The sequence below is a fragment of the Chloroflexus sp. genome (genome assembly GCF_056331925.1).
The window spans coordinates 1-57,671 of record NZ_JBWGQH010000022.1 but is presented as its reverse complement, the minus strand read 5'-3'; the positions used below and the strand labels follow the sequence as shown (position 1 = coordinate 57,671).

General features: G+C 55.2%; 47 protein-coding genes and 2 pseudogenes (1 of these 49 running past the window's edge). 24 read left to right on the top strand and 25 right to left on the bottom strand.

Annotation, left to right across the window (positions count from 1 at the left end; all coding sequences use genetic code 11):
• From AC01ZF_RS12440 to AC01ZF_RS12400, 9 genes are all read right to left on the bottom strand, one after another.
• Positions 1 to 1,530: the 5' portion of a vWA domain-containing protein gene (locus AC01ZF_RS12440; RefSeq protein WP_424676428.1), read on the bottom strand. Its footprint begins 369 nt before the window's first position; 1,530 of the gene's 1,899 nt are visible here — the first part of the coding sequence; the start codon lies at positions 1,528 to 1,530; the stop codon falls past the left edge of the window.
• Between the two features lie 17 nt (positions 1,531 to 1,547).
• Positions 1,548 to 2,012, bottom strand: coding sequence for a ribonuclease FAU-1 family protein (locus AC01ZF_RS12435; RefSeq protein WP_424676427.1), 465 nt, complete (start codon positions 2,010 to 2,012; stop codon positions 1,548 to 1,550).
• Positions 2,009 to 2,884 carry a DUF58 domain-containing protein gene (locus AC01ZF_RS12430; protein WP_424676426.1) on the bottom strand — a complete coding sequence of 292 codons (876 nt, stop codon included), beginning with the start codon at positions 2,882 to 2,884 and terminating at the stop codon, positions 2,009 to 2,011. Before AC01ZF_RS12430 ends, AC01ZF_RS12435 begins: the two co-directional genes overlap by 4 nt.
• A complete protein-coding gene (locus tag AC01ZF_RS12425; protein ID WP_424676425.1) occupies positions 2,884 to 3,885 on the bottom strand; it encodes an AAA family ATPase in 1,002 nt (333 codons plus the stop codon). Before AC01ZF_RS12425 ends, AC01ZF_RS12430 begins: the two co-directional genes overlap by 1 nt.
• 46 nt (positions 3,886 to 3,931) lie before the next feature.
• Complete coding sequence (locus AC01ZF_RS12420) at positions 3,932 to 5,605, bottom strand: AAA family ATPase (protein WP_424676424.1); 1,674 nt, start codon at positions 5,603 to 5,605, stop codon at positions 3,932 to 3,934.
• Between the two features lie 79 nt (positions 5,606 to 5,684).
• Positions 5,685 to 6,113, bottom strand: a complete 429-nt coding sequence (locus AC01ZF_RS12415; RefSeq protein WP_428132461.1) for a zinc ribbon domain-containing protein — start codon at positions 6,111 to 6,113, stop codon at positions 5,685 to 5,687.
• A 175-nt stretch (positions 6,114 to 6,288) separates the two neighbouring features.
• Complete coding sequence (tatC, locus tag AC01ZF_RS12410; protein WP_424676422.1) at positions 6,289 to 7,074, bottom strand: twin-arginine translocase subunit TatC; 786 nt, start codon at positions 7,072 to 7,074, stop codon at positions 6,289 to 6,291.
• The gene (locus AC01ZF_RS12405; RefSeq protein ID WP_428132463.1) at positions 7,071 to 7,790 is read right to left on the bottom strand and encodes a Sec-independent protein translocase subunit TatA/TatB; all 720 of its coding nucleotides are present in this window, start codon (positions 7,788 to 7,790) and stop codon (positions 7,071 to 7,073) included. The genes tatC and AC01ZF_RS12405 overlap by 4 nt, the downstream gene beginning before the upstream one ends.
• 115 nt (positions 7,791 to 7,905) lie before the next feature.
• Positions 7,906 to 8,436, bottom strand: coding sequence for a YbaY family lipoprotein (locus tag AC01ZF_RS12400; RefSeq protein ID WP_424676420.1), 531 nt, complete (start codon positions 8,434 to 8,436; stop codon positions 7,906 to 7,908).
• 107 nt (positions 8,437 to 8,543) lie between these two features.
• Here AC01ZF_RS12400 and purL point away from each other — a divergent pair, with 107 nt between their 5' ends.
• The 5 genes from purL (at position 8,544) to AC01ZF_RS12375 (ending at position 14,928) form a co-directional block, all read left to right on the top strand.
• Positions 8,544 to 11,465: a phosphoribosylformylglycinamidine synthase subunit PurL gene (gene purL / locus AC01ZF_RS12395; RefSeq protein WP_476575386.1), complete on the top strand. Its 2,922-nt coding sequence runs from the start codon at positions 8,544 to 8,546 to the stop codon at positions 11,463 to 11,465.
• Positions 11,462 to 12,271 carry a DUF1444 family protein gene (locus AC01ZF_RS12390; RefSeq protein ID WP_424676418.1) on the top strand — a complete coding sequence of 270 codons (810 nt, stop codon included), beginning with the start codon at positions 11,462 to 11,464 and terminating at the stop codon, positions 12,269 to 12,271. The genes purL and AC01ZF_RS12390 overlap by 4 nt, the downstream gene beginning before the upstream one ends.
• A gap of 45 nt (positions 12,272 to 12,316) precedes the next feature.
• On the top strand, positions 12,317 to 13,018 hold the full coding sequence (locus AC01ZF_RS12385; RefSeq protein ID WP_424676417.1) for a hypothetical protein: 702 nt from the start codon (positions 12,317 to 12,319) through the stop codon (positions 13,016 to 13,018).
• 5 nt (positions 13,019 to 13,023) lie between these two features.
• A complete protein-coding gene (aat, locus tag AC01ZF_RS12380; RefSeq protein ID WP_424676416.1) occupies positions 13,024 to 13,620 on the top strand; it encodes a leucyl/phenylalanyl-tRNA--protein transferase in 597 nt (198 codons plus the stop codon).
• A 69-nt stretch (positions 13,621 to 13,689) separates the two neighbouring features.
• Positions 13,690 to 14,928, top strand: a complete 1,239-nt coding sequence (locus AC01ZF_RS12375; protein ID WP_424676415.1) for a J domain-containing protein — start codon at positions 13,690 to 13,692, stop codon at positions 14,926 to 14,928.
• Between the two features lie 29 nt (positions 14,929 to 14,957).
• On the opposite strand, the gene AC01ZF_RS12370 is transcribed toward AC01ZF_RS12375, so the two are convergent.
• A complete protein-coding gene (locus tag AC01ZF_RS12370) occupies positions 14,958 to 16,202 on the bottom strand; it encodes a TolB family protein (RefSeq protein WP_424676414.1) in 1,245 nt (414 codons plus the stop codon).
• Between the two features lie 283 nt (positions 16,203 to 16,485).
• Here AC01ZF_RS12370 and AC01ZF_RS12365 point away from each other — a divergent pair, with 283 nt between their 5' ends.
• From AC01ZF_RS12365 to AC01ZF_RS12355, 3 genes are all read left to right on the top strand, one after another.
• Positions 16,486 to 17,934, top strand: coding sequence for an isochorismate synthase (locus AC01ZF_RS12365; RefSeq protein ID WP_424676563.1), 1,449 nt, complete (start codon positions 16,486 to 16,488; stop codon positions 17,932 to 17,934).
• 113 nt (positions 17,935 to 18,047) lie between these two features.
• On the top strand, positions 18,048 to 19,817 hold the full coding sequence (gene menD / locus AC01ZF_RS12360) for a 2-succinyl-5-enolpyruvyl-6-hydroxy-3-cyclohexene-1-carboxylic-acid synthase (RefSeq protein WP_424676562.1): 1,770 nt from the start codon (positions 18,048 to 18,050) through the stop codon (positions 19,815 to 19,817).
• Positions 19,814 to 20,992 carry an aspartate aminotransferase family protein gene (locus AC01ZF_RS12355; protein ID WP_424676561.1) on the top strand — a complete coding sequence of 393 codons (1,179 nt, stop codon included), beginning with the start codon at positions 19,814 to 19,816 and terminating at the stop codon, positions 20,990 to 20,992. The genes menD and AC01ZF_RS12355 overlap by 4 nt, the downstream gene beginning before the upstream one ends.
• Before the next feature lie 48 nt (positions 20,993 to 21,040).
• Here AC01ZF_RS12355 and AC01ZF_RS12350 read toward each other — a convergent pair whose 3' ends face one another.
• On the bottom strand, positions 21,041 to 23,011 hold the full coding sequence (locus AC01ZF_RS12350) for a tRNA uridine-5-carboxymethylaminomethyl modification enzyme MnmG/GidA (RefSeq protein ID WP_424676560.1): 1,971 nt from the start codon (positions 23,009 to 23,011) through the stop codon (positions 21,041 to 21,043).
• A gap of 68 nt (positions 23,012 to 23,079) precedes the next feature.
• Here AC01ZF_RS12350 and AC01ZF_RS12345 point away from each other — a divergent pair, with 68 nt between their 5' ends.
• Entirely contained in the window at positions 23,080 to 24,027 is a 948-nt protein-coding gene (locus AC01ZF_RS12345; RefSeq protein WP_476575385.1) for a response regulator, read from the top strand.
• Between the two features lie 158 nt (positions 24,028 to 24,185).
• Here the strand turns inward: AC01ZF_RS12345 and AC01ZF_RS12340 are convergent, their stop codons facing one another.
• Positions 24,186 to 24,725, bottom strand: coding sequence for a cob(I)yrinic acid a,c-diamide adenosyltransferase (locus AC01ZF_RS12340; RefSeq protein WP_476575384.1), 540 nt, complete (start codon positions 24,723 to 24,725; stop codon positions 24,186 to 24,188).
• A gap of 241 nt (positions 24,726 to 24,966) precedes the next feature.
• Here AC01ZF_RS12340 and AC01ZF_RS12335 point away from each other — a divergent pair, with 241 nt between their 5' ends.
• Positions 24,967 to 25,905 carry a cation diffusion facilitator family transporter gene (locus tag AC01ZF_RS12335; RefSeq protein WP_424676557.1) on the top strand — a complete coding sequence of 313 codons (939 nt, stop codon included), beginning with the start codon at positions 24,967 to 24,969 and terminating at the stop codon, positions 25,903 to 25,905.
• Between the two features lie 62 nt (positions 25,906 to 25,967).
• Here the strand turns inward: AC01ZF_RS12335 and AC01ZF_RS12330 are convergent, their stop codons facing one another.
• The 5 genes from AC01ZF_RS12330 to AC01ZF_RS12310 all read right to left on the bottom strand — a co-directional run bounded on the left by AC01ZF_RS12330 (position 25,968) and on the right by AC01ZF_RS12310 (position 30,183).
• Positions 25,968 to 27,839 carry a DUF5671 domain-containing protein gene (locus tag AC01ZF_RS12330; RefSeq protein WP_424676556.1) on the bottom strand — a complete coding sequence of 624 codons (1,872 nt, stop codon included), beginning with the start codon at positions 27,837 to 27,839 and terminating at the stop codon, positions 25,968 to 25,970.
• On the bottom strand, positions 27,839 to 28,330 hold the full coding sequence (locus AC01ZF_RS12325) for a nuclear transport factor 2 family protein (RefSeq protein ID WP_424676555.1): 492 nt from the start codon (positions 28,328 to 28,330) through the stop codon (positions 27,839 to 27,841). The genes AC01ZF_RS12330 and AC01ZF_RS12325 overlap by 1 nt, the downstream gene beginning before the upstream one ends.
• A gap of 126 nt (positions 28,331 to 28,456) precedes the next feature.
• The gene (locus AC01ZF_RS12320) at positions 28,457 to 29,062 is read right to left on the bottom strand and encodes a metal-binding protein (RefSeq protein ID WP_424676554.1); all 606 of its coding nucleotides are present in this window, start codon (positions 29,060 to 29,062) and stop codon (positions 28,457 to 28,459) included.
• Positions 29,063 to 29,086: 24 nt separating this feature from the next.
• Positions 29,087 to 29,356 carry a hypothetical protein gene (locus tag AC01ZF_RS12315; protein WP_424676553.1) on the bottom strand — a complete coding sequence of 90 codons (270 nt, stop codon included), beginning with the start codon at positions 29,354 to 29,356 and terminating at the stop codon, positions 29,087 to 29,089.
• Positions 29,356 to 30,183, bottom strand: a complete 828-nt coding sequence (locus AC01ZF_RS12310) for a glycosyltransferase 87 family protein (protein WP_424676552.1) — start codon at positions 30,181 to 30,183, stop codon at positions 29,356 to 29,358. Before AC01ZF_RS12310 ends, AC01ZF_RS12315 begins: the two co-directional genes overlap by 1 nt.
• 202 nt (positions 30,184 to 30,385) lie before the next feature.
• On the opposite strand from AC01ZF_RS12310, the gene AC01ZF_RS12305 reads away from it, so the two are divergent.
• The 6 genes from AC01ZF_RS12305 to AC01ZF_RS12280 all read left to right on the top strand — a co-directional run bounded on the left by AC01ZF_RS12305 (position 30,386) and on the right by AC01ZF_RS12280 (position 38,607).
• Positions 30,386 to 31,756: an ATP-binding protein gene (locus AC01ZF_RS12305; protein ID WP_428112362.1), complete on the top strand. Its 1,371-nt coding sequence runs from the start codon at positions 30,386 to 30,388 to the stop codon at positions 31,754 to 31,756.
• 6 nt (positions 31,757 to 31,762) lie between these two features.
• On the top strand, positions 31,763 to 32,467 hold the full coding sequence (locus AC01ZF_RS12300) for an RNA methyltransferase (RefSeq protein WP_424676550.1): 705 nt from the start codon (positions 31,763 to 31,765) through the stop codon (positions 32,465 to 32,467).
• A 410-nt stretch (positions 32,468 to 32,877) separates the two neighbouring features.
• Complete coding sequence (locus tag AC01ZF_RS12295; protein WP_424676549.1) at positions 32,878 to 36,357, top strand: GAF domain-containing protein; 3,480 nt, start codon at positions 32,878 to 32,880, stop codon at positions 36,355 to 36,357.
• Positions 36,350 to 37,009 (top strand): response regulator transcription factor, encoded by a 660-nt coding sequence (locus AC01ZF_RS12290; RefSeq protein ID WP_424676548.1) that lies wholly within the window; start codon positions 36,350 to 36,352, stop codon positions 37,007 to 37,009. Before AC01ZF_RS12295 ends, AC01ZF_RS12290 begins: the two co-directional genes overlap by 8 nt.
• Before the next feature lie 318 nt (positions 37,010 to 37,327).
• The gene (locus AC01ZF_RS12285) at positions 37,328 to 37,750 is read left to right on the top strand and encodes a hypothetical protein (protein ID WP_424676547.1); all 423 of its coding nucleotides are present in this window, start codon (positions 37,328 to 37,330) and stop codon (positions 37,748 to 37,750) included.
• A complete protein-coding gene (locus AC01ZF_RS12280; RefSeq protein WP_428132472.1) occupies positions 37,750 to 38,607 on the top strand; it encodes a serine/threonine protein kinase in 858 nt (285 codons plus the stop codon). Before AC01ZF_RS12285 ends, AC01ZF_RS12280 begins: the two co-directional genes overlap by 1 nt.
• Positions 38,608 to 38,613: 6 nt before the next feature.
• Here the strand turns inward: AC01ZF_RS12280 and AC01ZF_RS12275 are convergent, their stop codons facing one another.
• From AC01ZF_RS12275 to AC01ZF_RS12255, 5 genes are all read right to left on the bottom strand, one after another.
• Positions 38,614 to 39,618: a helix-turn-helix transcriptional regulator gene (locus tag AC01ZF_RS12275; RefSeq protein WP_424676545.1), complete on the bottom strand. Its 1,005-nt coding sequence runs from the start codon at positions 39,616 to 39,618 to the stop codon at positions 38,614 to 38,616.
• A 193-nt stretch (positions 39,619 to 39,811) separates the two neighbouring features.
• Positions 39,812 to 41,677, bottom strand: a complete 1,866-nt coding sequence (locus AC01ZF_RS12270; RefSeq protein ID WP_424676544.1) for an MDR family MFS transporter — start codon at positions 41,675 to 41,677, stop codon at positions 39,812 to 39,814.
• Between the two features lie 114 nt (positions 41,678 to 41,791).
• Positions 41,792 to 42,259 (bottom strand): MarR family winged helix-turn-helix transcriptional regulator, encoded by a 468-nt coding sequence (locus AC01ZF_RS12265; protein WP_322489866.1) that lies wholly within the window; start codon positions 42,257 to 42,259, stop codon positions 41,792 to 41,794.
• A gap of 209 nt (positions 42,260 to 42,468) precedes the next feature.
• Positions 42,469 to 46,278, bottom strand: coding sequence for a magnesium chelatase subunit H (gene bchH, locus AC01ZF_RS12260; protein ID WP_428132474.1), 3,810 nt, complete (start codon positions 46,276 to 46,278; stop codon positions 42,469 to 42,471).
• 144 nt (positions 46,279 to 46,422) lie between these two features.
• Complete coding sequence (locus tag AC01ZF_RS12255; RefSeq protein WP_012615554.1) at positions 46,423 to 46,782, bottom strand: STAS/SEC14 domain-containing protein; 360 nt, start codon at positions 46,780 to 46,782, stop codon at positions 46,423 to 46,425.
• A gap of 196 nt (positions 46,783 to 46,978) precedes the next feature.
• On the opposite strand from AC01ZF_RS12255, the gene AC01ZF_RS12250 reads away from it, so the two are divergent.
• The 6 genes from AC01ZF_RS12250 (at position 46,979) to AC01ZF_RS12225 (ending at position 54,386) form a co-directional block, all read left to right on the top strand.
• Positions 46,979 to 47,437, top strand: coding sequence for a hypothetical protein (locus AC01ZF_RS12250; RefSeq protein ID WP_424676542.1), 459 nt, complete (start codon positions 46,979 to 46,981; stop codon positions 47,435 to 47,437).
• A 148-nt stretch (positions 47,438 to 47,585) separates the two neighbouring features.
• Positions 47,586 to 48,002, top strand: a complete 417-nt coding sequence (locus AC01ZF_RS12245; protein ID WP_424677456.1) for an EVE domain-containing protein — start codon at positions 47,586 to 47,588, stop codon at positions 48,000 to 48,002.
• 261 nt (positions 48,003 to 48,263) lie between these two features.
• The gene (locus tag AC01ZF_RS12240; protein ID WP_424677455.1) at positions 48,264 to 48,971 is read left to right on the top strand and encodes a response regulator transcription factor; all 708 of its coding nucleotides are present in this window, start codon (positions 48,264 to 48,266) and stop codon (positions 48,969 to 48,971) included.
• Positions 48,968 to 50,143, top strand: a complete 1,176-nt coding sequence (locus AC01ZF_RS12235; protein ID WP_424677454.1) for a sensor histidine kinase — start codon at positions 48,968 to 48,970, stop codon at positions 50,141 to 50,143. Before AC01ZF_RS12240 ends, AC01ZF_RS12235 begins: the two co-directional genes overlap by 4 nt.
• On the top strand, positions 50,140 to 52,326 hold the full coding sequence (locus AC01ZF_RS12230; protein ID WP_428132476.1) for a VC_2705 family sodium/solute symporter: 2,187 nt from the start codon (positions 50,140 to 50,142) through the stop codon (positions 52,324 to 52,326). Before AC01ZF_RS12235 ends, AC01ZF_RS12230 begins: the two co-directional genes overlap by 4 nt.
• Positions 52,327 to 52,397: 71 nt before the next feature.
• Positions 52,398 to 54,386 (top strand): acetoacetate--CoA ligase, encoded by a 1,989-nt coding sequence (locus tag AC01ZF_RS12225; RefSeq protein WP_476575383.1) that lies wholly within the window; start codon positions 52,398 to 52,400, stop codon positions 54,384 to 54,386.
• A 638-nt stretch (positions 54,387 to 55,024) separates the two neighbouring features.
• Here the strand turns inward: AC01ZF_RS12225 and AC01ZF_RS12220 are convergent.
• The 3 genes and pseudogenes from AC01ZF_RS12220 to AC01ZF_RS12210 form a co-directional block, all read right to left on the bottom strand.
• Positions 55,025 to 55,165 carry a tyrosine-type recombinase/integrase gene (locus tag AC01ZF_RS12220; RefSeq protein ID WP_424677457.1) on the bottom strand — a complete coding sequence of 47 codons (141 nt, stop codon included), beginning with the start codon at positions 55,163 to 55,165 and terminating at the stop codon, positions 55,025 to 55,027.
• A 163-nt stretch (positions 55,166 to 55,328) separates the two neighbouring features.
• Positions 55,329 to 55,391, bottom strand: a pseudogene (locus tag AC01ZF_RS12215) (hypothetical protein); the annotation flags it as partial.
• Between the two features lie 26 nt (positions 55,392 to 55,417).
• Positions 55,418 to 55,588 (bottom strand): annotated as a pseudogene (locus tag AC01ZF_RS12210) (site-specific integrase); the annotation flags it as partial.
• Between the two features lie 173 nt (positions 55,589 to 55,761).
• On the opposite strand from AC01ZF_RS12210, the gene AC01ZF_RS12205 reads away from it, so the two are divergent.
• Both AC01ZF_RS12205 and AC01ZF_RS12200 read left to right on the top strand, forming a co-directional pair.
• Entirely contained in the window at positions 55,762 to 56,670 is a 909-nt protein-coding gene (locus AC01ZF_RS12205) for a restriction endonuclease (protein ID WP_424677452.1), read from the top strand.
• 364 nt (positions 56,671 to 57,034) lie between these two features.
• Positions 57,035 to 57,671, top strand: a 637-nt coding sequence (locus AC01ZF_RS12200) for a hypothetical protein (protein WP_476575382.1), incomplete at its 3' end; no start/stop codon positions are given.

Genomic DNA, 57,671 nt, shown 5'->3' with positions numbered 1-57,671 from the left:
AGGACGAATGACACGCACCTCTTCGATACTGCTGTCCACCGGGGCCACAATCGGCTGACCGGTTGTCAGTTGCACACTACTCATCGGCAGGAGATAGTCAATCATGTTGGAGAGTAACAACGGAAATCCGATGGTGAGGGGGAAATCGGAGAGGTGTAAGTCAAACGCCAGCACGATAATCCGACGCCCTTCGCGCTCGCCGGCCAACAGTAGCGGGCCACCGTCGCTATCAACAATGACACGCGCCCACGATCCCGGAACAATGCGTGGTGCGCGCAAAATACTGACATCAGACAAGCGCACATTGCGTAGCAGCGGATCTTCTAGTGCCACCGGTCGGATGAGGGGAAAATCAAATTCGCCGGTGATCGTAAAGAGTTCAGTACTACGCAACGGGCCGATAAAGAGCAGATTACCAGGCGGTAGATCAGTTGGCGTGACGCCGTCGAAAATAGTGAGCGGAATCTCCGCAGCACTCTCCGTAAATGTCAGGGTAGTCGTAGGCACACGCGTAACTTCAAGCCCCGGCAACAGCGACAGTCCGGTCTCGAGGAAGCGATTACCATCGCTGACCAGTCGCACCTTTACCGTTTCACGTTGCGGACTAACCGCATACGCCCGATCATCGACCGGCAGCGCATCACCATGTTCGTCAAGTCGCGCTTCGACCGTCGCCACCGTTGCCGGAATCGTCTCCGTCCAACTCTGCTCACGCCCCGGATCGATGGTCAAATCAACCGCATTCGCTAAGATACCATCGTAATAGAGTGAGAGGCGACGAGTCACCGGACTATTCCCGTAATTGATCGCCTGCACAAAGAGGGTCTGCTCGAACGGGCCGGGTTGCAGCGCAATCGCGTTAATGGCTACGTTATCTGAGGCGCGTCCGATCGGAAAGTAACGTACTCGTGCCGGTACCCGCAACCCATCGGGGATCGTGACATTCCCATCAGAGATAATTGCAACCTCGCTATCAGGTTCGCGGGCAGCCAGTGCTGAAGCGAGGGTCAGCGCTTGGGTTAGATCGGACTGGGTACTATAACTCGGTTGGATATTCGCAATAATGCGACGCAGCTCGCGGCGGTCACTGGAAGCGGCAATGGGCGCTTCCATCTGTCCACCGATAGTGATAATCGTTGCCCGGCCGTTATCGGGTAGTTGATCGATCAATGCAAGTGCCTGCCGGCGCGCAGCTTCCAAGCGGGTCGGTGGTTCGTCGGTTGCCAGCATACTGGTCGAACGGTCGAAGATAATGATCAGGTTGGTACCACTAATACCGGTGACCGGCAGGAACGGGCGGGCTAATGCCAACACCAACAACAACATCAGCAACAACTGTAACAAGAGAAGGAGATTACGGCGCAATTTCTGCCAGGGTGCATTTGCCTCAACATCCCGCACCATGCGTTGCCAGAGAAACGTTGATGAAATCACCCGCTCTTCGCGACGCAGTTTGAGCAGATACATCGCCACGATGATCGGGCCAACAATCGCTGCACCTAGAAGCGCTAACGGTGTGAGGAATGACATAGTGGTACGTACCTCATTCACGCAAACGGCGGTACTCCGCGTGCTATCAGATCGCGTAATTCGGCAATTGCCGCCTGCACGGCTGCATCGGTGGCCGGTTCAGTACGGGCAAGGTCTCGAGCAGCATACTCATCACTGTCGGCGACAATGACGTACCGGCGGTCAGCACTGACAATCACATCAATATCGAGGTCTTCAGTCTCGATGGTAGTCTCATCGATCTGCGCCGGACGGGCAAGATTGCAATACCAACCGCGCGTTGGGCCGGCGGGCTGTTGCACGCGAAAGATGTTGTACCACCGATCACGGTAGAACGTCTCGATCATCACGTCGCCGGGTTCAATCCGAAACAGTCCGAGATCGACTACTCCTAACCGCCACGTTGCCTGTACCGTCACACTGTGTGCATCGCGGGCAATAACGATAGCCGGATAGCGGATAATCTGACGTTTGCTTGGTTTGAGCAGCCGCACTTCGATCATCGAATCACACCTGCCCGCCGAAACTGCCCGAAGACAAAATCCTCAATCGGTTCAGCGGTATTGACCGGGACATAGCGCATTCCACGTCCGTTGCAAAATGCTTCAATCTCACGCTGCCAAGCACGCAATGATTCGCGGTAACGTTCGAGAATATCGAGATCGGCGCTAATTTCGACCGCCGGGCCACCCTCGCTATCGAGCAAACGAATATCACCTTCAATTGGCGGATCGATCTCTTGCGGAGCGAGAATATGCATCACCGTAATCTCAAATGGGCGCGAGGTCAGCGTGCGGAGGGCATCACGCCATCCCGGATCGAAGAGATCAGAACAGAGCAAAAGCGGGCCGGCGCTACGCGCCGTCTGCACATAATGACGACAGAACTGGGTCAGATTCGCACTGCTACCGGCTGTGAGCCGCTGTAAGAAATCAAATAATGTTACAGCGCTCCGTTTACCACGGATACCACTAATTGCTGCCGGGCGACCACCAAAAGCGGTCACGGTTACTCGATCGAGATTACTCAATGCGATGTAGCCAAACGCTGCCGCAATTTGACGAGCATAGTGCAGTTTTTCCGGTTCACCCCATGCCATGCTACGACTGGTATCCACCAATAAGTGGACATTAAGCTCCTCTTCAGCGACGAACAGCTTCAGATAAAAACGCTCGGCGCGAGCGTACAGATTCCAGTCGATCTGGCGAATATCGTCACCGGATGTGTACGGGCGAAAATCGGCAAACTCAACCGATGAGCCACGCTTCGGACTCCGCCGCTCACCTTGCAGATCACCGGCCATCGCCCGTCGTGTTTGCAACGCCAGCCGATCAAGCTTACGCAAGAAGGCGGCTGTCAGCAATGGCTCGGCCATCATTCCTCCTTAACCGCCTCAAGCACGCCCTTTACCACCTCATCAGCACTAACACTCTCAGCTTGTGCTTCAAAGTTCAGCACAACCCGATGGCGTAATGCCGGCAGGGCCGCCAGGCGAATATCACCAAACGAAACGTTGTAACGGCCATCAAGCAAGGCCAGAATCTTACCGGCCAAAATCAGGGTCTGCATACCGCGTGGTGAAGCGCCGTAGCGCACATACTGCCTGGTAATAGCCGGAGCATCTTTACTCTCAGGATGGGTGGCCGTAATCAGGCGCGCAGCGTAAGCCAACACGTGACTGGCAATCGGCACGGTACGGGCCAACGCTTGCATTTGCATAATGATAGGACCATCGGCGACGTGCCGTGCTACCGGCTGCCGAGCGCCAGTAGTACGTTGCGCGATCTCGACCAACTCGGCTGCGGATGGGAAGGTGACATTAATCTTGAAAAAGAAGCGGTCGAGTTGGGCTTCCGGCAATGGATATGTTCCCTCCATTTCAAGCGGATTCTGCGTTGCCAAGACAAAAAACGGTTGTGGCAATTGGTGAATAGTCTTGGCAACCGTCACAGTACGCTCTTGCATCGCTTCGAGCAACGCCGATTGCGTTTTGGGCGTTGCACGGTTGATCTCATCGGCCAACACCAAATTGGCGAAGATTGGCCCCGGCTCGAAGCGGAACATCTTGTGCCCATGCTCATCTTCGCTGATCAAGGTCGTACCGACAATATCAGCCGGCATGAGGTCGGGCGTAAACTGGATACGTGAGAATTTACAGTCAATGACATCGGCCAGGGTCCGCACCAATGTCGTTTTTGCCAGACCGGGCACCCCTTCAAGCAGGGCATTACCACCGGCGAGTAACGTAATGATCACCTGTCGGATCAGTTCATGCTGACCAACTATCACCTGCGCAACTTCGGCCTCGATCTGTTGCGCGCGTTGGCGAAACTCTTCCGGTGTAATGGTAATCGCGGCATTAGCAGCGTTGGTCATTCAGGTCTCCTTTAGCTGGTATCCGACGATATACACAATGTAGCATTTACGGTTCAAGACGTGAGAAGTAATCGCGGACGAAATCTTGCAAATAGATCGGGACACTCCCGCGATCCAACGCTTCGGTCGCCGTGCGCCGGTATTGGGGAAAAATCTGTTCGTAAGGCACTACCGAGGGGTTATTTATCCCACTCTGCTGCCCTTGCCCCGGACGAACTTCGCTACTCCCACCGCTTCCCTGTTGACCGGGGATGAAATCGGGATCGCCAATTTGGCCGGAAGGATTGAACGGTTGGTAGACGAGATCGCTATTGCCGCCGTGACCTTGCTGGGAACTGGGACGATTGGGATCGACGTTGCCCGGTACATTACTTTGCTGCTGCCCAAGATTATCGGCGGTTGAACCACCACCTTGACCGGGTTGTCCTTGCTGTCCTTGGCCGGGTTGACCCTGTTGACCCTGACCGGGCTGCCCCTGACCGGGTTGACTTTGTTGCCCTTGGCCTTGCTGTCCTTGTTGTCCTTGCTGCCCCTGTTGCCCTTGGCCTTGTTGGGCTTGCTGGCCTTGCTGACCGGGTTGACCGGCCTGGGCAATCTGTTGGCGAGCAGCTTGGGTGTTATTCAGGGCTTGCTGAACGGCTTGTTGATTAGCGGCAGCGGCTTGTGTATTGCGAACTTGTTGACTCGCTTGTTGCAGGGCTTGAGCGGCTGCTTGGGTGTCACCCCGTTCGAGCGCTTGGGCAGCATCTTGTAATGCCTGTGCCGTTGCCGGATCGGATGCGGCTAATTGCGCAGCCTGCTGGGCGAGTTCTTGGGCCAGTGCTTCCCGTTCAGCCGCATTCATCTGATCAAGACTCGCAGCCAAATTCTCCAATTGCTGACGTAGTTGATCGAGGGTTGGCCGGGGCGAAGCCTGGTTATTTGACAATTGTTCTAACCGGCGGGCTAACTGTTCGAGGGCTGCCTGGCGCGTATCGATCTGCGAGTTCAGTTGCCGGCGTAGCTGCATTTCGGCTTGGGCCAAATCGGCCAGGGCTTCTTGCCGGTCGCCGGGATTACGCTCCAGCTCAGCCTGCAACTGACGTAAAATCTCCGCTAGCCTGGCACGCTGTTCGGGTGTAAGATCATCACGTGCGGCCAATTCCTCTTCTAGTGCTGCCAACTGCTGATTCACCTGCTCAATCATCTCGGCCACCGCCTGGCGTTCGGCCAAAATACGCTTCATCGGGTTGGGTAGCGTGAGCAAGGCCACGAGTACCAGTGCCGGTAACAATGCCCACAACAATGGTCGGCGTGGGATGACGATGGGAATCTGGCGTGGATGTAACCGTGTCGCCAACGCACTGGCATCGGCTTGCTGATACGGCGCCAATGGCGTATCGGTATCGGTCTCGTACAACTCAATCGCCGTCGACAAACGTTCACGCAGATTGAGGATGTGGTCAACCCGCTGAGCAGCTCGACGTGGCGGTAACGGTTTGAAAGCCGTCACACCGATAATAACGAGCAGCCAAACGATAAGGGGTCCCGTGACCCACCAGCTCAGGTGAGGAATCGGAGTCACCCATCCAAGTGCAGCAACAACAGCACTACCGGTTAAGCCGATCCAGAGCGTGCGGCTGGCAAGAACCAATCCATCGCTGAGGCGCAACCTACGGCTCAGTGGGCGCAAGTGCCGACGCAATGTTTGGTAGTTAGAAGGGTCTACAGCCTGCATCATCGCCAGTCCTTCCTGTATTGGCGGCAAGAGTATCGTACCACATTATGGATGACGCCGCTGCCCCTGAGCCGGTTCCCGGCTAATCTTCGCGTCGCCAGACGTGGCGTTCTATCACCTGTCGCACCAGCTCACCGCGCTCCCAAACCTCGACGACGCGCTGACTGACAATCGTCGTTGTGATCTTGAATGGCTCGACAACGGTTGGCACGGTAACCGCAGTGGTTGGAACCGGAGTCAGCGATGCGCCGGTGGTGGTACTTCCCATACGACGACGCAACCATGCCTTACCAACTTCAACAGCAAGCGTTGCGGCTCCAAGTGCTAGTGCCGCGCCGATTTGGCGCACCTGTGCCGGAGAGAGTGCGAGCGGAAATGAACGTGGGGCAAGAGCAGTTGATTCGCGTGGCGCCAATGCATCGCTCTCGGTGAGTGCTGCACCGCAGGCACCACAATATCGGTTTTCGAGCGGGTTACTATGGCGACAAGCCGGACAGATCCGTTCTACCATAACGCTCACCTCGGTGTTCTGTCAGAATGCGGTAGATAACAGCCAACCACCGGTAGAGCGTACCGGTGGCAGAGGAGCTGCGCTTTTGTCCAGATGACTGTATTATACCAATTTTGCGCAGACGATAACGGAATGTACAGGGATATGTCTACGACGAATGCTTGCCGGACGCCGGTTACACGCGACGAGTCTGTGTTTGATGCGGGACGAAGCGTGCAAGGATAATCCCAACCTCGTATAACAAATACATCGGCAACGCCAAGAGTATCAGATTGACCGGATCGCCGGTCGGAGTAATAAACGCTGCAATAATAACCACAATCACCAAAGCATACCGTCGGTAGCTGGCCAACTGTTTGGCCGTCGTCACATTCAGATACGCCAGTACATAAATAATGATCGGTAGTTCAAAAACGATGCCGTTGATCAGCAACAGCATTGATACCGTCTCTAAGAAATCCGACAGCGTCGGCTGAGTTTGAATCAGGGGAGAGTCGGAAAAGCCGATCAAAAACCGGATTGCGACCGGTGTAGTGACGAACCAGCCAAAAGCAATCCCGGCCAAGAAAAAGAAGGTGACAAACGGTAACGCGCGAAAGATCAACCGCTTTTCGCTCGCGGTCAGCCCCGGAATAATGAAAGCCAGCAATTGATAGACGATCACCGGCATTGCCAGAATAACCCCGACAAGCAGTGCCACTTTCATATAACTGGTAAACTGCTCGGTCGTACCAACCGACTGGATGGGGGCAAAACGCTCATTGACCGGGGCAAACGTGAGGATCAGAATATCGATCAGCTTAATCGGACCTTGCGGCCACACCGCGATAAAGCCCACCACCATGCCGATCAATACACCAATACCGGCCTTGATGATGCGGCTACGCAATTCGATCAAGTGTTCGATTAATGTCATCGAAGCCTCGCCGGCTTCGTCGGTACGCGCCGGTTTCGTCGTCATGGCGTCACAGACTCCTCAGAGACAGCAGGAGATGAGGCAGCAGGTTGCCAATTTGCATCGAGCACGCCGCGCGCTTGCAATTGAAAGACAATCGATTGAAACTCAGCAGCCAGCGTATTGAGTCGCCGTACAAGATCGGCGACTTCGTCTGCGGACAGTGGTGGCTGCGTGGTCCCGTTATGGGTAGACGGCGGCGGATTCGGTTGCGACATCTCGGTAAACAAAGCCCGATCTTCATCGGTTAAGGGTTGGGCAATACCGGAGGAAGATGGATCGGTCGACGCTGTGGAAGCAACAGCGGTCGTAGCCGGTACCGGTGCGTGTGCTGGAGGACGGATCGTAGGTTTGGTTGCCGGTTGCGCTTCAAGCACTGCCTTGGTCGTGTCGGTGGCAGTGGTCGCCTCCTGGAGCGTAGTTTGGACTTCCTGACCTACCGACTTCACTTCATCAACAATCGCCTGCACATCGTTACGCACATCGAGCTGCTTGCGTGTGTAGATCAGTTCGTCGCGCAACTGAGCAATCTCTCGCTCAAACTCATTGCGCATTTCGTTGATCATTTGCAATTCAGGTGACTGTTGCTGCCATGCCAGAAATTTAGCCACCTGCTTGCCGGCAAATCGTCCTATTTCCGGTAGCCGCTCAGGGCCGAACAGCACGAGTGCGAGACCGGCGATCAAGATGAATTCAAACAGATGGACGTTGAATATCTCCATACGACTCCGTAGATTACCGGTCATTGGTAGTTCGTTATTATCTTACCACAGCACGCAAACAGTATGGATTGCGGAAGCCTTGCTTCCGCAATCCATACAATGTATCACCTCTACGTTACGCCGTCTTCGTTTGTCCGAACCGGCGCACACCGTGCAGAACCAAAGCCGCTGCCCCTAACCCCAGCGCGGTTCCTACCAACCACAGTTCACTACCGGCGGCAGGAAGGGTTGCTCCACGCACCGCTAACATCACCACGTTGATGTCGCTGCGCGGGGCACTGCCGGTAATGACCGGAATGAGATTAGCCGTCGTGAAGAGAGTACGACCACCCGATTGAATACGACCTTGCAGCGTATAGACCCGTCCGGCATCGATCAGTGCCGGATTGTAGGTCAGGTTGAACCGAAACGGTGGCTGTGCCCCACCGGTGGCGAATGTCTGCTCAACGATCACGCGGCCACCGCTACCGGCGGAGGTTACTTCGGCAATTTGCAAGACCACCAGCGCATCGGCAGGCAGAAGAACCTGTTCGCGGTAGGTGATAATACCAGTTAAACTGGCCGTGCTCTGGGCAGTGGCTAATGCCGGTAGTAGGGTAACAAACAGGCCAACGAACAGTATCAGAATCTGGTACAGTCTGAGCATGAGCTACTCCGTGTTGCACCATCGGCAAAAGAAGATGGTATACTCAAGATTATAAACGATATAAATGCGCAAAATGTGATCGTACAGCGCTCATCTTTGGAGTACGTATGCCGCTCTATCTCGTGACAGTCGCGACGCGCACTGCCGTATCACAGACCCTCTACCTGCTCGACGGACCTGAACTCACACCGGCGGTAGTTTCGCAACTGGTCGAACAACTCCTTCACGATCCTGTCGTCCAGCAAGCTCACTGGCAAATGCTCACAGATGACCAACCCCTGACCGATCCCTTTCTACCCACAACTGATGCGCTCGTGGTAGAAGTTGCCTATCGTCCCGGTGTGACCGACAGCGAAGGGGAAAGTGTGATCGAGGGAGCACGCCGATTAGGTGTGCGTGGCTTGACGCATGCGCGTGCGTTGCGACGTTATCTGTTGCCACCGGAGACCGATCCGGTGCAGGCGGCGGCTGAGTTGGCGATTGAGGTAGTGCATACTACGATTGCGTACCGTACCGGCGAAGCAACGACGGCACGAGTATCATTCTATGCTATGCTGGTCGCCGAACCGGCTCCGACCAAGCCGGTCGTTGCCAATATTCCCCTATGCACTGCCGATGATACCGAATTACTTAACATAAGCCAGCAAGGTGTTCTCGCGCTTGATTTGGCCGAAATGCGCGCCATTCAGTGCTATTTTGCCGGTCAAGGTCGCGATCCGACCGACGGAGAACTCGAAACCATTGCCCAAACGTGGAGCGAGCACTGTTCACACAAGACGTTCAAAGCGCGTGTTCGGTATGAACAACCACCGGAGACATTGCCGGCCAACGCCGAGCTACATCCGATGTTTGCGCGATTGGCAAGCGGTCAGACGGAGATTGACAGCTTGATCCGCACCTTTCTGATGCGGGCAACCGAACAGGTGTTGACCAAGCGTCATGATAAGTGGGTACTTAGCGCGTTTGTAGATAATGCCGGAATTGTTGCATTTGGCCCAACCTATGAGGTTTCGTATAAGGTCGAGACGCACAACCATCCGAGTGCGCTTGAGCCGTTTGGTGGAGCGAATACCGGTGTAGGCGGGGTCATTCGTGATATATTGGGCGTATCGGCCCGCCCGATTGCCAATATTGACGTGCTCTGTTTCGGCATGCCCGATGCACCGCCGCCGCCACCCGGTGTCCTCCATCCACGTCGGGTGGCAAGCGGTGTGGTTGCAGGTGTACGCGACTATGGCAACAAACTCGGTATTCCAACGGTGGGTGGAGCGGTATTGTTCGATCCCGGATATACTGCCAATCCGCTCGTCTATTGCGGGACCGTTGGGTTAGCACCGCGCGGCCTACATCCACGTAATGTACGTCCCGGTGACATTATTGTGGTGATGGGAGGACGAACAGGGCGCGACGGTATTCATGGTGCGACATTTTCGAGTATCGAATTGACGCATACCACTGCGGTTGAGGTAGGCAGTGCGGTGCAGATCGGCGATCCGATCACCGAAAAAAAGATGCTCGATGTTCTATTGCAGGCACGCGATGCCAAGTTGTACTCGGCGATTACCGATTGTGGCGCCGGGGGATTATCTTCGGCGATTGGTGAGATGGGAGCCGAATTGGGTGCTGAAGTTCACCTTGAGCGTGTGCCGTGCAAATATGCCGGCTTACAACCATGGGAGATTTGGCTTTCGGAGGCGCAAGAGCGCATGGTGCTCGCCGTACCACCTGATCGGTTGGTAGCACTATTGACGCTTTGTGTCGCCGAGGATGTTGAGGCAACGCCGATTGGTCGCTTTACCAACGATGGCCGTCTCCGCGTCTATTACCATGATCGCGCCGTGGTTGATCTTGAGATGGCGTTTCTCCACGATGGCCGTCCCCAACGAGTGCTCGAAGCGCGTTGGGAGCCATCGCCGGCATTGACCCGCTCACCACAGCTTGATCACGTACACCCGGAAGCCGCACTGCTGGCATTATTGGCGCACCCATCGATTGCCTCGAAAGAGCGTATTATTCGCACCTACGATCACGAAGTCGGTGGTAGTACGGTGATCAAGCCGCTGGTGGGTGCGACATTAGCTGGCCCCTCTGATGGGGCCGTTCTTCAACCGCTACCCGATCATCCAGCCGGTTTGGCATTAGGGTTTGGTATCTGTCCGCGCTATGGGCAGCACGACCCGTACTGGATGGCACTGGCTGCTATCGATGAGGCGCTGCGGAATGTTGTGGCAGTTGGTGGTGATCCAGACCAAACCGTGATTCTTGACAATTTCTGCTGGGGTGATCCCAAACAGCCGGATCGCATGGCCGGGTTAGTACGAGCGGCGGCGGCATGTTACGATGGCGCAGTCGCGTTTGGTACACCCTTCATCAGTGGTAAGGACTCGCTCAATAACGAGTATCGTGATGCCGATGGCCGACGGATAGCGATCCCGCCCACGTTACTGATTTCGGCAATGGCTTACGTCCATGATGTCAGGCAATGTGTGACGATGGATCTTAAACAGGCCGGCAATGTCATCTACTTACTGGGGACAACGCGAGTTGAATTTGCCGGTAGTCATCTGGCCGCAGTAGGGATGATCGAAGATGGTGGTGCGCTACCACAGGTCGATCTGGCAACCGCACCTGCGACGTTTCGTGCCTTACACCGCGCTATCCGTGCTGGCTTGGTACGCGCCTGTCATGACTTGAGCGAGGGTGGACTAGCGGTGGCAGCGGCTGAGATGGCGATTGCCGGTGAGCTTGGGTTACAGCTCAACCTCGATGCAGTCGATCTCGATCCAATCGCAGCCTTGTTCAGTGAGACACCAAGCCGATTCTTGCTGGAAGTCGATCCGGCGCAAACCGCAGCGCTGGAAGCAGCATTAGATGGCTTGCCACTGGTTCGCTTGGGGGTAGTCACGGCAATACCGGTCGTACAGATCACACAGTGCAATCGGCAATTGATCGATCTACCGGTGACCAGGTTGCGCGAGGTGTGGCAACATAGCCTCGATACAATTAGTGTAAAGGACGAAGAACGATGAACGGGAAGACTCCGCTTGATCGGGCAGCATTTAGCGCTGAGATCGAGCGTCGTTTGCGGGAAGAAGCGACGGTGACAATCCTCAGCCGTGACGGCGAGGTGCTACAGATAGTAGCCGGTAATCAACCGATACGTATTGATCTGACCAGATTTTACAATGCGTATGCACAAGCACCGGAGCATCTTGATCTGGTGTATGCCACGCTGATGCGGGTCATTCACCAACAGACACCGCCACGAGAGGCTAACACGTTTGCCGATGTAGCCGATCGGGTGATGCCGATGCTCAAACCTATCGTGTTACTCAATACGGTGTTCGAGAAAAAATTGCCGATGTTGGCCTACCGACCGTTTTTAGCCGATCTAATCATTACCTACGTCATTGATGAGCCGCACAGCGTGGCCTATATCAACGAGCGCCATCTTGAGCGGTGGGGTATCGGTGAACACCAGTTGCACGAACGAGCTTTGGCAAATTTGGCTGCACGCACCAAAGATCGTGCAACGTTTCTGATGACCGGAGAAGGTACCCAACGGCTTATCGTCGCCAATACGCAAGACGGATATGATGCGACCCGTTTGCTTTTGCCCGATCTGTTGGCAAGTTGGCAGCCTCAATTTCCGGGAAAGATGGTAATAGGCATCCCTAACCGTGATTTTCTGATTGCCTTTAGCGATGCCGATGAAGAGATTCTGACCAGTATTGCTCATCAGATTCAGCTCGATGCAGTACAGCGTGAGTATGGTCTGACCGATCAACTCTTTACGATTGAGAATGGTGAAGTGCGAGAATATCGGTGGGAGTAGTGTGTTGGTATTGGTGGGAAAGGAGCAAGAACCCTGCTTGCCGTGGTGATAACATTTCTTCTGTATGGCGTGGCAATTTGGTTGTGGTGGCAGCAGCGTAATCCGCTCTACGTGCTTGCACTAGCCGCCGGTCAACTTAGTACTCTCCTCGAACCGTTTTGGCGATTGCTCTATAGTCTGCAAACGCTGCCTACGCTGAGTACGATTGTGTCGGTGCTAAGCAGTCCGTTTGATGTGATGTCGTCACTACGCGCAGCATGGCCCGATACCTTACCGGCGATGATCATCCTCCAACTCTACCTGTATCGCTGGTGGAACCCTGGTGCGTGGAGCGGATTGTTTATCTACGCCATGTTTGTCAGTTTTCAATTATTGTTGAGCCTGCTCGGTTTACGTACCGGGGCACCGCCGGTCTTGCTCGGTCCATTGCCGTTTGCATTCAGTGCCGATCTGTTAGCCGCACTGATGAGCGCAGCGATCAGCTATGGGCTGTGCTACGTTTTCTTGAGTGTCTATCATTACTCGTGGCCAAGTATGGCGGTGACTATTTTGCCGATGCCATTGCTGTTTGGTGGATTGATTTACGGTGTGGTCGGGGCGCCATTGCTGATCGGGCGATTGCTGCCCGACGGTGAATGGCCGGTGTTCATCGGGTTGTTCCTCACACTGGGCCTGTTAGGTTGGTGTATTGCCATCATTACATCAGGGATCAGTCGTTCCACACCTCTTGTGGGCGCTATTCGATAGGCACTATGTCGACCGGTCGCCTGACACCTGAGTTGTTACTGGCTGCCTATCGCCAGGGCATTTTTCCGATGGCCGATGAGCGTGGTGAGATCGGGTGGTACGAACCAATCCGGCGCGCAATTATCCCGCTTGATGAACGGTTTCACGTACCACGCCGGTTAGCCCGCACCGTGCGATCAGGCTTCTTTACCGTGACCTACGATGCAGCGTTTGAACAGGTTATCACTGCTTGTGCCGAACCGGCACCGAGCCGTGAGTCAACCTGGATTTCGCCGGAGATTATTCGAGCTTACAGTGAACTGCATCGGTTAGGTCATGCGCATAGTGTCGAATGTTGGCGTGATGGTCAGTTGGCCGGTGGATTGTACGGCGTGGCGGTGGGTGGCCTGTTTGCCGGCGAAAGTATGTTTCACCGCGTGCGTGATGCTAGTAAGGTTGCATTAGTGCATCTTGTTGAGCGGCTCCGGCGCGGTGGATTTGTGTTGCTGGATTCGCAATTTATCGTCGGGCCGCACTTGTTGCAGTTTGGGACAATTGAGATCTCACGGGCTGAGTATCACCGCTTGCTCCGAGCAGCGCTCCAAGTACGGGCAGTCTGGTAAGGAAGCGCACCCGTTTGTTCTCACGCACCCTCATAGTATGCTATAATCCGCAACGCGAAAGGGGGTTGCGTGAACGACGATTTTGAACAACTCGACGACTACGCTATTCTTGGTGTCCGGCCTGGAGCGTCGCCTAACGAGATCAAACAGGCGTACCTTAAGCAGATTAGCCACTACCATCCAGATCGTTTTGCTGGCGCACCTCCGGCGGAACAAGAGTACGCCGCTCGTCGCGCACGGCGCATTAATCAAGCGTACCAAAACTTGCGAAAGCGACGTCCGTCGGCTGTACCTTCTGTCTCGGTTCAACGTGACTATCAAGCCGAGTTGTACGATCAAGCACAAAAGCATCTCGCTGCCGGGAGACGCTTGCAGGCCCTGGCAACACTCCGTGAGCTACAGCAGATCAATCCGTGGTACCGTGATTGCGCTACCCTCATCGCCGAACTTGAAGCAGAGTATCAACCGGTAGCAACCGCCGGTAGGCGCCCTGTTTCGCGTCGCACGATCTTGGCCGTAGCGGCCGGCAGCCTGACCTTTGCGTTTCTCGGATGGTACGGCTGGCGACAATTCCAAGGGACGCAGACGGCATCAGGGTCGGTAGGTGCTACCATGCCAACGCCCACGACAGCCGCACCGGCGCCAACCACCGCACCTTCACCGGCTTTAACCCTCTCGCCAACGGCAACCCGCACGCCGGTACCAACCGCGACACCGATGCCGACTCCCACAGCGACGGTGAAACCTTCTCCTTCACCATTACCAAACCCAACGATTACCGGTGGACCAATCGTGTATCAGGCTGATTTTGGCCTGAACAGCGACTGGCCGACGGCTAACGGCAACGGTTGGAGTGTCGGTGCGCGCGACGGGAGCTACATCATTCAAACGAATGTTGGTCTTGGAGATATTTGGGCGTTTCGCACTGCGTCGATTGGACCTGATATGATCGTCGAAGTGACGGTGGATGTGCGCGGTGATTGGGCCGGTCTCGTTTTGCGGTTCAACGATCCACAGCGTTACATCCGTTTTCTGATCAACCCGGCTAATGATACATTCCGCTGCGATGAACGTAACGGTGATCAACGGACGTTGTTCGCTGAAGGTAGTGTGAGCCTTGACGAACGCACTCGCCTTGTAGCCCGTCTTGAGGGAGAGACCATCGAGCTGTGGATCAATGACCAACAAATAAGCGCCATTACCAGTGCTACACTGGCTCCAGATACGCGCTACGGATTCGTGGCGCTGGCCGAGCGTACTCCCACCACCGCGATCTTTCGCGATTTAGTCATCCGTGCGCTCCGTTAGCTCTGCAACTTGTTATCCGACAAACGGTGTTAGCGGCGTGGAGGTAACCACATCGCCAGCGTTCCATCGCTGTGGCGTTTGGCGATGCCACGCCCGACATCCAACACGTAGACCCCATCGCGAGCGCTGTATACTAAGGCCCGGCCATCATGTGACCAGAGATCGAATGACAACGCATAGGCATCGAAATAGTTGATCTGGGCTAAGAACGCATCGCTTGGCGCGAAAGTTGTGAGTGAGCGCGGTGTACCACCGGTACGGTTTACAACCTGCCAACGCACTTGGACAAAACCATCGGTGGTGCGTCCGGCGGGGGTGAGGTATGCGATCTGTTCACCGGTTGGCGACCAGAAAAATGCGATGACGTTGTCATTCGCTGCCGAAAGTGTCTGCACCTTGCCGTCAAGCCCAACCAGTTTTAGCGGTCCAAAACCATTGGGACCAACCGTTGTGTAGGCAATTTCGTCGCTTTGCGGAGAGCGGCTAAAGATAATTGCTGCCATTGGTTCGCGAGCCAAAGCTTGGGCTTGGGTTTCACCGACCTTCACACGAGAGAGGACACTTTCCACCTTCTCGACCATCGGTGGTCCTTCTACCGGTGGCTGAGCCACATAGAAAAAACTCTCCCCATCAATACTCCATGCTGGGACCTGAAAAAAGCCGGGGTCGTTGAGTTCGTAGAGCGGTTGTTGCCGACCGGGTTGCACTGTTATGACGCGGCCGTCTTCAAACAGTGAGCCGTCGATATGGACGAGGAGTGATGAGCTGTCGGGTTGCCAAGCCAGATATAATGAACCTGTTGAGCTACTAACTAGCTCTGCGGGTCGTGAACCATCGGCCGGGACAATGTGTAACCCCAAGCCACGGGCGCGGTTCGATAGGAACGAGAGTGAGCGGCTGTCGGGTGACCAGACGATGTAGAGTGGCGGGTTGATCGTTGAGCGGTACAGTTCGAGACGATTGCCGGTCGTTAAATCGATCACACGCAGCACGCTGGCATTCCCTTCCTGACCAATATATGCGATCCGGGTGCCATCGGGGGCTAATGCCGGGAAGCGAAACAACTCTGGACTGATGTCTTCGGCAAGTACTTGGACGGTGCCTTGACGATCGATGAGCGCTAATCTGCGATCTGGGCCTACGACCAGTAGTTTTTGGTCGAGTGGCCGATTGGTGAATAGGAGGAAGGTGATGATCCCGGCACTGAGGGTGCCGATCAGGATAATGATGCTAAGTAGGCCGATGAGCGTCAGAAGGATCCGCCGCGCAGCCATGGGGTTGCTCCTTTCCGGGAACAGGATGGTGTATAAGTAGTATAACAAGATTTTTTAACGCTAAGGCGCAGAGGACGCTAAGGCGCGGAGGGGTTAACGCTAAGGCGCAGAGGACGCTAAGGCGCGGAGGCGAAGAAGCAGCAACTCCTCTTTTTCCTGTTGCGAAACGTGTTACTATGTACATAGCAGGTCGCTTTTCGACCGAATACACTGGTTACCATAGGGGTCTTGCAAAAATAATGTTGTAGCTCGCCTTTTCGACAGAAGGCCCGCGTTGGAACATATGGCAAATCCACTTCTTGGGGTGCGGGTAACGACCGCAACTCTTCGCGAAGTGCCTCGTATGGAGGCAGCAGCCGAGATTGCCCGACGCCGTGCGCGCGAATTAGAACGTCCTGTTTTGGTCAGCGTGACAACACAAGTTGGTTTGCGTGATCCGCTAGCGTTATTCGCTCGTGGCGCCGGTGTGACCCATAACCGCTTTTTTTGGAGTGTGCCGGCAGCCGATTTCGAGATTACCGGTCTGGGGGCAGCATGGAGCTTTACGCCCCCTCTCTCAACCGATCGCTTTGCCGCCAGTGCTGAGGCATGGCGGCAATTGATGGCTGAAGCAGTGATTGATGCCGACCGTGATATACCGGTGCAGGGACCGCTGGCGGTAGCCGGGTTTCGTTTTGATCCCGATCAGCCTCCGAGCGAGCTGTGGCGTGATTATCCCCATGCGCTACTCGTGGTGCCACGCTTGTTGATCGTGCGTCACGGTGATGTCACTACCTTAACGGTGAACGGTATGGTCGATGCGCAGAGTTCGACCCTGGCACTGGGAGCGGCAGCAGCCCGTCGCTTGCAAGCGCTGATCGGGTTGTCGTGGCGGCCTGGCCGACCACCGCTGGATGTGCAAGTTGATGTATCGCTCGATCCTGACGTGTGGAAGGCGATTGTTGCCGATGCTATTACCGATTTGCGTGCCGGCACGCTCGAGAAGGTGGTGTTGGCCCGTGCCGTGCGGTTACGTGGACCAGAGCCGTTCGATACGGCGGCTACCCTCGATACGCTGCGTCGTGATTATCCGCATACCTTTATCTTTGCGGTAGCACGCGGTGGACGCACATTTCTGGGGGCTTCTCCCGAACGCTTGGTGTCTCTGCGTAATGGCGATGTGGCCGCTTCGGCGTTAGCCGGTTCGGCGCCACGTGGAAAAACGCCTGAAGAAGATGCTGCGTTGGCTTCGGCACTATTGCAAAGCGAAAAGGATCGTGCCGAACACGCTTTTGTCGTGCAGATGATACGGGCAGCGCTGACCGATTACTGCGACACGGTTCAAGCACCTGAGTTGCCTACGATTATGCAGGTGCGGAATGTCCAACATCTGTTTACGCCGATCACGGCCCGCATCCGTCCCGGTTACGATATCTTTGATCTGGTACGGCGGCTGCATCCTACGCCGGCAGTTGGTGGAAAGCCGGGTCGGGCGGCATTGGCTTGGATTCGCGCCCGTGAACAGCTCGACCGCGGTTGGTATGCCGCACCGGTTGGGTGGGTGGATGCGCGTGGTGATGGCGAGTTCGCTGTAGCATTGCGTTCGGCATTGATCGGTCGCCGTGAAGCGACGTTGTTTGCCGGTTGTGGTATTGTGGCCGCTTCTGATCCTGAACGCGAATTGGCCGAGACTCGGATAAAGTTGCGCGCAATGCTGGGCGCACTCGGTGTTAGTGATGAGATGGTAGGGTAAACGATGCGGTGTCGCGGAGCTGCATGCGGTGGCGAAGTGTGTGATCGTGTGCGATCCGCAACCCGTGTTCGCGGCGTGCGCATGGATGCGACATTGCTGTTATGAGGTTTCATATGGATTCTCCCGCGCACGTGACAACCCTGACTCGGTGGGTGGCAACAATTGCCCAAGGTTTGGCGGCAGGTGGAGTGCGGGATGTTGTGGTGTGTCCTGGTTCGCGGAGCACACCACTGGCGTTGGCCGTAGCACGCTCACCTCATTTGCGGGTTTGGATGCACATCGATGAGCGATCGGCAGGCTTTTTCGCGCTTGGGCTGGCTCGTGCGCGCAGTGCGCCGGTTGCCGTGCTCTGTACTTCGGGGACGGCGGTGGCCAATCTGTTGCCGGCAGTGGTTGAAGCCAATTTAGCTCGGGTACCGTTGTTGTTGCTAACCGCCGACCGTCCGCACGAACTACGTGATAACGGCGCCCCACAGACGATTGATCAGGTCGGGATTTTTAGTCGTAATCCACGCTGGTCGGTTGATTTGCCCACGCCTCAGGACGAGGCCTTGCCATATCTCCGCGCAACGATGGGGCGGGCAATCGGCGTAGCCCGTAGCACACCGGCCGGTCCAGTACACCTGAATCTACCCTTTCGCGAGCCGTTAGTACCCGACCGGGCGTTGCTGGCGAGACTACTGGCCGAACCGGTGGCACCGGTATCGGTGATGCCGTCGCGCCGGATGGTGGGTGGTACCGAGATAGCAACCTTAGCAACGAGCCTTGCTGAGTATCGACGGGGTCTGATCATTGCCGGACCCGATTGCCCACCCGATCTTGGTCCTTTGCTAGTACGGTTAGCCCACCGTCTGCGCTTCCCGATCCTTGCCGACCCGTTGTCGGGTGTACGGTATGGATCACACACCGATGAGCTGGTACTTGGTGCGTATGACGCTTTTTTGCGTGATGAGCACTTTGCCGCTACGTATGTTCCCGAAGTGGTGCTGCGTTTTGGTGCGATGCCAACCAGTAAGCCGGTTCTGCTGTACCTGCAACGGCATCCGCAGGTCCGCCAGATTGTGATCGACGGTGGCGCAGGCTGGCGTGAACCGACCAGCCTGGCGAATGAGCACGTGCCGGTTGACGAACATTGGTTTTGTCTGGCGCTGGCCGATGCACTGGCCTCGTCTCAACGCGAGGGGCCGACGCTGTGGTTGCGCGCGTGGTTGACGGCAGAACAAGCGGCGCGGTCGGTCATCCAGGATCATGTGTTGTCGCAGACGGCGATTAGCGAGCCGGGATTGTTTGCGCGATTAGCGATGTGGCTACCTGCCGGAACAACGTTGTTTGTCGGTAACTCGATGCCGGTGCGTGATTGCGATAGCTTTCTCGGCCCACGCACTGCACCGCTGACCGTACTCGGGAACCGTGGTGCGAATGGAATTGATGGCTTGGTTTCAACCGGCTTAGGCTTAGCCGCCGGTGGTGCAGCGCCATTGGTAATGGCTCTCGGCGATCTGTCGCTGTTGCACGATACCAATGGCTTGCTTGCCGCTCGTTTACATCAAATACATGCGACAATCCTCTTAATTAATAATGATGGTGGTGGTATTTTTTCGTTCCTACCACAAGCGAGTGAGACCGATCAGTTTGAGCTTCTGTTTGGCACACCGCACGGGATCGATTTTGCGCCGTTAGCGGCTTTGCATAATGCGCAGTACACGTTGGCGACAGATTGGTCGGTTGTACATACTGCCCTCACTGCCAGTTTTGCCGGCGGTTTGCACCTGATTGAAATCCGCACCCGCCGTGACCAAAATGTGATCGATCATCGCCGGATCTGGCCGTTGGTAAGCGCTGCGCTCAGCCGGGCCGGTGTGGTGGAAAGGATCGGTGCATGACGAATACCATGCTCACAAATGCCGAGATTATTGCCCAAGAAGCGCAGTACACCAGTGGTCTTTACCCTAAGCGACCATTGGCGATCGTGCGTGGCGAGGGTGCTCGTTTGTACGATGCCGAAGGACGAATGTACATTGACTGTGTGGGAGGTCAGGGGGCAGCTAATCTTGGTCACTGCCACCCGGCCATCGTCGCCGCTCTTCGCGAACAGTCTGAACGGCTGATAAGCTGTCCAGAAATCTTTCCTAATGATGTGCGGGCGGCGTATCTTCGTGAATTAACGGCTGCGCTCCCCTTTCCTGCGCGTATATTTCTGTGCAATAGTGGTACCGAAGCGGTCGAAGCAGCTTTGAAATTCGCTCGTTTGCTGACCGGACGCCCCGGTATCATTGCTACAATGCGCGGCTTTCATGGACGCACGATGGGTGCGCTGAGCGCGACTTGGGAGAGTAAGTATCGGGAGCCGTTTTTACCACTGGTACCGGAGTTTAGTCACGTGCCGTATGGTAATCTCGAAGCTCTGCGAGAAGCAATCAGTCCGCAAACGGCAGCCGTCTTGATCGAGCCGGTCCAAGGAGAGGGAGGGGTACGTCCTGCTCCGCCCGGCTATCTAGCCGGAGTAGCCGAGATTTGTGCGGCAAACGGTTCGTTGGTATTGGTTGATGAAGTACAAACCGGCTTTGGCCGAACCGGCAAGCTGTTTGCAATCGAACACGATGGGATCGTGCCTGATATGTTGATTTTGGCGAAGAGTATCGCCGCGGGGATACCGATGGGCGCCGTCGCTATCCACGAACGCTTCGGTCCGTTACCGCCCGGTAGCCACGGTTCGACCTTTGGTGGTAATCCATTGGCGTGTGCAGCGGCTCGTGCAGCCTTGCGCGTCTACCGTGAGGAGTGCATCCCTGAACAGGCAGCGGTAAAGGGTGCGTGGCTCATGCAGGCGTTGCGTGAGCTAAAGCTGCCTACTGTGCGTGAAATACGCGGGTTGGGCTTGTTGGTCGGTCTTGAACTCAAAAACCGTTCACAACCGGCGATTGCAGCGCTGATCGAGCATGGAGTTTTAGCACTTCCTGCCGGTCCGAATGTGCTACGCCTGCTGCCGCCGTTAGTCATTCAAATGGAAGAGCTTGAGCAGGTGGTACGCGCGATTGATGCCGTATTGGGTGCCTAGCTCGGGTATGGATTGCGGAAGCAGGGCTTCCGCAATCCCGATGCTCGCTTACGAATTGTACGTCGTTTCACTGTCGGTGTGGACTTGCCGACGTTCTAACGCAAACAAGATAATCGCTACATCGGCGGGGTTGATCCCGGCCAATCGTCCAGCTTGACCAAGGGTTGCCGGGCGGAAGCGCATCAACACCTGCCGGGCCTCGTTGCGCAGCCCCGGCAACGTTGTGTAATCGAAATTGGGTGGGATGCGGCGATGCTCCATCTTCTGCATCCGGGCCACTTCCCGCTCTTGACGCGCAATATACCCTCTGTATTTGCAACCGATCTCTACCTGTTCGGCTACCGGTGGTGATAGATCGGGCAGATCGGGTATGGCGGTGCGCAGTTGCCGGTACGACACATCTGGTCGAGCCAGCACTTCGGCGACAGTAGCCGGCTGGTTGAGTGGTTTGATGCCCTGTGCTTCGAGCGCGCTGTTGATCGTAGCCGAGGGAAAAATACGCCGTTCGTGCATCTGCTGTAATGCTTGCCCGGCCTGTCGTCGCCGCTGTTCAACCACTGCTGCGCGGTTGCCATCGACCAAGCCAAGCCGATAGGCAAGGGGGGTCAATCGCAGATCAGCATTGTCACCGCGCAGCAGGAGGCGATACTCGGCGCGGGAAGTAAACATTCGATACGGTTCACGAATCTCCTTTGTCGTCAGGTCATCGATCAGGACACCAATGTACGCCTCGGCGCGACCTAATATTACCGGCGGTTTACCTTGGACATAGTGTGCCGCATTGATACCGGCCATTAACCCTTGAGCGGCTGCCTCTTCGTACCCGGTCGTTCCGTTGATCTGTCCGGCAAAGAAGAGACCGCGTAAGCGGCGGGTTTGCATATCGGCAGTAATCTCGCCGGCTGCAACCGCGTCGTACTCAATGGCATAACCGATCCGCATCAGTTCGACGTTGCGCAAGGCCGGGATCGAATGCAGCATTGCCCATTGCACGTCTTCTGGCAAAGATGTGTTGCATCCCTGTACATAGACCTCGGCGGTTGTCCAGCCCTCGGGTTCGAGAAACAAGCTATGGCGCTCTTTATCGGCAAAACGCACAATCTTGTCTTCAATGCTCGGGCAATAGCGCGGCCCGACTCCTTCGATAATGCCACTAAAGAGCGGGGCCCGATGCAAATTTTGCCGAATGATCGCGTGAAACTCCGGGGTGGTATGCACCTGATAGCAGGGTAACTGAGGACGCCAACCATTGAGTTGTGGATGCGGATACACCGGCGCCGGCGGGCCATGATATTCGGGGGGTGGGATGGTTTCACCTAATTCGGCATAGTAATGGCCGAACGCCAGCGGCTTGTCGCTGCCCGGCTGTAGTTCGGTCAGAGAGAAGTCGATGGTTGCGGCTGCCAGGCGTGGTGGCGTTCCGGTCTTGAGACGTACCAGCGGAAAGCCGAGCGCCGCGAGGTCTTCACTCAAGGCCATTGCCGGTGCTTCACCAGCCCGGCCGGCTCCCCATACCACTTCGCCGGTAATCGCCCGCCCGCGCAAGAAGGTACCGGTCGTCAGGATGACTGCCGGTGCGAGATAACGCCAACCGGTGTGAGTCGTTACCGTAAAGCATTGGGTATCGGCATTAGGTGGAGCAATCCGTTCTACCATTGCCTGGCGTAGATCGAGATTGGGTACCCGTTCGAGCGTCTCTTTCATCAAGCGCGCATACAGGCGCTTATCGCACTGGGCACGTAATGACTGTACTGCCGGTCCCTTGCTCTCATTGAGCAGCCGAATCTGGATGGCGCTACGATCGGTAATACGCCCCATCAGGCCGCCCATCGCGTCAATCTCGCGCACCAAATGCCCCTTCGCCGGCCCGCCGATACTCGGATTGCACGACATATGGGCCAGCTTGTCGAGATCAATCGTCAACAACAGTGTCCGGCACCCCAGCCGGGCCGCAGCGTGAGCCGCTTCGCAACCGGCGTGGCCGGCACCTACTACAATCACATCGTACCGTGTCTGCATAATAACGAACGTGGTATAATGACGCAGCCTGTGACCAAAGTCGTTCGCTGCACATCAAATAAGCCGATATGCGAACCATTCTTATTATAGACGATGATGTCGCCTTTACGGCGAAATTGAAAGCACAACTCAGCGAGGCCGGTTATCGCGTGTTAAACAGTATGGTGCTTGCCCATGCCGAGCGCGAGTGTGCTCGTGAACGCCCCGATCTGGTATTACTCGAAGTACGCACCGAGCGTGATGCCGGTTGGGAAGCGTTACCCCGTTTAGCCGCGTTCCAGCCGGTGATTGTATTGAGTAGCGCCGGCCTCGAAGAGGATGTGATGCGCGGGTTTGCCGCCGGAGCAGCCGATTACATTACCAAGCCGTACCGCACCGGCGAGTTATTGGCACGGATTCAGGCTCGGATGTTGCCGGAAGCGCCGGTGATCGCGCCGACCAACCCCAAAACTACTGTGATCGAGGAGACGACACCTGTGAGTACGAACCGTCGCACTAACGGTGAAGAAGCTACCGAGCCGGTTTTTATGAGCGAAGCCGAGGAACTGGCGCTGTTGCGTCAAAGCGAACAGGCACCCATCCGCCAGTTGAGCGAGAGTGAACAACATGCCAGTTTGGGCCACCGGCTCCGCGCCGAGCGTCAGCGCCGCCACTTGACGTTGGTGCAGATCGAGAATGACATTAAGGTGCGGATGTATTATCTGCAAGCGATTGAAGATGAGCAATGGTCGCTATTACCACGTGGACCGGCAGCCTTGCGGATGATCCGCACATATGCCGGCTATTTTGGGATCGACTCGTCGGCGGCTGAGACCGAGTACCGGTCGCGCTATCAGGTTGAGGAAAAGACACCGTCGTTTTCGTTTACGGTTGGTAATGTCAATACACGACTTCCACGTCGTTCCCCACCGCGCTGGCTGATAGTGACTCTTGCTATCGTGTTAGCATTAGCGATTGCTGGTGGTGCGATCTATTATTTTGACCCTGCCTTCTTTAGTCAATTCATTGGCGGTTGATCAACGGGGATGGGTTCGGTCACACGTTCCGCATGGTGAGAGAGGTTGATAACACGGACGATATTGGAACGTTGCGGTCGTAGGTTTCGCGGATACGATAGGGGTGCAGCGACACAGCGCTACTGCACCCCTATGCTATGTGTATTGCTACGGCGTGCTCATGGCTTTCGCCACGGAACATCATCGACACCCGCCCGTGCGTTGGCGATGCGTGCGGCAACAAATAAGAAATCCGACAGGCGATTGAGGTAGGGGAGCAACTCTGGATTGATTGCCTCTTCGGCGGCAAGTGAAACAACTACTCGTTCTGTGCGACGGCAAATGGTGCGTGCCAAATGCAGATACGCTGCTACAATTGTCCCCCCGGGCAGAATAAACTGCTGGAGCGGTGCGAGTTCCGTCTCCATCGCATCAATCTGCGCTTCGAGAAAGGCCGTCATTGCCGCGGAAACCCGTGGAATGTACGGTGAGTCGTTGGGTGAGGCCAGATCGGCGCCGACAACGAAAAGCTGATTTTGTACCTCTGCTAATACTGCATCGAGCGTCGGCTCGGGGCCGGCTGCTCGCGCCACGCCAATCGCCGAGTTGCATTCGTCGGCGGTTCCATATGCCTCGACCCGCAGTACGTCTTTGCGTACTCGTGGGCCACCAAAGAGACCGGTTTCACCGGTATCGCCGGTGCGGGTGTAGATTTTCATACCGTTACTCACATCTAGCAGGCAATAACACCTAAACGACACTTGACCTGTTGAGCAATGTTACTATCGTAGTATACACGAGAACCCAGCCAATTTTTGGTATTACAAAATCCCATCTCGACCCCTCCGAAGAATTGGCTGCGATCTTGCCAAAACCACCACTTTCAGACTATCTTGAGCATGATTGGGCAACGCACGTGCGTGCCAATAGACGAGCGCAATGTGACAGCGGAGCAAACCTGTGAACGAACGTCAAACCCTTACTCGCTACGCATGGTTATCGATTGGGGCGGCGGTCGTAACAATTATCCTCAAACTAATCGCCTATCTGTTAACCGACTCTATCGGTATGCTGGCCGATGCCGTCGAATCGTTGGTAAATCTGGCCGCCGCATTGATGGCGTTGTGGATGCTGACCATTGCGGCTCGTCCTGCCGATCGCGATCACACCTACGGTCATGACAAAGCCGAATATTTTGCCGGCGCAATTGAAGGGGTTTTAATCATTATTGCCGCTATCGGGATTGGCTGGACGGCAATGATGCGCTTGTTTGCACCGCAGCCTCTCGATCATACGGTAACCGGATTGGTTGTGGCCGGGATTGCCACGCTGCTCAACGGTGCAGTGGCAATGATCCTACTGAGGGCGGGAAAGCGCTACGATTCGCTCACGCTCGAAGCCGATGGTCAGCATCTGCTGACCGACGTCTGGACATCGTTGGCGGTGGTAGCTGGGGTTGGGCTAGTTACGCTGACCGGCTGGTATATCCTCGACCCGCTGATTGCCTTGGCAGTAGCGGCAAACATCACCTTCACCGGAGTGCAACTGGTACGGCGAGCGGTGTTGGGCTTGATGGATACCGCGCTGTCCGATGATGAGCTAGCGGCTATTCAGAACGCGCTCGCCGATCTCGGTGATTATGGCTGTGATTATCACGCCTTGCGCACTCGCCAATCCGGCGCGCGCCGCTTTATCTCGTTTCACCTGCTCGTGCCCGACACATGGAGCATCCAGCAGGCGCACGCGATGGCCGAACAGGTTGAGGCTGCGGTGCGGGCCGCGGTACCCAACAGCACCGTCTTCACCCACCTCGAACCGCGCAACGATCCGGTGGCGCTGGCCGATATTGCGCTCGATCGGGCGGATGAAGCGGAGCATGTCGATCCGGTTGCTCGTTAACCCCTTGGTGGGCCGCACTGGGATGCGGCCCATGTCTCCCACGATGTCTTGGTGATCAGTCGTTACGTGAACGTAAACAACGCCACCTGTACCATCCCCACGATGATAAAGACCACGATCACGATTGCGACGATCGCCCCCACAATCGCCCCTGCCCCAACTCCACGCTGTGGGCGTAACGGTTCGCCGGCCAGCGTTTGCCGCACGGCTTGCGCAAGCTGGGCCGGAATATTCGCCATAGTTGCTGGCTCTATCCCAACCCAAGCCCAATTGGTGTTGGCTACTGGAACGAGCAACTTGCGCGCTGGGTAGCGATTGAGCCGGTTCGGATCGCTAGTTGGCTGCCACGTGCCGACAATGAGATCGGCGCTGGTCAGTTGCGCATCGGCATCGGGCGCGCCACCCACAATCGTAAGCGCCAGTTGCGGAAACTGTTGGCGTAACACGCCAGCGATCTGCTCAGCTAATTCGCCCTCAGCCACCACCGCTACCCGCACCTGCGCTTGCCGGCTCAATTCAGCCGCTTCGCGCATCCGGGTGTCAGCGCGCAATGCGAACCCATGCGTAATCAATACCCCTGCCGCTATCAGGCCAAACGCAATCGCTTGCGCCAGATCGGCCAACAAGTTGCCGCTGAATGGCTCACCCAACGCAATGCTAATCAAACGGAAGAGCATGTAGATCAAAGCCGAGAGCAGGGTGAGCGACGCGACGAACAAAAAGCCAAAGAGGTAGATCCGCCGTACCAGCGAGCTACGTTCGGCAACGCCGGTTTCGCCGGTCGTGGTGGCCGCACGTTGTATCTGCCGCCAGCATATTGCCCAGATTGTTAAGCCTGCGACCAGAGTCGCCCCAAACCACGCTAACGGTTCGCGCAGATCGGCGATCGCATCAGCGCCGGCAAACCCGCGAATAATGACGCTGAGCAGGCCGCCAATCCCGACCAGCGTGGCCACTTGGCCGATCGCAGCAACCAAATACCACGCCAGCCGCCGCACCCCCGCCTGCCGCGGCCCTTCAGCAATCGCCGCCGCGTCGGTTTGGATGACGGAAGCGTGGTAGAGCGCAACCACCGCCGAGACGACCATCGGCGCCATTACGTCGATGAGGTTGCCTTCGACCCTCAGACCCAACAGGCCGCGGAACACCCCAGCCAGCAAGAAGGTGGCGTTCGTCACGGCGGTGATGGTTGCGACGACAATCACCAGATAGAGGTAGAACTTGCGGAACGCCGAACTTCGCTCGTCTTCATCGGCGCTGGCAAAGAGACGCTGCGCCCGCCACCAATGGCCTAGCCAGACAATGACACCGATAAACACGTTCAGCATGGCGCTGATAAGGAGTTGGACGACGGCGGTGCCGCTCGCTGAGCTGAAAATGAGCCGGATGAGATCCATGACGCCATTCACCCAGATCACCAAACCGACCCCAGCGGCAAAGAGCAGGTAAACCCGCCGCACCAGCGCCCCTGCGCCAGCTAGCGGCGCTTGATGGGCATCATTGCGCGCCACGACGCTGTGATAGGCAAACAGCGCACCTAACACCAACGAGGCAATCACACCGTACCAGATTTGCGCTTGCGGATCGGTGCGGCGCGCACCGCTCAGCAATGCGAATACGGTATCGAGCAACTCATAGACACTGCCGGTCAACGGGATCAAAAACGCCGCTAGATTGCCATACAAGTAAAGCTTGCGTACTGCTGACGCGCGCTCGGCTTGATCGCGCCGTGCTAGACGCTCACTCCATAGCCAGTGGATCAACCAGAGCGGCAAACAGAGCACGAGCGCCGCTAGTTGGAACGCGGTTGCGCTGATTGATGGCCGGATAGATGCGACCAAGACGCCGTGCAGCAGCCAGATCAGCGACCATGCAAATCCTTGCAACCCGATCGTGGCACTGATGTAGAGATACCATCGCCGTACTACTGCCATCAGCAGCCCTCCTTCTGCTCCCAGCACCACATCCAGATCCGCCAGCCGGAACTGCTGGTCAGTTGCCAGCCAGCAGCCGTTTGCTCCAATTCCATCGTAAAGGTGCTGCTTGATTGCGAGCCGCCAAACAGACCGCCACGATAAACGTTCGTCTCTCGTACCGTTACTGTGGCCTGATTACCGTTGATCTCGGTATTGATGATCGCGTAGCTCGTATCGCTATCAGAAACACCGAAGCGCTGCAATTGCTCGCGCATGGCTTGCGCACTGCGCGGATAGCCGGGCAACATTGGCGAGAGATAGCTATAAGCGCGATCGTAATCGCCCCGTTGCACTGCCAATATGTAATTGAACGCCACATCTTCCGGGCCGTTACCGGCTCGATATTCCGGTGCGGCGCGCGCAAACACCACCACAACGGCGATAATCGCCAAGACCACGGCACCACCGACAATACTCCATAAGAAGCGGTCGCCCGATTGAATGCGCATAAGGATGATCCCTTTCTTTATCACCAGCAAGATGGTAACGCTATCTGCGCCACAATATTACACACGGCGCAATTCCTCACGCTCTTTTTCCTATCTTAGGTAAGACGTATTGAACATCCGAAAAGTTCACCGTCGCCGCTTGTGGCGTGGCTGCCACCGATCGTGGTCGCGATAACGCTGCCGTAATCGCCGGCCATGGCTTCCCAACAACCCATTGCCGTTCGTCACCAACCAGTCGGCGATCGTGTGTGCGGCGCTGCCGGTGCAGAACCCGATGACGAAAGCCCACGTCTCAGTAGAATGCGCTCGTATCAATTCTTGCACCCACGCTGCCCATTCGCGATGGTAGGCTGGCGTCGTCATGCCGAGTTGCCCCAGCCCCCAGACGACGGCAAACACCAACCCGTACACGACCGCTGCAAAATAGCCGAGCCGCAATAGTGGCGAAATGACGAGACTGTGGCTCCAAAAGCCGCGATGCGGGATGAGCCACATGTAAGGCCTCCAGATCCAGAAAAAGATCCCCCAGCGGTTGTCAATCGCCGAGTCAATGTCGAGGTCGGGCGAGAACATGATCCCCGATAGCAGATGGGCACCGCCGAGCCAGAGACTACAGGCGAGGGCTGTGTCTGGTGCAATCGGCGTGAATTCCAAACAGGCATAATACGCCAGCGGGGTGACGGCTGCGCCACTGAGTACTGTGATGAGATCATGAGCGCGAGCGGATGGCATAGGTTTACGATTGAGTCAATGGTCTCACGGCACGCTGGCCGTGCCACAGCCGAAGCGCCATAAGAATAAAAAGGATGCAGGCTTGTCCGACAAGGTCAACAGCGAAGATTTGGCGTTCTTGCAATTACTCAAGCCGGTGCTTGCTTGTTGCCATAGGAAGGGGAAGAGTGAACAGACGTGATCGTAGTTGTTAAAATAGGGAATGGCGAGAATTGCTACCAGCATTGCCCAGTATAAGCCGAGCTCAATGTTGAATGAGAGCGACGTTGCCCACAAAAACCAGCCGGCTTCCATCAGAGCAAAGAGCAACCCCCGGCATAAAGCGCAGTTGAGATGACGGGAGCACCAAACAACAAATGCACGGCCATAATCGATCCGCCCGAACAATTCGGATACACACCGAAATCGGGCAGACTGCGAAATATCGCTAACATAGCTAGATAATCGTTCAGCCACTGCGGATAAGCCAACGTTACTCCAGCCAGTAAGTCGAGGATCGCCGCTGTCACCCCGGCCAGCGCCCGCCATTGCCATGGCCGGCGCTGGATAACGAGCCAGCCGCCTGCAGCTACAAATGGTAGTACACCGACATGCGGCTTGAAGGTCATCAACAGCATCCCGATCACAAATAAACTGGCCGATTGGCGCGAGGCCGCGTAGATGACAATAGCAATCCCTAGCAAGATCGGCACAGTGAACTGGCCAACAGTGACCAGACTAATCACCGTTGGCGATACGATCATTACGCTCAACGCTACCATCCGCCATTTGGTTGACCACGGTAACGTGATCAGAATAACGCTACCAGCCAGCATGATCAAATTGATCCAAAACCACATGCGCGCAGCATGCTCAGGTGGTAGCCAGCCGAGAAAGAAGACGCTGTACGCAAACCATGGCGGATACACGTAGTGAGGATATTTGACAGTGTCGATGACTGGCCCGAAGAGTTGCCGCGCTAATCCTAATTGCGCGTCATAGTCGTAGAGACCGATGCCTCGCGTCAGCCCAAGGGTGAGAAAATCGGTCACGGCTGGAATTGGCAGTGGAATAAACGAAAGTGCGGCAATCATGATGACAAGCGCCGCTCCAACACCCATCACGCGCCCAATTTGCGACATTGCTACTCCTCAGTCTAACTGGGTATACCAGCCGATAAGCAGACGTTGTCCCATCAACGCTATACATCATTGCGAGGATGCGATCCGTCCACATTATCCTAATACTATACTGCACGAGCGCATCGGCTACGTAACAAGCTGCGCCGTACCTGCCAAGTAATGCTATAATAGCACAGGTGTTCGCTCTGTGGCGGAGGTTTGCATGGAATCTATCCCTCTCGCGGAACTACCCGACCAAGCGGCACATTTGCGCCTTGCCTTTGCAAATGAGCGCCAGCGTCCTGAGGAAATCGCCGAGACATTGGCTGCTTTGGCCAATGCTCACGGTGGTGTACTGATGATCGGTGGTGGACGAGAGGGGCAGCTCGCATCGCTCCGCGACCCGGCTACCGCAACCGAACTCGCACTTACGGCCGCACTTTCATGCACACCACCGCTGATCATTCCCTTACCGCAGGTCGTCTCCTATCAAGGAATGACCCTCTTGGCAGTGGAAGTACCGGCCGGCTTACCTTACGTCTATGCTGTTAATGGCCGCTATTTACGCCGCGAAGGGGCCAGCAACCAACCATTGTCACCGACAGCACTCCACCGCCTGTTTAGCGAGCGGGCAGAACTGGGTTGGGAACGGCAGGTGCCACCCGGCGCCTCCTTCGCTGAACTCGATCCTGACCTTATCACCTCCTACGCTCGCCGAGTCGGTCCACCTGCTGGCGACGACCCAATGACTCTGCTAACCCGTCGTGGCTGCCTCATCGATAATCAGCCGACGAATGCCGGTCTCTTGCTCTTTGGGCGGGATGTGGCTGTTCGATTTCCCCAAGCCGAAATTACCCTCGTGCGCTACCGCGGTCGTGAGCCGGACGATGTCTTCGAGCGTGCCGATATCTGCGCGCCATTGCCTGACGCTATCCGTCGTGCCGAACGCTGGCTGAACGATCATATGCGCAAAGGTTCGCGGATGATCGGCCTTGAACGCGAAGACTGGACGCAATTCCCACCGGCGGCCGTGCGCGAAGTATTGGTCAATGCAGTTGCCCATCGCGATTATGCAGCTCGTGGCGAAGGAATTCGTATCACCCTCTTCAGCGACCGGCTCGAAGTCTATTCACCCGGTCGTCTGCCCGGTCACGTCACCCTTGATAATATTCGTGCCGAACGCTTCTCGCGCAACCCGGCCATCGTGCAAGTCCTCGCCGATCTCGGTCTGGTTGAACGTCTCGGCTATGGGATCGACCGTATGCTGCGCCACCTGGCTGCTGCCGGCTTACCACCGGCTACTTTCCGTGAGACCGCTGCCGGTTTTTTGGTTATTTTGCCGGGACAGCCAATCGCTGAAGAGTTGCCCGGTGGTATTGATACGACGGCGTGGCGACGAATGGGTCTCAATGATCGACAAATCGATGCACTCCTCTTTGTTGTTGAACAGCAACGGATCACTAATCGCGATTTACAAGAGATGCATCCCGATGTTAGTCCCGAAACAATCCGCCGTGACCTGTCTGATCTTGTGAACCGTGGGCTTCTGCTCAAAGTAGGTGATAAGCGGGCAACATACTATATTCTCAAGTAGCAACCGATGGATGAAATTGTTGTTATTCTCCATCGTCCGCACGATCCGCGTAACATCGGCACGGTAGTACGGGCGATGCTCAACACCGGTTTTTATCGGCTGCGTCTTGTCGAACCACCACCGTTCGACCCTGGCCTCATCGCAACAGTAGCTCACCGGCCCGATCCGGTGCTTGCGAGGCTGACTATCCACCCCGACCTGACCGATGCTACGGCTGACATCCGTTACCTCGTCGGTACGAGTGAGCGTCCCCACCTCAATCTCCCTTGGCGTAACGATGTGCGGCAGTGGGCAGTTGAACTACGCCGACGGGCAATGGTCGCCGGGCCGGTGGCGCTTCTCTTTGGCCCCGAAGATAATGGTTTGAGTCGAGAGGAGTTGAGCCGCTGCCACGAGATCATTGGCCTCCCGGTTAATCCAGCTTATCCGACGCTGAATCTTGCTCAAGCCGTCTTACTCGTCCTTTATGAACTCCAACAAGTCACACCACCATCACCACCACCCCTACCAGCCGAACCACCCGCCGATCTGGCGGATTATGATCGCTTCTTTACCGTCCTCGATGAACTGATCACCGTCACCCATTTTGTCAAAAGTGGTAACGGGATTGCTCTTCGCCAGCGGTTGCGCGCTATCATCAACCGCGCCGGTCTTAGTCAACGAGACGCAGCCGTTCTGACCGCGCTCTTACGAGCAGCCGTGCGACGTTGAGCGTTGGCCTCTAGCCGGGAATGGCTAACAACGGCGGTAGTAGGCGCATAGGGTGTCGAAATGCTAAAACTCAAGCCCTTGGGAAGTGGAACAGCTACGATCCCGCATTCCATCTATCGCATCAACTAGGCAGGTGTGCAGGTGTGAGACATCGAAGTAGTACACAGAACTACCAAAAATTAAACCTTTTAGATCTTTGTTTCCCCTCGTGCGGATAGTATCATGCCAGTACACCATCCAGTCCGAGGAGAAGTATACATATGAGTTTTGAGACAGATTCGCGTATATTCAATTCTCGCTCCAAATCTAAAATTCAAAGCTCCTATCATCGCTTGCAATCGTGGTTCGGTCATGAACGTGGCGCACTACTTTTGGTCTGGTGCTTGCGGTTCGGTAGCTTACTATTGCTGATGGCTTGGGCTTGGTACCGAGCGGACGAGATACCTTCCCAACAACTGGGTAATGGTTGGTTAACCATTATCGCCTTGGGAAGCTTTCAAGTCGCTACTGCGATGTTGGGCATGCTTCAACCGAGAAAATGGCGAGAACAAAGTGTCAAGTTTTTACAAAATCTGATTGAATTACTGCTCATCAGTTTGGCAATCCTCTGTTTAAACAGCGCCAATAATGTATTATGGATTCTGTACCTTGTTCCAATTGTCAGTGCAATTCGTTTTCTGACAGATAATAAGAGAACAATAGTTATTAGTGCTGCCATTGTGATGGCAACGCTCGTCGGTTTTCTTTCTTCGTCTCGCCTCCTCGATGCTGGCGTGCCGTTAATCATTACGACATTTGGCACACTTGTGTTATACGTCTTGCGACGCCTCTCAATCAATCCCAGCGCTTTAGTCGATCAAAAGACTGAAATAGCGCAAATTCTTGATCAGTATCCAAGTGGAATCTGTGTCATCGATCAACAACGCCGCCTTGTCTTCGTCAACAGTTCGTTGGTGCAACAATTTGGGTCGTGGTCGCCAGCGCAGAGATGCGATCAGTATCTTCGTTGTGAACATGCCAACTGTTTGGTCTGTCAACATCCACAACAGTCCATAAGCCGGCAAAACTTGCGTCTACCCAACAACCGCAAAGTGCCTTTCAGTGTCGAGTCACGAGCCATTGCCGATGGTCAGTTGCTATTGCTCTTTCTCAAACCGGCCAATGCGATCCGGCTCGATCTGTATGAACATCTGCTCCATGCGATTGTCGAGGGTAATGAACAGAGCTATCGTAACGCGCTTAGTCGATTCCTCGATTCGATACGTCAGGACTTTAGGGCTGAAACGGCGGCGATCTTTTGGCTTGTCGATGGTCGGCTACAGCGCGACATTTGCAGCGGTCCACCGTTACCTTTTACCGAGTATTACGAACCGGGACAAGGCATTACCGGTCTAACCCTCATCAGCATGGCCGACTCGCAACGAGGATGCACGATTGTTGTCAATAATCTCGGCGAGTTGGAGTCGGCGAGCATCTCCCATTCGCTCACTGAAACTTCGGTGATCTACCCAAAATACCATGAACACTATCAACAGGCTTTGCCAAGCCGTCAGGTACGACACTTGATTGCAGCGCCGATCAATGGGCGTCAGCGTATTATCGGCGTTCTCCGTTTAGTCAACCACTTGGATCAAGATGGGAAACCGGATGACGACGGTTTTCAACGTTTCCACGAAACCGATCTTAACCTCATCTGCGAACGACTGGCGCAAGCGTTAGAATATCGCGAGTTTTACCTCGAACAGCAGCGACAACTTGATGAAATTAGTCGTTTTTACCGGATCTATGCTGCTAGCACACAGGGCCGCGAAGTCTTTGAAACGATTGTTAAAGAGGCATTGAATGCTTTTTCCGACGCGAGTAAGTGTGAAATCCGACGATTCGACCGTTTTAGTCAAACCTTACAGTTTGAAGCAGCTTGCCACCGGCGCGGGTTCGACTACGGTTCACCACCGAGCAAGCTCAGTGGAGTTAATGCACGGGCAATCCGTGAAGCAACAATCCAGTATGTTGAAGACACTCAACAGGATGCCGATTTTATTCAGCGCGATCGACCAATTGGTGCTTTAATGGTTGCACCGCTCATCGGTTATCTTGGGATAAGTGGTATTCTTACGATCGATTATCCACAACCACGTACCTTTACCGCCGAAGAGCGTAAACGATTTGAGATGCTGGCTACCCACGCGCGGCTTGCGGCAGCCGTGATCTGGCGTAATGAACAATCGGAATGCTTGCACCGTCATATTCAAAAGATCGGCCAGGAGGTCAGTGAGGGATTGCCGCAAGTATATCGGAATGTCCTCACCGCCTTACACCAATTGATCGGCTACGATGCTGCTTCAATTCAGTTGTTGAGCAACAGTGCTTTGCAGATTGTGGAATGTGATGGTTTTACCAACCGCGATATCGTGCATACCCTTTGGTTTGCGACGGACGATGAATCCCTACCGCACAGTCGGGTTATTCGTCAGCAGCAGCCGCTCATTGTCTACGATTTAGCGCAAGAGTTTCCTCAGTTTGTTGTTCAAGCCGCACATTACTATTCAGAGACAATCCACAGCGCGCTGTATTTGCCGCTGTTATACCGTAACCAATGTATTGGTCTCATCGCACTGAAGAGTGGTATTCCATCATTTTACCGATCCGGTGATTTGGTGATCGGGCAATTGATCGCCAATGCAGCTGCATCGGCAATCGATAATGCCAGGCTCGTTGAAACTCTCCAATTGCGGCAAACCCAATTACACGATTTGCTCATTCATAGTACCAAACTACTCGAAATACCAACTGAACAGCAACTCCTTAGATCGTATGCTCAGCTCGCCACCAGGCTGTTTGACTGTGAACACTGTGTGATCTTTCTCCATCGGCGAGCGACCGGTCTGTTTGATATCGCTGCTTCTTCACAAGATGAGATGCTAGACGACGACCCGTACTACCGACAAATCGCTGAGACGGTAGCCGCCGGTGACCGAATTATCAGACTATGTGGTGAGGAACTGAGTACGTTCTATGCCAGGCACGGCCTGACCGGCGATAATCTGATCCATCTGCCAACAGCTCGTGGCCGTTCACTGCTAGCCGGAAGTATTCAGTCTCAGGATGGATTGAACTTGGTTATTGTGTTGGAAAATCGCACCATCAGCAGTGGTGATGACAATTTTCCTGAAACTAGTGACGCATTCCTTATATTGTTTGGTCAACAGGTGCTTAATGGATTTGCGATTATTAATATGCGTCGGATTACACGCGAGAGTCTAGGTATTGATGTGCATGATTTGCTGAACCTTGTTCAAGGCACCATTATTTTTCCGAGTACGATCTTACAAAAACAATTCGAGCGTGATGATGCGCTTATACCATATCGCCAGCGAATCCTCAATCTTAATCGAGCAGCCAATTATGTGTATCAAGAATTACGTAATATCCAGGATGACTTACGGGGCTTGTCAAAACTAGAGAAACCTTTTATAGAACTATTGAATGAACACTTGGAACTGGTACGAGAAAGGATTGGTGATCATGTTTCAATTCATATTGAGTCATGTCCGCAAATCAATATACCTGCTGATGTGACGTATGCCCTTTTTCGTATTTTTCAAGAAGCTCTAGCGAATATTGCAAAACATGCCGGATTTCGTGAACGAAAGTCAGGAAATATCCGGATTAGTTTCAATGTTGAACAACAGGAATTCACGTTTATTATCGAAGATGACGGCAAAGGATTTGTGGCAACTCCGGTTAATCGTGAGGAGTCCTACGGTTTGAGAAGTATTTGTGATCGGGCTAAGCGCATTGGTGCAGTAGCGACAATTGAACCACGCATCAGTGGTGGGGTACGGGTCTGTGTGCAAGGGCGATTGGCAAAAGGAGAAATATATGCATAAACCTGTACGAATCATAATTGCCGATGATATTCGTCCGTTTGTCAAAGGTTTGCGTGAGATGCTCACCGAAATACCCAATTTTACGGTGGTTGGTGAAGTGTTAACGGTAAACCACGTGATAAGTATCGTGCAATCACTTAAACCTGATGTTATTTTTATCGATATAAATTGGCGTGAAGATCGTGGGGGTATTAGTACTCATCAGCATAATGAGCTTGGACTCCGTGCAATCAAAGACATCAAAACCAAGTTTCCTGAAGTGGCAGTGATCGCGATGACAGCCTACTCGGAATTGATCGAGTCTGCCCGGCAGTATGGAGCCGACATCGCATTACAGAAAGAACGGTTAAATAATTTTGAGGAATTAGAAGACTGCGTGCTACGCGCCATCGAAATAGCACGATCGCCTAGTCGGCAGCGAACGTATGAGCCGTTGACCGAGCGTGAGCGACAAATCCTCACATTGATGGCTCAAGGTCTGACCGAGTCGGAGATTGCCGAATATCTCCGCTGGGGTGTGGGTGTGGTGAAGCGCGATTCACGTGCGATCTTCGACAAACTTCAGGTGCGTAACCGTGCTCACGCAGTTGCGCGAGCCTACGATCTTGGTATTTTGCCGAAAGGGAGCAGTTGGTCACCTGAAACAGAGTGAGTAGAGGTAGGTTGCAACGATTTCTCCACCATAACCTTACGCTTGAAACGGTACGTACTCGTACCGTTTTTTATTTATCTTTTGTTTAATGATCCGTTTGGTTATCAAGGTTCTGGTTGAAATGACACTTTTGGTTAGAGACAAACGCAGCGCTGCTACGTATATTAATAAGTAATAAACCCAGCGGTGAAAAGTAAAAAAATACTTAAGAAAGGGGGTAGAATGCCATAGTGAAAGCTTTAGGCAGGCTTCGGCGGAACACCGATCAACCGTGCCGGTTTAGCCGGTGAGATGACCCATCAGTGAAGGAGGAGGACGATGACGCCCACACGCCAGAATCCCCCGATATCGTTCCGTCGTCATATTTTCTACCGCCTGCCACTCTCTGTGGGCCTTGCTGCCCTCAACGGCTCGTTGCTGAGCCTTGGCATGGCAATACACGCCGATATCCTCACCATTATCAGCTTTGTGCCCTTGCTGTGGTTGATTGGGCTGATCATTCACGCGGCACGCTTCACTCTTGTGATTACCCCATATCTGATCGTTGTCGATGAAGGCGTCCCCATTGGTCAACGCCGCATCATCAAACGTGCCTTTGTCAGGGAATATCGGATCTATCGCACACTGTTAGATGTGTTGACCGATAGTGGGACGCTTGAGCTGCATATCGGAGATGAAACGTTGGTCTTCAGTGGACTGACCCCGTTTCGCGCGTTATGTGCGAAACTGGAGGTGTCGTGATGAAGTACCTTCAGGAGCGAGCGCGATTTGTGATCGCTCGTCCCTTAGCCCGTACTGCGCAGAGTGTTCTGTATTTAGCGTATGACCATCTGACCGATCAGCCTGTAGTCATCAAGGTTCTCGCTCCGACGAGGCGAGGCTTGCATTGGCCCGAAGCCGTTCGTGCCTTCCTGCACGAGATCAAGATGGTGCTGGCCTTGCAAGATATTCGGGGCAGTGACGATGGGTGGCCGTATTTTCCGCGCTATATTACCCATGGCCGTAGTGTGAAAGGATATTACTATTACGTACAAAGCTATATTCCCGGCCAAACGTTGGCCGAAATCCTTGCTGCCGGTCGCCCATCGGATGCTATAACGATTGCGTATGAATTGTGCCGAACAGTGCGCATCTTACACGCCCACAGGATCGTACACGGCGATCTGCACCCCCAAAATATCATCGTTCGGCGAGACGGTGCTGTCGTACTGGTTGATTTCGGACTCAGTCGTTATTTCTACGAACAGGTCCCGTATTTGCGCGACATGGGTCGCCCTTTGTTCACACCACCCGAGCAGATCGTCGGCAGACCGCTCGACGAACGAAGTGACCTATTCGCGCTTGGGCTGATCTTAGCGGAGTTACTGGAGGTAGAGACACTACCGCCCACCACGCAGCGTCTTATTATGCACATGCAACGACCGCTCATAGACGAGCGTAACGTGCAATTGGACGATCTCATCGCTGAGTTGGTGATGGTAGAGCACTTACAACAGGTACAGGCAGCGTATCGAACGTTGTCGTGCTGGTTGATGGTGTTGGTTATCGTGAGTACATTGATTATCGCGCTCTTCTATCTCGCCTTTTTTCTTTACTAGACATAATCATGCTTCGTGCAAGGTACGCATTCGTTCGATAGTCTGCCGGATCATTTCAACGAGTTCAGGTGGTTCGAGGACACGGCAATGCTCCCGATAGCGAAGAAGAATCTGTTCGGCCTGCCAGAGATCGCCGGTCTGCGCCGTCACCTCGGCACTACCGTCGGGATAATAGGTAACCTCGCTATTGGGGAACCAGAGCGCAATATCACGGTTCCGCGCCACTCGCGGAGATAACCGATAACGGATCGTCCACATCCGACGCGGTGGGAGTTCAGGAGGTAATACCCGCCGCTCGATATGGAGCGATTCGGGAATGATCCGATCAACTCGATACGGAATATAGCGGCCTATCGTGGCCTGATGGGGTGAGCTGTAGCAATAGGCTTCGAGGTAAGTATGCCCATCGCGCAAGAACAGACGGGCCGGAGCTACCCGATGCTCTTCCGGTTCGTTGCTAAAATTTGACCGGTAGAGAAACCGCATGGCATGCCGACGCACATTGCGTTGCAGCCGGTTCAGCAGTTTCGGATCGATACTCGTACTGCTCTGCGGGAGTTCAATCTCAATGTTGTGCTGCCGGTTAAGGTTTTGACGTCGCTCAGGTGGCAACAGTGCGATGATATGTTCAAGTAATGAACGGATTTGGTGGCTGTTTGGCCAGCTTTCCTCACTGAAAAAAGAGACGAGAAACGCCAGCGCCTCAAACTCGTCGTCAGGGATATTGAGGAGGGTCAAGCGCCCAAAATCGGTCAGTGCATAGCTACCGTTGGGTTGGCGGACAATTACGCACAGAAACTCGTTGCGCAAAGCGTTGAAGTCGTGACGAAGGGCAACCAGTGCATTTGGTGGATAGATCGATTCGCCAAAAGCACGGCGTGCATCGGCAATGAGTTCAGCCGGCGTTGCCGGGCTACGGACAAAGCGACTCACCAACCATAACCGGCGCTGCACAGTCAAGGCCGAACTCCGTTTCTGGCCGCGACCACGGCGCGAACGCGGTTTCACCACAATCCCACCTCATCGTTGGTCAGAAGCGAACGTTTGTTGGGCATTATACATGACTTGTTCGTACTATGGAGGGATCACACCAGACGATCCTTACCGATGTGAACATCGGTCGTCCGGCAATCGTGAAGGGGGATGGTAATGCCATCCCCCTTTTCCTAACCGTACTCTACTCTGTAACCGTATCGGCGACAGGCTACTCCATCAATGGCGGTAAATCTTCGCTATAACTCTTCTTGAGCGGTAATTCGGGAATGAACAGCGCCAGCACCAAGCCGATCACCGCCAGCCAAAGCGCGTACCAGTAGATCGTCGTCACACTCTTGGTAAAGGCATCTTTGAGCGCCGCGCCAATCTGCTCGCCGATTGCCCGCCCCTCAGCGCGCGCCGTCTGCTCAGCTTGGTCGAGTTGGGCCAATACCCGGTCGAGCGCCTGCGCGCGGGCAGTTGCCGGCAAACTTCCGATCATATCTAGCATCGCCTTCTGCTGATCAGGGATTTGCGGATCAGCGCGCAGGGCCTCGATCGCCGCCGGATCGGCATCACGCAAGGCGCGGGTCAGCAAATCACGACGCGACGCAAACTGCTCGGCAATCGCCTGCTCGATCCGCACCGCCGGATCAACCGTTTCGCCACTTGCCCCCTCACCGGTGCCCATACCGTTGCGTAGCGTGCTGCTGTCGAAGCGGGCAGCCATTTCCGGCGGCAACTGAGCCTGAATCGGAGCCAGATTCGCGGTGAGGGTTGTTGTCAGTACGCCGGTAAGTAGCGCACCAAAGACCGCCGAACCGACCACCTGGCCGAGCTGCTGGAAGAATTGCCGGCTAGCCGTCGCCGCGCCCATGTCGGCGCGCGGTACCGCATTCTGCATGGCCAGATTAAGCATCGGCAAGGCCGGGCTTAAGCCTAGACCCAAGATCACCATCCGCAGCCGCACCATCCACACCGAGGCGTCGGGTGTTAGGGTCGTTAACCACCACAGAGCACCGCTCATGATGATGAAACCGGCCACAATGACCGGTTTGTAGCGACCGGTACGCTGGACGATCTGTGAGGAGACCAGTGAGCCTACGACCATACTCAGGGTAAGCGGCAAGAGCGTAGTACCGGCAGCAGTCGCACTGACGCCCAAGACGTTCACCATATATAGTGATAGGAAAAAGATGGCCGAAAACAGCGTAGCACCCACAGTCATACCGATCAGCGCGGTGAGGGTGAAGGTCGGAATACGGAAGAGATGGAGCGGCAGGATCGGCGATTCGGCACGTTGTTCGATCAGAATGAAGAAGATCAAACCGAGGATACTGATCGCCAACAAACCGAGAACGAGCGGTGAAGTCCATGGGTAATCGGTCTTGTCGAGAGTTAAAGCCAGCAAGAAGGGAACCACAGTGATCAATAGCATCATTGCACCGGCGTAGTCAATCGCCGGTTTGAGACCGCTGTGCAGCCGTGGCAACTTGGCGATAATAAAGCCGAGTGCAATAACGCCCAAGGGCAAGTTGACGAAAAAGACCCAGTGCCAGCTCAGGTTGTCGGTTAGCAGCCCACCGATGAACGGGCCGAGGACACTTGAGAGCGCAAACACGGCACCGAAGAGACCCACATAGCGTGCCCGTTCCGCCGGTGCGAAGAGGTCGGCGGGAATGGCGAACGCGGTCGAGGTTAGGGCTGCGGCGCCAAAGCCTTGGAGACCGCGATAGAAGACCAGTTGGGTCATGTTACCGGCCAGCCCGCACAGCAGTGAGCCAAGCAAGAAGACCACGATCCCAAACAACAGAACATATTTGCGTCCGTAGATGTCTGATAGCTTACCGTAGATCGGCACCATGGCCGTTGAGGCGAGCAGATAACTAGTTGAAATCCAACCGATTAGGTCAATCCCCTGCAAATCGGCGACAATGCGGGGTAGCGCCGTTGAGACAATGGTCTGATCAAGTGCCGAAAGGAACAGACCGAGCAAGACACCGATCAAGATGATCAGCTTGCTGCGCTGATCGAGAGTGACTGCGTAATCGATTCGTGTTACCGTCGTGGAAGCCGGTGATGTTGTAGTAGTCATACGATGTGTTTCCTCTGTACGTCCTAGAATGTGCCTGTTTTCAGACAAACGAAGGTCGGGCGCCGCTCTAGCCAGAGCGACGCAGCAGAAAACGAAGACTGCCGTTACCGTCCGTTATGGCTTTGGCACGAGCTGCCACTCACGGCAAGCCGCACTGAGCGCTTGCCCCAACTGCTCGAGCACGTCTGGCGGTAAGCGACTGAGATGACGACTCGCCTCGTTCAAGCGGATCTGACGGGCCTCGGCTGCTACTGCTTCACCCAGTGGTGTGAGCGAAACCAGTTTCTGCCGACGGTCGTGCGGTGCTTCATATCGTTCCACTAATCCTTCTTGTACGAGCTGATCGATCATCTGGCTAGTCGTAGCCAGGGTGAGATTGAGATGTTCACTCAGTGATGAGATCGTGGCTTTCTGTTGGCGTTGAATATGCATCAGCGAGACGAGACGCGGCATCGAGAGATTGGTGCGCTGCAAAAATTGCAAGAGGGTATCCATGCTCTGCCCCATCAGCTCGCTATGCACGAGATTAAAAAGTTCCGCCACCCGTTCTGGGGTATAGGGTGGATCGAGGATATGAAACATAGTTAGTCCTTTCAAATAGTTTGTACTATCAAACTATTTGAAGGATACGATAATCACGCGCTATTGTCAAGAGGGAAATACCAAACAAGTTACCGCGGTTCAGACAGTACCGGCAAGCGAAGCGAGCATCTCGTCACAACAAAAAACAACGGTAGCGGTACAGGACCGCCGTACCGCTATCGTACCCATTGGTCTACTCTCGTCTAACGTTATGCCACTCCCTCGAGGCGGTCTTCGAGATCGGCGTGCAACTCGCGCAACCGCTCCAGAGTCTCCTCATCGGTCTGCCAGATCCCGCGCGCGTTGGCTTCGAGCAGGCGGCCTACCATATTGCGCGCCGCCGCCGGATTGAGCTGCTCGATCCGGGTGCGCATGGCATCGTCGAGCACGAAGGTCTTGGCCGCTTCGTCGTAGACCCACTTGTCAACCGCGTCGGTTGTGGCACTCCAGCCAAGCATATAGGTGAAGCGGCTGGCAATCTCGGCGGCGCCGTTGTGGCCGTGGCGCAACATCCCTTCGTACCACTTCGGGTTAAGGAACTTGGTACGATACTCCACCCGCAACGTCTGCTCAAGCGTTTGCAGCTTGGTTTCGGCAGTAAAGCTCTCGACGAAGTTGAGTGGCACGCGCTGACCGGTGGCTCGCTCGGCTGCCGCCTTCAACGCGCCCGAATAGCCATAGTAGTGCTGCATGTCGGTTAAGCCATACTCTACACTGTCAATCTCTTGGGCGACACGACTGACTGTGCCGAGGAGGGCACGCAAGACTTCAGGTTGCGCTTCACCATTCTGACGACCGCCAAAGGCATATGCGTTACGCTTGATGAACAGCTCCTCTAGCTCTTCACGCTGCTCCCACGCACTGCCCTCAATCGCCTCATCGACATCAGTGCCATAGGTACCGGCTGCCTGCGTGAAGATACGAGCCGTCGCCTGATCAAAGCTCTTGCCGGCAGCCATTATCTCTTGCACGTGCTTGCGGATGTAGTTCATCTCAACCGGCTCATCGGCTGCCGCCGCTTCTCGTACCAATCGGTCGAGCATATCCATCGTACCGGCGAAGATGTCGCGGAAAATACCGGAGGCAGTCATCAACACATCCACGCGCGGGCGCCCTAGCTCGGCTAGCGGGATGAGCGCGTAGCGACCTACCTTGCCTTGCCCATCTTTGATCGGGCGAGCACCGATCAGACCGAGGACAATGCCAATCGATTCGCCCTTGGTTTTGATCGCGTCAAGTCCCCACAACACCTGCGCAATCGTCTCTGGGTATTGACCGGTTTCAGCCTGATGCGCCACAATCAACGCCTCAGCGATCCGCACTCCGCGTTCGTAGGCGCTATCCGATGGGATACGGAAGGGATCGAGGCTATGGATATTGCGTCCGGTGGGTAATACCGTCACCCCATCGCGGATAATGTCACCGCCAGGGGCTGCCGGAATATAGCGTCCGGCCAAGCCACGGACGAGATAGTCGAGTTCTTGCGTATTATCGCGTAACGCTGCTAGCAATGCCCGCCCGTGCTGGATTAGTCCCTGCACCTCGTTGCCGGCAGGCAAGCCAAACCGGTGTGCAGCCTGTTCGGGCGACAGATGCCCAAAGACGGTCTGGCGGACGAAATCGGCGCACCGCTCTTCAATCTCGTCGCGCAGAGCCAAGGCTTCCGCATCACCCTGTCGCGCCCGATTCAGCAACTCACCGTAGCGCACCGTGGCATGACGTGCAGTAAGGAACAGATCGGCGAGACCGGGCAACTCGCCGCGCGGCACCTTGAGCGTCTCGACAATCAGGGTCAATTGCTCTTCGGGTGGTGGGGCGCTACCCAGCACGTGTAACCGGTCGGTAATCATCGTCGCTGCCAGATCGCGCAGGTAGGCATAGGCACGTGATACAAACCGACTAAACGGCTCATCGGGCCGGCGCACCAGGTCGTGGTCAAGATTGAGCAGCGCAATCTTCTGCATAATCGCGATTGCCTCAGGGCTTTGATCATCATCGGCAACCGACGCCGGTCGCTCACGATACTCGGCGAGCAAGTCTTGCAACGCCTGCAATTCACGGTAAAGACCGGCCCGACCGTAGGGTGGGATCGCATGACCGATAATTGTGCTGTAGCCGCGCCGCTTGGCGATATTGGCTTCAGCCGGGTTATTGATCGGATAGACGTAGAAGTTAGGCACCTCGCCGAGCAATACATCAGGCCAGCAGCGATCGGTGAGACCGAGTTGCAAACCGGGCATCCACTCGGCGGTACCGTGCATGCCGAGATGGATGATCGCGTCGGCACCAAAACCCTCACTGAGATAGCGATAGAAGAGCGCATACTGATGGTGCGGTGTATTTTCCTTATCGAATAGCAACCGCATTGGATCGCCGGGCATCCCGATCACCGGCTGCACACCGATAAAGACATTACCGATCTGGGTACCGGCCAAGCGCACCTTATCGCGCCCCAACGGGGCAATATCGCCGGGGAAGGCGCCCCAACGGGCATTGATCCGCTCTTGATCGGCGGGCCGCAGCCAGCGGTAGAAATCCTGTAGATCGGCGCTCACCCCCATCACCACCGGCGGATGGCCGGGTGGGAGTGGCTGATCGCTCACCAAACCCTCGAGGCAGCGGGCGAACGTCTCCGGATCGCGTGGATAACGACCAACCTGATACCCCTCGGCGGCCAACCGGTCGAGAATCGCGATCAGGCTGGCCGGCACATCAAGTAGGGCTGCGGTGGCTACTTTACCTTGACCGGGCGGATAGTTATAGACGATAATCGCCACCTTTTTATCGCGGTTGGCCTTCTTACGCAGACGGACAAGGCCACGCGCGATGCGGGCCAGCCGTTCGAGACGGTCTGGTACCGTTGTGATCGTACTGCCACGCATCCCACCGAGCACTACCGGCGCAATCGCTCCGTCCATTTCGGGCAAGCTATAGAGGAAGGTGCTCTGCAATGGCCCCACACCGCGCTCGCGCCAATCGTCTTCATCTTGGACAAACAGTGGTTGGGCGACGATATACGGTACATCGAGTTTACCGAGCAATTCGCGGGCAACATCGGTCGTCAAACCGGCCTTCGTCGAACCGGCGGGGCCACCAACCAGCGGAAAACCCATTGTATTGATAATCAGGTCGACCTGCATGTGGCTCAGCCACTCACGTACCACGATATGGCTCTCGATCCCCATCACAAAAACCGGCAGTACCCGCAGCCCGACGGCTTCGAGGGCATGTACAATCTTGTGGGGGTAATCGGCCCCAGAAAGGATATGGGCGCGGAACGACAACACTGCCACCGTCCCGAGCGGCGCCGGCATCCCTTTGCGGGCACGGTTGCGTTCTTTTTCCCAACGCTCATATTCAGCCGGGCTGGCAAACAGCTTTGGTGCATCGGGATGGGCAAATCCCATATTCGGCAGCTCAACTACTGGATCAACGCGCAGATGGGTCATCCCGCTGTACTCACGTAAGATCAGCTTAAACATATTCGCCGCGTTGGCGATACTGCGGTGCGTCCAGTAGTTATTGACGTTGGTCCAGTTGCGAAAATCGTTGAGGCGCTTACCGGGCAAGAAATTGATCAGCTTTGCGGTAATTTTTTGTAATTTGACATAACCGTATAAGGCGTCTTCCTCGCGGCCACCCACGAGCAAGCGGGCAACATTCTGCACCGGTTTCGGCATGCCTTTACCGGCCTTCAAGTTGTACGAGCCAACCTTATTGAGCCGCATCACTTCCGGTAGCCCCTCGAACGAAAAGACGACCGGTGGATCGTGTCGTTCCACCATCGGGATCAGGACTTCGGCAGTTTCGTTGAGCGTAATGAGCGAGAGGATCAAACACTGGCAGCGAGCAATTGCTGCTTCAACCTCAGCAGGTCGTGCGGTGACATCACGATCTTCAAAGATATGCAAGCGAAAGTCGGGAATTTCTTTGCGCACCTCGGCCTCAGCCCGGCGGAAGAAATCCTGGCTATACCGCTGCAAGCCGAGCACCATAACAAACTCTGTCGGCTGGCTCATAGCATTCTCGCTCCTCCTATCAGAGATAATAACCTGAGTATATTATGCAAGCATACCGCTGAAAAAACAATCTGAACAGAAAAAGAACAAAACCTGTGCAATTTTGCACAGGTTTTGCACATGATTTACCCAAAAAATTTCTACCTAATCACCGTACTCCATGACCGTACCCAAATAGCGTAATGCCTCTTGTTCGGTACCAAACAAGCCGATCCCACTCACAAAGCGTACCAGTGGTGCAAAAAAGAGCAAATGTTGCTCAGAAACAATAAATGCGATCCGTCCGAGATGTTTATGGTTCACGATTGCTTCCGTGCGCTGACGCGCCCCCCGATCGGCGCCGGAGATACGACGACCATCGACTAACAGATCGGTTGGCTTGGGACACTGGTCGAGCAAGCGCCACATTTCGTGATAATACCGTTCCGCTTCGGCCAAGTGTAGATGATCCTCCATCACCACCCAGATCAGATCATGGGCCCGGCGACGAATGCGGTAGGGCATAGTGTACTCCCTCACAAATTGTGCGACGTTTTGCACATTATACATACTTTTGTTGTATATGTCTAGCGAAATGGACGCCGTAGATACCTAGCAGTTGCGATGACGTTCAGGGTTGACGATCATTGTCGCCACTGCTATAATCGCGCCAACATCAGGCACAACAAACGCTCTGCGACCGTGAAGAGAGGCTTGTCACATGGGGTTTTTTGAATACTTCGTAACCGTTAGTCCTGAATTTGGCTCCTATGCCTGGACATTTTTTATTATCCAGATTCTGCTGGTCGCGGGCGGCGCCTACTTCATCTGGCTGCACACCGAGCGGAATATGGCGAGAGCAACCTTCTTTCGCCAGTTGGGGATCGCTCTGATGATCGTCGGTGGTTTCGGCGTTGCGCTCGGTGTGGCTCGTATGCTCAACACACCAACGTTTAACCAACGCTTCTGGTTTTACATTCAGTTTGTGGTTGAGCTGATCTTAGGTGGGTACGTGGTCTATTATATGCGCAGTGTGCTGCCCGAACTGGTGCGTAATTCACGTAACCGTACACCAACACCACGCCAGATGCCGTCGAATGCCGCTCCTGCGACACCGCGACCCGTCGCGACAACCGGTCGTCGTGAAGCGCGCCGCGAGCGGAAACGTAAGCAACGGTAACTGCTCCGATGGGGATATAGCGATACCTATGTCCCTAGGCTATACCTAGTATATCTTCTTAGCATTGTTATCGAGGAGTACATTCGTGTACTCCTTCGTCGCTTTTTTTGAGTAACTGCACATCTATTTGTGCCAATAGGAGGACCGCATGCCGAACTACTGGTTGCTTAAGACGGAGCCATCGGTGTATAGCTTTGCCGATCTGGTACGCGAAGGCCAGACGGTGTGGGATGGTGTCGAAAATGCTGTCGCGCTCAAACATCTGCGTGCGATGCGTCAAGGCGATATAGCTCTGATTTACCATACCGGCGATGAGCGCCAAGCGGTTGGGTTGGCACAGATCGTCAGCGATCCATACCCCGACCCCAAACAACACGATCCCCGCTTGGTTGTGGTTGATGTAGTGCCACTACAACCGCTCAACCGTCCGGTGACACTTGCCGCCATCAAGGCCGATCCTTTTTTCGCCGATTTTGCGCTCGTGCGTCAGGGACGATTGTCAGTAGTACCGGTGACGCCTGCCCAATGGGAACGGTTGCTGGCGATGGCTGAAACCGCTATGTAACGCACCGGTTGGGCAAGTTGTGGTATACTTCACAGCACGAGTGGGGTATGGTTCCATCATGATAGTTCTTGGGCAATGCCCAGGTTAGTAGTTGTACCATGCCCATCGTCTCTTCTTTCCCCGGTCCGCATCGCGAGAAGCTCGTATTGGTGGATCATGCCGTATCACAAAGGAGTGGCATCATACGTTGATCGTAGCGATATAACCGTGTCACGTTCTCCAGTTGACATCCACCGCCATTGAAGTGACAGGAGTGCTGCAATGGAAGCAGCGACGATACTGGTGGTTGATGATGAACAACCGATTGTCGATTTGGTAAGTAGTTACCTTATCAATGAAGGGTTTATCGTGCATCGCGCGTTTGACGGGCCGAGTGCGTTGGCTTTGGCTCGTAGTGTGAAACCCGATCTGGTGATTCTCGACATCATGCTGCCCGGTCTTGATGGGATCGAGGTTTGTCGGCAATTAAACCGGGAAACGACCGTCTATATTTTGATGTTAACGGCCCGTGCCGACGAGATCGATAAGCTGATCGGTCTGTCGGTAGGGGCCGATGATTATTTGACGAAGCCGTTTAGCCCGCGCGAACTGGTGGCACGGGTTAAAGCTATTTTACGCCGTAACCGCACGGCCCGTGTGCTCGACGTTCATCAACGCCCGGTTTTGCAATTTGCCGGTCTGCTGATCGATCCCGAACGTCGGGAGGTGGAGCATAATGGGGTACGAGTGGATCTGACGCCGCGTGAATTTGATCTCCTCTATACGTTGGCGAGTTATCCGGGCCGGGTGTTTACCCGAGAAGAGCTGCTGCAACGGGTGTGGGGGCCCGATTTTGCCGGTATTGATCGAGTGGTTGATGTCCATATCGGGACGTTGCGGCGCAAACTTGATGATGACCAACACGGTACACCGCTCGTGCAGACGGTGCGTGGCGTAGGGTATAAGTTTGTCGGCGGCGCACGATCATGAAATGGCTACACCAACTCCGCTGGAAGCTGTTCGTTTCCCACCTGATTATTGTGCTGATGGCGTATGTGGTCCTCCTGGTCACTGCAAATGTGTTGGCTAATCTGGGTCTAACCGGTTTTGCCCCGTTGACGCTTGGCGCTGCTGCAGCCGAAACGGGGCAGCTCGGTGCAGGTACGGTCAGTACGACCAATGCGTTGCAAGAACAATTTCAGTCAGTGATCCAGCAATCGCTCTTGATTAGTGGCTTTGCCGCCCTTGCTGCTGCCGTGGTTGTTAGTCTATTTGTCTCGCGACGGATCGTCGAACCGATTCAAACATTGTCGCAGGTCAGTCGCCGGTTGGCACAGGGATTTTACCGCGAACGAACGATCATTTATGCCGATGACGAGATTGCCCAATTGGCGCAGAGTGTGAATCAGTTGGCCGATGCGCTCGATCAAACCGAGCGTCGCCGGTTGGCACTGCTCGCCGATGTGACCCACGAATTGCGGACCCCGCTCGCGACCATTGGCGGCTATATGGAAGGGTTAGTGGATGGGGTGGTGTCAGCAAATCCGGCAACGTTTAATCTGATCTTACGGGAAACACGCCGTCTCCAACGCTTGATCGAAGACCTTGAGTTGCTGTCACGGGTTGAAGCCGGACAATTACCGGTAATTGCGCGAGCTATCGATCTACGACCGGTGATCGAGGCGCAAATTGCTCAGTTTGAACCGTTGTTCAGTAGTAATCAGGTGAACCTCGTCCTTGATGTGCCAGAGCAGGTACCGCAGGTGTGGGCCGATCCCGATCGGGTGGCGCAAGTGTTGATCAATATTCTCGCCAACGCTTATCGCTATACCCCGGCAGGTGGCAGTGTCACGGTCCAAGTACGTGTTGATGATCACGAAGTACGGGTTGCCGTGATCGATAGCGGTATCGGCATCGCTGCCGAGCATTTACCGCATGTGTTTGAACGATTTTATCGCGTAGATAAATCACGTGCTCGGAATAGTGGTGGGAGTGGGATCGGGTTGGCAATTGCCCGTCATCTTATTTATGCGCAAGGTGGTGAGATCTGGGCCGAAAGCGATGGGATCGGAAAGGGTGCGCGCTTTATCTTTACCTTACCCATTGCACCGCAGATGGCAACGGTAACGGTTGATCCCACAATTATGGCAGAAACAGCATGAATGTAAGTTTCTGGATCGGACTTTTTCAGCTTTTTCTCGTGGTTGGTGGTGCATTGGCGGTGTCACTGTTTATCATTGACCGCCTGTTTCCACCAATGCGCCAAGTCCAAGGGAACGTGCCACCAAGGTTTCCGTCTTCGCCACTGACGAGCCGTACCGTGATGGATCCACCACCGCTGCGTTGGCCGGCAGCCCCACCATGGTTAGCGCATTACTGGCGAGAAAACCTCCAACTGGTCGGCCCACTGCTCGTGATCTGGTTGTTGAGTTTTGTCTTGCCGATTGTATTGGCAGCACCGCTCAATCAGATTAGCATTCTGACCGGCTTCCCGCTTGGGTACTATATGGGTGCCCAAGGTTCGCTGATCTGCTTTATAGTGTTGACGATTGTCTACAACTGGCGCATGCGCCTCCTCGATCGCCGCTACGGGTTGGATGCACCACCTACTCCCGAAGACCAAGCCACCTACCGACGCTACTTGACACGATATATCATATTTGCGGTTGGATTATTGTTGTTGATAGCATTGTTCACCGTCTTTGAGACGTTCTTGAACATCCCTGCTGCTCTGATCGACTGGAGTTTTCTCGCGTTGGCCATCGGTTTGTATGCGATCATTGGTATTCGTTCGCGGGCCGATACGCTTGATGCGTACTATGTCGCCGAACGCAAGGTGCCGGGTATCCTGAACGGATTGGCGACCGGCTCGGACTGGATGAGTGCCGCATCGTTCATCAGTATGGCCGGTGCGCTCTATCTGCTTGGCTTTGAGGGGTTGGCGTACATTACCGGTTGGACCGGTGGTTATGTCTTGCTCGCCTTCCTCTTGGCGCCGTATATTCGCAAGTTTGGTCAATACACCCTCGTCGATTTTATTAGTGCTCGCTATCCAGGAGCAGGGGTGCGCGTCATTGCTGCCGTTCTCATCGTTATTATCTGCTTTACGTATGTTACCGCCCAAGTGACCGGGATCGGCATTATTATGAGCCGTTTTCTTGGGTTGAACTACATGGTTGGGGTGATTGTCGGACTGGCCGCCGTCTTGCTCTGCTCTTACCTTGGTGGGATGCAAGCGATTACCTGGACGCAGGGTGTGCAGGGAATTATTCTCGTGGTGGCGTATCTGGTGCCGGTCACGTGGTTGTCGCACAAATTGACCGGTGTGGCGCTACCGCAGGTGATGTATGGTGCAGCGCTGGATAACATTACCCAACTGGAGCAGGTACAGGGCTTACCGAGTTATATCACGCCGTTTAATGACTGGTCGATCTGGAATTATCTCGCTTTGACCCTCTGCTTGATGCTAGGGACAGCCGGGATGCCCCATATTCTGGCCCGTTTCTATACCGTACCGACGGTGCGCGATAGTCGTAGCAGCGTTGCGTGGGCACTGGGCTGGATTTGCGTCCTCTACCTGACCGCACCGGCGTATGCGGCCTTCTCGCGTTGGGCGATCCTTAGCTCGGTCGTTGGGCAACCGGTTACCAACTTGCCCGATTGGGCAAATCGTTGGGCGACAACCGGATTGCTGGCAATTGCCGATCATCCTGATATGGGGGGGAATGGTGACGGTATCTTGCAATATAACGAGCTACGGATCGATCAAGATTTAGTTGTCTTGGCGACTCCGGAGATTGCCGAATTGCCGTCAACCGTCGTGGCACTGGTCGCGGCAGGCGGTATCGCCGCCGCGCTTAGTACCGCCGATGGGTTGCTTATGGTCATCGCATCGGCGGTGGCCCACGATATTTACTATCTTGCGTTGAATCCACGTGCCGGTTCGCGCGAGCGCCTGCTCTTAGGCCGATTGGCGATTTTAGTCGTCGCGATTTTAGCCGCTTTGACTGCACTACAGCGATTGACCATTATTGTACAGTTGGTGGCGTGGGCATTCTCATTTGCCGCTGCAACCATCTTTCCGGTGTTGGTGTTGGGTGTTTTCTGGCGACGTACTAATAGTTATGGCGCAATGGCCGGTATGATCGGTGGCTTTTTGGTGACAGTAGCGTACATGATGATCAGCTATATCAACCCCGATTGGACGATCTTGGGCATTTCAAGCTCGGCTGCCGGGATTTTTGGCTTGCCGGTCAACTTTTTGGTAACGTGGTTGGTTAGCCGGTATACACCTCCACCTAGCCCGGAGGTGCGTGCGCTAGTCGATTATGTACGCTATCCGTAGCATCTGTTGCTTGCGGGAGCGATTATCAGTTTATGGTACGAGAAGGGGCATTGGAGCGTTAACGGAGGCCAATGATGACCACCGCACCACGTTTATTGTGGGAACCACCAACTGAATTGCGCGATCACTGCACGATGCGCACCTTTATGCACTGGCTTGCGCAACGTTACGGCTTGCATTTTGACGATTATCATCGACTGTATCACTGGTCGGTCAATGAATTAGAGACATTCTGGTCGGCATTGTGGGAGTATTACCACATTAAAGCGTATACCCCCTCCACAACGGTTTTATCGAGCCGCGAGATGCCGGGAGCGCGTTGGTTTGTTGGTGCTCGGCTCAATTATGCCGAGCATGTCTTTCGTCATGCGACACCAGACCGCCCGGCGGTGATTGTTGCTTCCGAACGACAGCCACCAACCCCCTTGAGCTGGGCTGAGCTACAGGCACAAACGGCAGCTATCGCACAGACGCTACGCAATGCCGGGGTGGGTCCGGGTGATCGAGTGGTGGCGTATGTGCCGAATACGCACCACGCCTTGATCGGTTGTCTGGCGACGGCAAGCCTCGGCGCTATTTGGTCGAGCTGTTCACCTGATTTCGGTAGCCCAAGCGTGATCGACCGTTTCAGTCAGATTGCACCTAAGGTATTGATCGCGGTTGATGGTTACCAGTATGGCGGCAAACCGTTTGATCGACGTGCCGAAGTAGCAGCAATTCAGGCAGCGCTGCCTAGTCTTGAATTGACGATTGGCATTGCGTATCTTAACCCAACTACCGATTTCGCCGGTTTGCGTGGACCCGTAGTACGATGGGAGGAGGTGGTACAGACCTCTGCCGAGCTACACTTTACACCGGTTGAGTTTAACGAACCGCTGTGGGTGTTGTATTCATCGGGCACGACCGGTCTCCCCAAACCGATTGTGCATAGCCAAGGCGGGATTCTGCTCGAACACATCAAATCACTCGATCTCCATTTCGACATGCGTCCGGGGGATACGTTCTTCTGGTACACCACCACCGGTTGGATGATGTGGAACTTCTTGATCGGTGGGTTGCTCATCGGCGCCGTTCCCATTCTCTACGACGGCAGCCCGGCCTACCCCGATATGGGTGTGCTGTGGCGTTTGGCCGAACAGACAAAGATGCGCTATTTCGGTACCAGTGCCGGCTATATCACTGCATTGATGAAGAGCGGCCTCGAACCGAGAGCGCAGTTTAATCTTAGGACCATTAAAGCTATCGGTTCAACCGGTTCCCCCTTGCCACCGGAAGGGTTTGAATGGGTCTACGACCACATCAAGCACGACGTCTGGCTCGTATCGTACAGTGGTGGAACTGATGTATGCAGTGGGTTTGTCGGTGGGTGCCCCCTTTTGCCGGTCTACAGTGGCGAGATTCAATGTCGCACCCTTGGGTGCAAGGCGGAAGCTTACGACACCGACGGTCACAGTGTGATTGGGGTAATGGGCGAATTGGTTATCACCGCCCCGATGCCTTCGATGCCGATCTATTTCTGGAACGATCCCGACTATACCCGCTATAAAGCCAGCTACTTCGAGCAATACCCTGGGGTCTGGCGGCACGGCGACTGGATTGTCATTAACGAGCGGGGTGGGGTTGTCATTTACGGTCGTTCCGATAGCACAATCAATCGGCAAGGCATCCGGATCGGGACCAGCGAGATTTATCGAGCGGTCGAGACCATCCCAGAAGTTCTGGATAGTCTAGTGATCGATCTTGAAGGGTTGGGTGGACGTTCGTATATGCCGCTGTTTGTGGTGTTGCGTGAAGGGGTCACACTCGATGATGATTTGCGACAGCGTATCAAGCAAACGATTCGGACGAACCTCTCGCCCCGCCACGTCCCCGATGACATTTTCCAGATTGATGCCGTACCGGTTACGCTCAGTGGGAAGAAATTGGAAGTGCCGATCAAGAAGATTTTGCTGGGGGTCCCGGTTGAACAAGCAGCCAATCCCGACTCGCTACGCAATCCCGAGTCACTCCAGTTTTTTGTTCGTTTGGCACAAACATTCGCCGCGAACAAGCCTGCCTAGAGCCTGGTATGCACGTCAGAGATAAACGCAGTATGCGTTCCGCCTGACATGCATCCCCGATCCAAGCGAAGGGAGCGACGAGGCATCGGCCTTTGTCGCTCCCTTTGTCCAGGACAGCGCACGCCGGCGATGACGGGTATCACCGCCACAGTACGGGCCACGTGGACAGTTGATCCGCTGGGCTAGTCGCTGACGGTGGTCGGCAGGCCCGCCAACAACCAGGAACGCGCGCAGGCGGTGCGCGGTGCAGGTCGCAACATCGCCGCCTGGACGGAACCGCTCCCCGCCGTCACGGGCGAGTCGGGCGACATAACGTTCGTCGTCCAGGGCGATCCGGGGAAACCACCGGCGGCCGACGACCACGCCAACGGCATACGGTGGGAGGTCTTCACCGGTATGACGCCACTCGCGGCGTCATACCGCTGCCACACCGCCGGATCGTTGCGCGCGGTGTCGCCTGGATGACGCGCGGTCACCGGCCAGCACACGATGATGCGCGGTTGCCGGAGATCGTGGCGGGAGGGCATGGTCGAACGGAGATTCTAGACGCTCGGAGGTAGGTGCGACGCACCGGTCGTCCTCGTGCAGGCGGTTGACGGTGTGTGGTGGTCACGGTGCCGGCTGGGGCGGGGCCGGCTTCATGGCTGGGAAGCTCGCGGGCTGCGCAGGCGCTGCGCGGCGGGTGGTCGGCCGTTCAGGGAGTGGTGGGTGGTGCGGATGTCGTAGCCGGCCTGGAGCAGATGGGTGGCGAAGGAATGGCGGAAGGTGTGAGGGGAGATGGGTTTTTGGAGAGGCCGCTGGCAGGGAAAAGGTATTGCCAGATGAGTTCGCGGGAGGCGTTAGGGTATTTGCGGGCAAGGGCTTCGGCGTGGGTGAGGACGGTGAGAAGGGTTTTGGATTTTCGGCGCGGATGATGTCGGTAGGGAATTCGATTTCCTGGTGGAGGACGTGGCGGTAGAGGAAGAGGATGGCGGAGAGGGCTTGATTTTGGGTAGAAGCGGAGAGGTTTTTTTCGCGGCGAGGTAGGTAATGAAGGCTTGAATTTCATCGGCGCCCATGTCTTTGGGGTGGCGTTTGTGGTGAAAGAGGATGAAGCGTTTGATCCAGTCGTTGTAGGTTTGTTCGGTGCGGTAGGAGTAGTGATTAAGGCGGATGGCGTCGGAGACCTGGTCGAGGAGTTTGCGTGGGGGTTTTTGTTCCACAGTGTTTTGACTTTTGAGAGGGGGGTGTGTATAGTGCTTTCACTGGATTTTAACTCATTCTGTCTAAAATCCCAAGCGGTTTGGGGGGTTAGACGGAAGGAGTAATCTACAAAAGATTAGACGGAAGTCCGCATAACCACTAGTTAGCCAGCCCCAGCGCGTTGGAGAGAATTATGCCAATACCAGATTTCCAAACGATCATGCTTCCACTCTTGCACTGTTTTAGTGATGGACAAGAGCACTCCATCCAGGATTTGATGAGCACCCTTGCTGAGAAATTCTCTCTTAGCGAAGATGAGTTAAACACGCTGTTACCTAGCGGCAAGCAGACTATCTTTTACAATCGAGCAGGTTGGGCCAGAACTTATTTGACCAAAGCGGGGCTTCTTGAAATGTCGCGCCGCTCATATTACAGAATAACTGAGCGTGGTAAGCAAGTGCTGGCGAGTAATCCACCACGAATCGACATGAGATTTCTTGAGCAATTTCCTGAGTATGTTGAATTCCGAGAGCGCGAAGGGGTGCGTCGCAAACCCAAAGCAACAGGAGCCGATGAAGAAGAGAAAACACCAGAAGAAACCCTTGAAGATGCCTATGAAGAAATACGAAACGATTTAGCTCAAGAATTGTTGGTTTTGGTCAACCAAAGCACTCCTGCGTTTTTTGAACGCCTTGTGGTTGAGCTTCTTGTCAAGATGGGATACGGAGGTTCGCGTCGTGATGCGGCAAGAGCAGTAGGGCAAGTAGGCGACGAGGGGATAGATGGCATTATTGATGAAGATAGACTTGGGCTTGACACCATCTATATACAAGCCAAGAAATGGGACAATGTTGTGGGGAGACCTGAGATACAAAAGTTTGTTGGTGCGCTTATGGGGAAACGAGCAAAGAAAGGGATCTTTATTACGACCTCATCATTTTCTGCAGAGGCTGCGGCCTATGTATCGAGTATTGATGCTAAGATTGTGCTGATTGACGGAAAACGTCTAGCCGAGTTGATGATAGACTACGATGTAGGTGTCACGCCAGTCACAACTTATCAGATCAAACGAGTTGACTCGGACTATTTTGGCAACGGGTAAAAAGGGTTGGCTAACATGCGCTTCCAGCCGATGCCTCCTGCGCTCGGCGCGGCTGAAGCGCAAGCCGTTCGCGGCTCTCTGGCAGGGTAGTGTTTGCCGGGGATGGCGCGGGTCACCGCCTACGGGGATGGGCCGGTCGGGCCAGGTCCGCCGGGCCAGCCGCAGGAGCATGGCGTTGCGGCACCGTGGATGGGAACCGCCGCGAACACTGCGTTGAAGCTGACCCGAGTTGCCCGGCCGGTGGTGGGGGGTGCGTGCACGGAAGTTGGTGGGCCAGTCGTGCGAAGTCCGGGACGGGCAGCTTAACTCCGCCGTTGGGCACACAAACGCCTGTTCCATCTCAAATCACACAAAGGAGGTCAAGATGAAAACCAAAATCTCTGTCGCATCGGTTCTGGTGCTTGTCCTGGCCGTCCTCGCGGCCTGGACCGTATCCGCCCAGGGACCCCAGCCGCCCCGACCGCCGGAGCGGCCGGCGCCTCCGCAACCGCTCCCGCCCTGGGAACCGGAGTTGGGCAAGCCCTTCGGCCCGCTGCCCGCTCCCCTCGTCCATACTGCGGGAGAGGGGCCGGGGCTTGCCCTGAGCGCGGCCGAAGGGATAAGTGCCAGTTCCCTCCCCCTCGGCCAGCCGGGGCTATCGTTCCGGTATGTGCAGACGTTCGGGGTAACCCAGGAGCCGTTCACTGAAACCAACGACCACTTCTACTGGGTGGAGGGCGTTGGCACGGTGGGCAACAACGTCTGGATCGCCGACCTGGTGGCCCACCGCGTGGTCAAGTTTGACTCCTCCGGCAATTTCCTCACCAAGATCGGCAAGGCGGGCGTCATCGACTATACCGGCACGGCCCTTGCACGCATCACCGACGTGGCCGAGGACAGCAGCGGCAACGTCTGGGTGGTGGACGCGGGGGCGTCGCACGTCGTCAAGTACAACAGCAGCGGCCAAAAGATCGGCGAACTGGGCCGAGCGTGGAACCCCGGCTCAGCCAACGACCGCTTTG

Excerpts from the sequence above, each read along its gene's own strand:
- AC01ZF_RS12435 (WP_424676427.1), bottom strand. The coding sequence starts at position 2,012 with ATGATCGAAGTGCGGCTGCTCAAACCAAGCAAACGTCAGATTATCCGC.
- AC01ZF_RS12430 (WP_424676426.1), bottom strand. The coding sequence starts at position 2,884 with ATGGCCGAGCCATTGCTGACAGCCGCCTTCTTGCGTAAGCTTGATCGG.
- AC01ZF_RS12425 (WP_424676425.1), bottom strand. The coding sequence starts at position 3,885 with ATGACCAACGCTGCTAATGCCGCGATTACCATTACACCGGAAGAGTTT.
- AC01ZF_RS12420 (WP_424676424.1), bottom strand. The coding sequence starts at position 5,605 with ATGATGCAGGCTGTAGACCCTTCTAACTACCAAACATTGCGTCGGCAC.
- AC01ZF_RS12415 (WP_428132461.1), bottom strand. The coding sequence starts at position 6,113 with ATGGTAGAACGGATCTGTCCGGCTTGTCGCCATAGTAACCCGCTCGAA.
- tatC (WP_424676422.1), bottom strand. The coding sequence starts at position 7,074 with ATGACGACGAAACCGGCGCGTACCGACGAAGCCGGCGAGGCTTCGATG.
- AC01ZF_RS12405 (WP_428132463.1), bottom strand. The coding sequence starts at position 7,790 with ATGGAGATATTCAACGTCCATCTGTTTGAATTCATCTTGATCGCCGGT.
- AC01ZF_RS12400 (WP_424676420.1), bottom strand. The coding sequence starts at position 8,436 with ATGCTCAGACTGTACCAGATTCTGATACTGTTCGTTGGCCTGTTTGTT.
- purL (WP_476575386.1), top strand. The coding sequence starts at position 8,544 with ATGCCGCTCTATCTCGTGACAGTCGCGACGCGCACTGCCGTATCACAG.
- AC01ZF_RS12390 (WP_424676418.1), top strand. The coding sequence starts at position 11,462 with ATGAACGGGAAGACTCCGCTTGATCGGGCAGCATTTAGCGCTGAGATC.
- aat (WP_424676416.1), top strand. The coding sequence starts at position 13,024 with ATGTCGACCGGTCGCCTGACACCTGAGTTGTTACTGGCTGCCTATCGC.
- AC01ZF_RS12370 (WP_424676414.1), bottom strand. The coding sequence starts at position 16,202 with ATGGCTGCGCGGCGGATCCTTCTGACGCTCATCGGCCTACTTAGCATC.
- AC01ZF_RS12365 (WP_424676563.1), top strand. The coding sequence starts at position 16,486 with ATGGCAAATCCACTTCTTGGGGTGCGGGTAACGACCGCAACTCTTCGC.
- menD (WP_424676562.1), top strand. The coding sequence starts at position 18,048 with ATGGATTCTCCCGCGCACGTGACAACCCTGACTCGGTGGGTGGCAACA.
- AC01ZF_RS12355 (WP_424676561.1), top strand. The coding sequence starts at position 19,814 with ATGACGAATACCATGCTCACAAATGCCGAGATTATTGCCCAAGAAGCG.
- AC01ZF_RS12350 (WP_424676560.1), bottom strand. The coding sequence starts at position 23,011 with ATGCAGACACGGTACGATGTGATTGTAGTAGGTGCCGGCCACGCCGGT.
- AC01ZF_RS12345 (WP_476575385.1), top strand. The coding sequence starts at position 23,080 with ATGCGAACCATTCTTATTATAGACGATGATGTCGCCTTTACGGCGAAA.
- AC01ZF_RS12340 (WP_476575384.1), bottom strand. The coding sequence starts at position 24,725 with ATGAAAATCTACACCCGCACCGGCGATACCGGTGAAACCGGTCTCTTT.
- AC01ZF_RS12330 (WP_424676556.1), bottom strand. The coding sequence starts at position 27,839 with ATGGCAGTAGTACGGCGATGGTATCTCTACATCAGTGCCACGATCGGG.
- AC01ZF_RS12325 (WP_424676555.1), bottom strand. The coding sequence starts at position 28,330 with ATGCGCATTCAATCGGGCGACCGCTTCTTATGGAGTATTGTCGGTGGT.
- AC01ZF_RS12320 (WP_424676554.1), bottom strand. The coding sequence starts at position 29,062 with ATGCCATCCGCTCGCGCTCATGATCTCATCACAGTACTCAGTGGCGCA.
- AC01ZF_RS12315 (WP_424676553.1), bottom strand. The coding sequence starts at position 29,356 with ATGGAAGCCGGCTGGTTTTTGTGGGCAACGTCGCTCTCATTCAACATT.
- AC01ZF_RS12310 (WP_424676552.1), bottom strand. The coding sequence starts at position 30,183 with ATGTCGCAAATTGGGCGCGTGATGGGTGTTGGAGCGGCGCTTGTCATC.
- AC01ZF_RS12305 (WP_428112362.1), top strand. The coding sequence starts at position 30,386 with ATGGAATCTATCCCTCTCGCGGAACTACCCGACCAAGCGGCACATTTG.
- AC01ZF_RS12300 (WP_424676550.1), top strand. The coding sequence starts at position 31,763 with ATGGATGAAATTGTTGTTATTCTCCATCGTCCGCACGATCCGCGTAAC.
- AC01ZF_RS12295 (WP_424676549.1), top strand. The coding sequence starts at position 32,878 with ATGGCTTGGGCTTGGTACCGAGCGGACGAGATACCTTCCCAACAACTG.
- AC01ZF_RS12290 (WP_424676548.1), top strand. The coding sequence starts at position 36,350 with ATGCATAAACCTGTACGAATCATAATTGCCGATGATATTCGTCCGTTT.
- AC01ZF_RS12285 (WP_424676547.1), top strand. The coding sequence starts at position 37,328 with ATGACGCCCACACGCCAGAATCCCCCGATATCGTTCCGTCGTCATATT.
- AC01ZF_RS12280 (WP_428132472.1), top strand. The coding sequence starts at position 37,750 with ATGAAGTACCTTCAGGAGCGAGCGCGATTTGTGATCGCTCGTCCCTTA.
- AC01ZF_RS12270 (WP_424676544.1), bottom strand. The coding sequence starts at position 41,677 with ATGACTACTACAACATCACCGGCTTCCACGACGGTAACACGAATCGAT.
- AC01ZF_RS12265 (WP_322489866.1), bottom strand. The coding sequence starts at position 42,259 with ATGTTTCATATCCTCGATCCACCCTATACCCCAGAACGGGTGGCGGAA.
- bchH (WP_428132474.1), bottom strand. The coding sequence starts at position 46,278 with ATGAGCCAGCCGACAGAGTTTGTTATGGTGCTCGGCTTGCAGCGGTAT.
- AC01ZF_RS12255 (WP_012615554.1), bottom strand. The coding sequence starts at position 46,782 with ATGCCCTACCGCATTCGTCGCCGGGCCCATGATCTGATCTGGGTGGTG.
- AC01ZF_RS12250 (WP_424676542.1), top strand. The coding sequence starts at position 46,979 with ATGGGGTTTTTTGAATACTTCGTAACCGTTAGTCCTGAATTTGGCTCC.
- AC01ZF_RS12245 (WP_424677456.1), top strand. The coding sequence starts at position 47,586 with ATGCCGAACTACTGGTTGCTTAAGACGGAGCCATCGGTGTATAGCTTT.
- AC01ZF_RS12240 (WP_424677455.1), top strand. The coding sequence starts at position 48,264 with ATGGAAGCAGCGACGATACTGGTGGTTGATGATGAACAACCGATTGTC.
- AC01ZF_RS12235 (WP_424677454.1), top strand. The coding sequence starts at position 48,968 with ATGAAATGGCTACACCAACTCCGCTGGAAGCTGTTCGTTTCCCACCTG.
- AC01ZF_RS12230 (WP_428132476.1), top strand. The coding sequence starts at position 50,140 with ATGAATGTAAGTTTCTGGATCGGACTTTTTCAGCTTTTTCTCGTGGTT.
- AC01ZF_RS12225 (WP_476575383.1), top strand. The coding sequence starts at position 52,398 with ATGATGACCACCGCACCACGTTTATTGTGGGAACCACCAACTGAATTG.
- AC01ZF_RS12205 (WP_424677452.1), top strand. The coding sequence starts at position 55,762 with ATGCCAATACCAGATTTCCAAACGATCATGCTTCCACTCTTGCACTGT.